At 69.9% G+C, this 56,598-nt stretch carries 49 protein-coding genes and 8 pseudogenes (2 of these 57 only partly in view); 25 read left to right on the forward strand and 32 right to left on the reverse strand.

The features are described 5' to 3' along the window. Both ACIQAC_RS04905 and ACIQAC_RS04910 read left to right on the forward strand, forming a co-directional pair. A protein-coding gene (locus tag ACIQAC_RS04905) for a response regulator transcription factor (RefSeq protein WP_402187040.1) crosses the window boundary here: on the forward strand, positions 1–274 show its end. It extends 476 nt beyond the left edge of the window; the window shows 274 of its 750 coding nt (coding positions 477–750); the start codon falls outside the window, past its left edge; its stop codon occupies positions 272–274. Beyond that, complete coding sequence (locus ACIQAC_RS04910) at positions 267–2,195, forward strand: sensor histidine kinase (protein ID WP_402187041.1); 1,929 nt, start codon at positions 267–269, stop codon at positions 2,193–2,195. The genes ACIQAC_RS04905 and ACIQAC_RS04910 overlap by 8 nt, the downstream gene beginning before the upstream one ends. A 228-nt stretch (positions 2,196–2,423) precedes the next feature. Here the strand turns inward: ACIQAC_RS04910 and ACIQAC_RS04915 are convergent, their stop codons facing one another. Next, positions 2,424–2,783: a DUF952 domain-containing protein gene (locus ACIQAC_RS04915; protein ID WP_402187043.1), complete on the reverse strand. Its 360-nt coding sequence runs from the start codon at positions 2,781–2,783 to the stop codon at positions 2,424–2,426. 35 nt (positions 2,784–2,818) lie between these two features. Here ACIQAC_RS04915 and ACIQAC_RS04920 point away from each other — a divergent pair. Continuing rightward, positions 2,819–2,935 (forward strand): annotated as a pseudogene (locus tag ACIQAC_RS04920) (DNA polymerase III); the annotation flags it as partial. An 81-nt stretch (positions 2,936–3,016) separates the two neighbouring features. Next, the gene (locus ACIQAC_RS04925) at positions 3,017–3,592 is read left to right on the forward strand and encodes a HutD family protein (RefSeq protein ID WP_402188182.1); all 576 of its coding nucleotides are present in this window, start codon (positions 3,017–3,019) and stop codon (positions 3,590–3,592) included. A 49-nt stretch (positions 3,593–3,641) separates the two neighbouring features. Here the strand turns inward: ACIQAC_RS04925 and ACIQAC_RS04930 are convergent, their stop codons facing one another. The 7 genes and pseudogenes from ACIQAC_RS04930 to ACIQAC_RS04960 form a co-directional block, all read right to left on the reverse strand. Next, positions 3,642–3,974, reverse strand: a complete 333-nt coding sequence (locus ACIQAC_RS04930; protein WP_402188229.1) for a hypothetical protein — start codon at positions 3,972–3,974, stop codon at positions 3,642–3,644. Positions 3,975–4,053: 79 nt separating this feature from the next. Further along, positions 4,054–4,209: pseudogene (locus ACIQAC_RS04935) on the reverse strand (SDR family NAD(P)-dependent oxidoreductase); the annotation flags it as partial. Positions 4,210–4,219: 10 nt separating this feature from the next. Next, positions 4,220–5,221: a threo-3-hydroxy-L-aspartate ammonia-lyase gene (locus ACIQAC_RS04940; protein WP_402187045.1), complete on the reverse strand. Its 1,002-nt coding sequence runs from the start codon at positions 5,219–5,221 to the stop codon at positions 4,220–4,222. Then, positions 5,218–5,898 carry a transcriptional regulator gene (locus tag ACIQAC_RS04945; RefSeq protein ID WP_402187046.1) on the reverse strand — a complete coding sequence of 227 codons (681 nt, stop codon included), beginning with the start codon at positions 5,896–5,898 and terminating at the stop codon, positions 5,218–5,220. Before ACIQAC_RS04945 ends, ACIQAC_RS04940 begins: the two co-directional genes overlap by 4 nt. Before the next feature lie 63 nt (positions 5,899–5,961). Next, positions 5,962–7,311, reverse strand: a complete 1,350-nt coding sequence (locus tag ACIQAC_RS04950) for an MFS transporter (protein ID WP_402187047.1) — start codon at positions 7,309–7,311, stop codon at positions 5,962–5,964. Between the two features lie 188 nt (positions 7,312–7,499). Next, positions 7,500–8,978: an NAD-dependent succinate-semialdehyde dehydrogenase gene (locus tag ACIQAC_RS04955; protein WP_402187049.1), complete on the reverse strand. Its 1,479-nt coding sequence runs from the start codon at positions 8,976–8,978 to the stop codon at positions 7,500–7,502. A 403-nt stretch (positions 8,979–9,381) separates the two neighbouring features. Further along, positions 9,382–10,179: an IclR family transcriptional regulator gene (locus ACIQAC_RS04960; protein ID WP_402187050.1), complete on the reverse strand. Its 798-nt coding sequence runs from the start codon at positions 10,177–10,179 to the stop codon at positions 9,382–9,384. 215 nt (positions 10,180–10,394) lie between these two features. On the opposite strand from ACIQAC_RS04960, the gene fae reads away from it, so the two are divergent. The 7 genes from fae (at position 10,395) to ACIQAC_RS04995 (ending at position 17,410) form a co-directional block, all read left to right on the forward strand. Next, positions 10,395–10,946: a formaldehyde-activating enzyme gene (fae, locus tag ACIQAC_RS04965; RefSeq protein WP_402187051.1), complete on the forward strand. Its 552-nt coding sequence runs from the start codon at positions 10,395–10,397 to the stop codon at positions 10,944–10,946. Further along, entirely contained in the window at positions 10,943–12,055 is a 1,113-nt protein-coding gene (locus ACIQAC_RS04970; protein WP_402187052.1) for a mandelate racemase/muconate lactonizing enzyme family protein, read from the forward strand. The genes fae and ACIQAC_RS04970 overlap by 4 nt, the downstream gene beginning before the upstream one ends. Beyond that, a complete protein-coding gene (locus ACIQAC_RS04975) occupies positions 12,052–13,572 on the forward strand; it encodes an aldehyde dehydrogenase (protein ID WP_402187053.1) in 1,521 nt (506 codons plus the stop codon). Before ACIQAC_RS04970 ends, ACIQAC_RS04975 begins: the two co-directional genes overlap by 4 nt. A 141-nt stretch (positions 13,573–13,713) precedes the next feature. Next, positions 13,714–14,646 (forward strand): NAD(P)-dependent oxidoreductase, encoded by a 933-nt coding sequence (locus ACIQAC_RS04980; RefSeq protein WP_402187055.1) that lies wholly within the window; start codon positions 13,714–13,716, stop codon positions 14,644–14,646. Between the two features lie 96 nt (positions 14,647–14,742). Next, positions 14,743–15,927, forward strand: a complete 1,185-nt coding sequence (locus ACIQAC_RS04985) for an iron-containing alcohol dehydrogenase family protein (protein WP_402187057.1) — start codon at positions 14,743–14,745, stop codon at positions 15,925–15,927. A 139-nt stretch (positions 15,928–16,066) separates the two neighbouring features. Beyond that, complete coding sequence (locus ACIQAC_RS04990; protein WP_402187059.1) at positions 16,067–16,600, forward strand: DUF6153 family protein; 534 nt, start codon at positions 16,067–16,069, stop codon at positions 16,598–16,600. A gap of 129 nt (positions 16,601–16,729) precedes the next feature. Then, positions 16,730–17,410, forward strand: a complete 681-nt coding sequence (locus tag ACIQAC_RS04995) for a DUF305 domain-containing protein (RefSeq protein ID WP_402187061.1) — start codon at positions 16,730–16,732, stop codon at positions 17,408–17,410. 72 nt (positions 17,411–17,482) lie between these two features. Here ACIQAC_RS04995 and ACIQAC_RS05000 read toward each other — a convergent pair whose 3' ends face one another. Continuing rightward, positions 17,483–18,133, reverse strand: a complete 651-nt coding sequence (locus tag ACIQAC_RS05000) for an FMN-dependent NADH-azoreductase (protein WP_402187063.1) — start codon at positions 18,131–18,133, stop codon at positions 17,483–17,485. 123 nt (positions 18,134–18,256) lie between these two features. On the opposite strand from ACIQAC_RS05000, the gene ACIQAC_RS05005 reads away from it, so the two are divergent. Then, positions 18,257–18,631, forward strand: coding sequence for a winged helix-turn-helix transcriptional regulator (locus ACIQAC_RS05005; protein ID WP_402187065.1), 375 nt, complete (start codon positions 18,257–18,259; stop codon positions 18,629–18,631). 144 nt (positions 18,632–18,775) lie between these two features. Here ACIQAC_RS05005 and ACIQAC_RS05010 read toward each other — a convergent pair whose 3' ends face one another. After that, positions 18,776–19,369 (reverse strand): short chain dehydrogenase, encoded by a 594-nt coding sequence (locus ACIQAC_RS05010; RefSeq protein ID WP_402187067.1) that lies wholly within the window; start codon positions 19,367–19,369, stop codon positions 18,776–18,778. A gap of 259 nt (positions 19,370–19,628) precedes the next feature. Continuing rightward, a complete protein-coding gene (locus tag ACIQAC_RS05015; RefSeq protein ID WP_402187069.1) occupies positions 19,629–20,747 on the reverse strand; it encodes an amidohydrolase family protein in 1,119 nt (372 codons plus the stop codon). Positions 20,748–20,955: 208 nt separating this feature from the next. Here ACIQAC_RS05015 and ACIQAC_RS05020 point away from each other — a divergent pair, with 208 nt between their 5' ends. Together ACIQAC_RS05020 and ACIQAC_RS05025 are read left to right on the forward strand one after the other, a co-directional pair. Continuing rightward, entirely contained in the window at positions 20,956–21,957 is a 1,002-nt protein-coding gene (locus ACIQAC_RS05020) for a sigma-70 family RNA polymerase sigma factor (RefSeq protein ID WP_402187071.1), read from the forward strand. 630 nt (positions 21,958–22,587) lie between these two features. Then, entirely contained in the window at positions 22,588–23,076 is a 489-nt protein-coding gene (locus ACIQAC_RS05025; RefSeq protein ID WP_402187073.1) for a peptidoglycan-binding protein, read from the forward strand. A 111-nt stretch (positions 23,077–23,187) separates the two neighbouring features. Here the strand turns inward: ACIQAC_RS05025 and ACIQAC_RS05030 are convergent, their stop codons facing one another. Then, a complete protein-coding gene (locus ACIQAC_RS05030; RefSeq protein ID WP_402187075.1) occupies positions 23,188–23,613 on the reverse strand; it encodes a hypothetical protein in 426 nt (141 codons plus the stop codon). A 113-nt stretch (positions 23,614–23,726) separates the two neighbouring features. Between ACIQAC_RS05030 and ACIQAC_RS05035 the strand changes: the two genes are divergently transcribed. Genes ACIQAC_RS05035 through ACIQAC_RS05050 form a run of 4 tightly spaced genes read left to right on the forward strand, consistent with a single transcriptional unit; the run spans position 23,727 to position 29,256 of the window. Continuing rightward, on the forward strand, positions 23,727–25,106 hold the full coding sequence (locus tag ACIQAC_RS05035; protein WP_402187077.1) for a hypothetical protein: 1,380 nt from the start codon (positions 23,727–23,729) through the stop codon (positions 25,104–25,106). Next, on the forward strand, positions 25,106–26,329 hold the full coding sequence (locus ACIQAC_RS05040) for a hypothetical protein (RefSeq protein WP_402187079.1): 1,224 nt from the start codon (positions 25,106–25,108) through the stop codon (positions 26,327–26,329). The genes ACIQAC_RS05035 and ACIQAC_RS05040 overlap by 1 nt, the downstream gene beginning before the upstream one ends. A 3-nt stretch (positions 26,330–26,332) precedes the next feature. Further along, a complete protein-coding gene (locus ACIQAC_RS05045) occupies positions 26,333–27,982 on the forward strand; it encodes a hypothetical protein (RefSeq protein WP_402187081.1) in 1,650 nt (549 codons plus the stop codon). 17 nt (positions 27,983–27,999) lie between these two features. Further along, on the forward strand, positions 28,000–29,256 hold the full coding sequence (locus ACIQAC_RS05050) for a CHAT domain-containing protein (RefSeq protein ID WP_402187083.1): 1,257 nt from the start codon (positions 28,000–28,002) through the stop codon (positions 29,254–29,256). On the opposite strand, the gene ACIQAC_RS05055 is transcribed toward ACIQAC_RS05050, so the two are convergent. The 3 genes and pseudogenes from ACIQAC_RS05055 to ACIQAC_RS05065 all read right to left on the reverse strand — a co-directional run. Beyond that, on the reverse strand, positions 29,249–30,124 hold the full coding sequence (locus ACIQAC_RS05055; RefSeq protein ID WP_402187085.1) for a DUF3592 domain-containing protein: 876 nt from the start codon (positions 30,122–30,124) through the stop codon (positions 29,249–29,251). The genes ACIQAC_RS05050 and ACIQAC_RS05055 overlap by 8 nt on opposite strands. Positions 30,125–30,498: 374 nt before the next feature. Then, positions 30,499–31,104 carry a dihydrofolate reductase family protein gene (locus tag ACIQAC_RS05060; protein ID WP_402187087.1) on the reverse strand — a complete coding sequence of 202 codons (606 nt, stop codon included), beginning with the start codon at positions 31,102–31,104 and terminating at the stop codon, positions 30,499–30,501. A 53-nt stretch (positions 31,105–31,157) separates the two neighbouring features. Then, positions 31,158–31,338: pseudogene (locus tag ACIQAC_RS05065) on the reverse strand (diadenosine tetraphosphate hydrolase); the annotation flags it as partial. 226 nt (positions 31,339–31,564) lie between these two features. Between ACIQAC_RS05065 and ACIQAC_RS05070 the strand changes: the two are divergent. Together ACIQAC_RS05070 and ACIQAC_RS05075 are read left to right on the forward strand one after the other, a co-directional pair. Beyond that, positions 31,565–31,708 (forward strand): annotated as a pseudogene (locus ACIQAC_RS05070) (TetR/AcrR family transcriptional regulator C-terminal domain-containing protein); the annotation flags it as partial. 312 nt (positions 31,709–32,020) lie between these two features. Beyond that, complete coding sequence (locus ACIQAC_RS05075; RefSeq protein ID WP_402187089.1) at positions 32,021–32,809, forward strand: class I SAM-dependent methyltransferase; 789 nt, start codon at positions 32,021–32,023, stop codon at positions 32,807–32,809. 759 nt (positions 32,810–33,568) lie between these two features. On the opposite strand, the gene ACIQAC_RS05080 is transcribed toward ACIQAC_RS05075, so the two are convergent. Continuing rightward, entirely contained in the window at positions 33,569–34,411 is an 843-nt protein-coding gene (locus tag ACIQAC_RS05080) for a DUF899 family protein (RefSeq protein WP_402187091.1), read from the reverse strand. A 183-nt stretch (positions 34,412–34,594) separates the two neighbouring features. Here ACIQAC_RS05080 and ACIQAC_RS05085 point away from each other — a divergent pair, with 183 nt between their 5' ends. Next, positions 34,595–34,732, forward strand: a complete 138-nt coding sequence (locus ACIQAC_RS05085; RefSeq protein ID WP_402187093.1) for a hypothetical protein — start codon at positions 34,595–34,597, stop codon at positions 34,730–34,732. Between the two features lie 265 nt (positions 34,733–34,997). Here the strand turns inward: ACIQAC_RS05085 and ACIQAC_RS05090 are convergent. Next, a pseudogene (locus tag ACIQAC_RS05090) lies at positions 34,998–35,332 on the reverse strand (DUF317 domain-containing protein); the annotation flags it as partial. 214 nt (positions 35,333–35,546) lie between these two features. Here ACIQAC_RS05090 and ACIQAC_RS05095 point away from each other — a divergent pair. Beyond that, positions 35,547–35,969, forward strand: a complete 423-nt coding sequence (locus ACIQAC_RS05095; RefSeq protein WP_402187095.1) for an SgcJ/EcaC family oxidoreductase — start codon at positions 35,547–35,549, stop codon at positions 35,967–35,969. Between the two features lie 316 nt (positions 35,970–36,285). On the opposite strand, the gene ACIQAC_RS05100 is transcribed toward ACIQAC_RS05095, so the two are convergent. Beyond that, positions 36,286–37,086, reverse strand: coding sequence for an alpha/beta fold hydrolase (locus tag ACIQAC_RS05100; protein ID WP_402187097.1), 801 nt, complete (start codon positions 37,084–37,086; stop codon positions 36,286–36,288). 146 nt (positions 37,087–37,232) lie between these two features. Between ACIQAC_RS05100 and ACIQAC_RS05105 the strand changes: the two genes are divergently transcribed. Next, positions 37,233–37,604, forward strand: coding sequence for a DUF6896 domain-containing protein (locus ACIQAC_RS05105; RefSeq protein ID WP_402187099.1), 372 nt, complete (start codon positions 37,233–37,235; stop codon positions 37,602–37,604). A 193-nt stretch (positions 37,605–37,797) separates the two neighbouring features. On the opposite strand, the gene ACIQAC_RS05110 is transcribed toward ACIQAC_RS05105, so the two are convergent. The 4 genes and pseudogenes from ACIQAC_RS05110 to ACIQAC_RS05125 form a co-directional block, all read right to left on the reverse strand. After that, positions 37,798–39,765 carry a pentapeptide repeat-containing protein gene (locus ACIQAC_RS05110; protein WP_402187101.1) on the reverse strand — a complete coding sequence of 656 codons (1,968 nt, stop codon included), beginning with the start codon at positions 39,763–39,765 and terminating at the stop codon, positions 37,798–37,800. Positions 39,766–40,445: 680 nt separating this feature from the next. Further along, positions 40,446–40,625 (reverse strand): hypothetical protein, encoded by a 180-nt coding sequence (locus tag ACIQAC_RS05115; protein ID WP_402187103.1) that lies wholly within the window; start codon positions 40,623–40,625, stop codon positions 40,446–40,448. Between the two features lie 198 nt (positions 40,626–40,823). Next, on the reverse strand, positions 40,824–42,314 hold the full coding sequence (locus tag ACIQAC_RS05120) for a helix-turn-helix domain-containing protein (RefSeq protein WP_402188184.1): 1,491 nt from the start codon (positions 42,312–42,314) through the stop codon (positions 40,824–40,826). Positions 42,315–43,166: 852 nt separating this feature from the next. Further along, positions 43,167–43,334 (reverse strand): annotated as a pseudogene (locus ACIQAC_RS05125) (pirin family protein); the annotation flags it as partial. 569 nt (positions 43,335–43,903) lie between these two features. Between ACIQAC_RS05125 and ACIQAC_RS05130 the strand changes: the two are divergent. After that, a complete protein-coding gene (locus ACIQAC_RS05130; protein ID WP_402187105.1) occupies positions 43,904–45,325 on the forward strand; it encodes a glycosyl hydrolase in 1,422 nt (473 codons plus the stop codon). Positions 45,326–45,402: 77 nt separating this feature from the next. On the opposite strand, the gene ACIQAC_RS05135 is transcribed toward ACIQAC_RS05130, so the two are convergent. Next, entirely contained in the window at positions 45,403–46,776 is a 1,374-nt protein-coding gene (locus ACIQAC_RS05135) for a GH1 family beta-glucosidase (protein WP_402187106.1), read from the reverse strand. A gap of 323 nt (positions 46,777–47,099) precedes the next feature. Between ACIQAC_RS05135 and ACIQAC_RS05140 the strand changes: the two genes are divergently transcribed. Beyond that, entirely contained in the window at positions 47,100–48,140 is a 1,041-nt protein-coding gene (locus tag ACIQAC_RS05140) for a LacI family DNA-binding transcriptional regulator (RefSeq protein ID WP_402187108.1), read from the forward strand. A gap of 19 nt (positions 48,141–48,159) precedes the next feature. Here ACIQAC_RS05140 and ACIQAC_RS05145 read toward each other — a convergent pair whose 3' ends face one another. The 9 genes and pseudogenes from ACIQAC_RS05145 to ACIQAC_RS05185 all read right to left on the reverse strand — a co-directional run. Next, positions 48,160–48,585: an enoyl-CoA hydratase-related protein gene (locus ACIQAC_RS05145; protein WP_402188186.1), complete on the reverse strand. Its 426-nt coding sequence runs from the start codon at positions 48,583–48,585 to the stop codon at positions 48,160–48,162. Between the two features lie 28 nt (positions 48,586–48,613). Then, positions 48,614–48,955 (reverse strand): annotated as a pseudogene (locus tag ACIQAC_RS05150) (enoyl-CoA hydratase/isomerase family protein); the annotation flags it as partial. Beyond that, positions 48,952–49,806, reverse strand: coding sequence for an alpha/beta fold hydrolase (locus ACIQAC_RS05155; protein ID WP_402188188.1), 855 nt, complete (start codon positions 49,804–49,806; stop codon positions 48,952–48,954). The gene ACIQAC_RS05155 and the pseudogene ACIQAC_RS05150, both read right to left, overlap by 4 nt. A 316-nt stretch (positions 49,807–50,122) precedes the next feature. Next, entirely contained in the window at positions 50,123–50,827 is a 705-nt protein-coding gene (locus tag ACIQAC_RS05160) for a ThuA domain-containing protein (protein WP_402187110.1), read from the reverse strand. Continuing rightward, positions 50,824–51,816, reverse strand: coding sequence for an aldo/keto reductase (locus tag ACIQAC_RS05165; protein WP_402187111.1), 993 nt, complete (start codon positions 51,814–51,816; stop codon positions 50,824–50,826). Before ACIQAC_RS05165 ends, ACIQAC_RS05160 begins: the two co-directional genes overlap by 4 nt. Continuing rightward, positions 51,813–52,663, reverse strand: a pseudogene (locus tag ACIQAC_RS05170) (carbohydrate ABC transporter permease). The gene ACIQAC_RS05165 and the pseudogene ACIQAC_RS05170 overlap by 4 nt, the downstream one beginning before the upstream one ends. A 1-nt stretch (position 52,664) precedes the next feature. After that, entirely contained in the window at positions 52,665–53,201 is a 537-nt protein-coding gene (locus ACIQAC_RS05175) for a carbohydrate ABC transporter permease (RefSeq protein WP_402187113.1), read from the reverse strand. Between the two features lie 642 nt (positions 53,202–53,843). Further along, complete coding sequence (locus ACIQAC_RS05180) at positions 53,844–56,207, reverse strand: glycosyl hydrolase 2 galactose-binding domain-containing protein (protein WP_402187115.1); 2,364 nt, start codon at positions 56,205–56,207, stop codon at positions 53,844–53,846. Between the two features lie 66 nt (positions 56,208–56,273). Continuing rightward, positions 56,274–56,598, reverse strand: the end of a protein-coding gene (locus tag ACIQAC_RS05185) for a carbohydrate ABC transporter permease (RefSeq protein WP_402187116.1). 545 nt of this gene lie beyond the right edge of the window; 325 of the gene's 870 nt are visible here — the last part of the coding sequence; the start codon falls outside the window, past its right edge; its stop codon occupies positions 56,274–56,276.

Below are 56,598 nucleotides of genomic sequence, written 5' to 3' on the forward strand. Positions count from 1 at the left end.
GCAGCTGATCGACTGCACCCCGGGCGAGTTCAAGGTCATCGAGATGCTGTCCGAGTATCCCGGCCACGTGCTGACGCGCAGCCAGCTCCTCGAACGACTGCACGGCTACGAGCCCTTCATCACGCCCAGAACGGTCGACGTCCATGTGATGAACCTCCGCCGCAAGATCAAACGGGCCGCAGGCGACGGCGCGCAGCCGATGCCCCTGGCGACGGTCTACGGCTTGGGTTACAAACTGCTGGACACGCAGGGGCAAGAAGCGTCCCGTGACTAGCGTCACCCCGCCCTCGACGGCCGGTACGGGCAACAGGCGGCCACCGTTGCGTCGGTCCCGTTTCGCGGCCGCCCTGCCGCGGAGAAGCCTGCTCATCCGTCTGCTCGCGGTGTCAGCGCTCGTGTCCGTCTGCTCGATCACGGCCACTGCCTGGGTGGTGCTGAACACCACCGCCGTTGTGCTGAGTGAGGAGCGCGGCCAGGCTCTCGCCGACGAGGCACGGATCTACGACACCCTCATGGGCTGGGCCGCGACGCACCCCGACTGGACCGGGGTCGGGCCCGTCGTTGCACAGCTCAGTCGGCAGGCAGGGCACCGGGTCGTCCTGACGACCGCCGACGGCAAGAAGATCGCGGACTCCGACAGTGGCGCCGCGCGGGTCTTTCAACCTCCCCGGGACGCCACCGCGACAGTGAACCCGCTGGTCACCAACACGGAGTTGCGCAAGGCCACGACCGCCGACGTCCCCACCACGACCATCGACCCAAGAGCGGTCGGCCCGTTCCGCCTCTCCGGGAGGGACGCCCGCGATCTCAGTGGCGTCGCCCAGAGACTCAGCCGGTGCCTTGCGACCGAGGGCATCTCGTCCCGGATCGAGACACTCCCCAGCGGACGCCCGCACCTCGTCCTGGACGACGGGCCGGCACTGCGTCCATCCCCGTGCCCGATGGACGCCCTCGACGCACCGGTGGCATCGGAGAGGGCCGCGCTGTCCGCCCTCAACACACTGGTCGATTCCTGCCTGCGCAGCCGTGGCGCCGGTCCCGTCTCACTGACGATCACCGGCACGTGGTCGTCGCGCGCGCGGACTGCTCCCGCTGCCTCCACCGTCGCCTCGTGCCTCGCCACGAGCCGGGCCCAGCAGCTCGCCCCGTTCGTGGCACCGGCGGCGGTTCTCTACGTCGCCAGCCATGGGCGCACCGCCACGACCTTCTTCGATCTCTCTCCCTCGAACCGGCTTCGCATCGCCGGATGGGCGGCGATGGTCCTGGTGGTCACGGTGACCGTCACCAGCCTGGCGGGAATTCGCCTGGTGAAGCCGCTACGTGCGCTCACCGATGCCGCGATTCGTATGGAGGACGGTGAGCTGTCCACCCGGGTTCCGGTCCAGGGGCAGAACGAGATCGCCCGGCTCTCGGCCGCGTTCAATGCCATGTCACAGCGTCGCGAAGAGCTGGAGACGCTGCGCCGTGCCATGACCAATGACATCGCGCACGAGCTGCGCACCCCGGTCAGCAACCTGAGGGGCTGGCTGGAAGCCGTGGAGGACGGCATCGCGCAGCCCGACGCCGTCCTGGTGGCCTCGCTGCTGGGACAGGCTCTTCAATTGCAGCACATCATCGACGACCTGCGAGATCTGGCGGCTGCCGAAGCCGGAGAACTGCGGCTGTCTCCGGTACGAGTGAAAGTCGCCGATCTGCTGGCCACCACCGTACGGTCGGCGAAGGCGACGGCGGACACACAGGGGGTGGCACTGCACACGGCGGCGGACTCGTCCCTCACCATGGACGCCGATCCCGTCAGGATCCGGCAGATGATGGACAACCTGGTGTCGAACGCCGTACGGCACACCCCGGCCGGCGGGTCGGTCACCCTGAGCGCGATCCTCGAAGCGCCCGCGGGATCCGCGGCAGGAGAGCATGCCGCGGTCAATGTCCGGCAAGACTCTCGGGGGTTCGTCCGTTTCACGGTGTCGGACACGGGGTGCGGAATTCCCGGTGAGGAGCTTCCCTACATCTTCGACCGGTTCTGGCGTTCCGAAAAATCCCGTAACCGTCAGAACGGTGGCAGCGGTCTCGGGCTGGCCATCGTCCGGCGCCTGGCCGAGGCCCATGGAGGCACGGCCACGGCCACCAGCACGGTGGGCTCGGGGACGACCGTGACACTTCGTCTGCCCCGGAAGGCCGAACAGGTCGGTTGAACCGGCGCCAACCGGCATCGCGACACCGCCGCCACGCGCGCCTTACGGCCGCCGGCACCGCGTACGCGGCACACGTGAAGTCGACATGAGGCAGCCTCGCCCAGCAGACACTGGCCCTCTCGGGCCCATGCTCCGGGTACGGGCGGCGAAGGCCGGGCCCGCGAACACGTGTGCCTTGAGCCTTACCGATCGGACATCGTCCTCACGACCGCACCGATCCGGTGTCGGTCACTCCGATGCCGTCAGCTCGACAGCCCGCCCCATGCCGTCCCGCTCGATCTGCATAACCCCCACGACCGCGTCGCGATTGACGGGTCCGAAGATGTGCGGATACAAGGTGCGCGGAGCCGTACCCGCAGAGTCCGGCCTCGCCTGTTCCCATCTCACCTGGGCGTCGAGTTTCTGCTCATCAATGAGTAGTGCGACCAGCGGACCAGGCGCGTCGGAGTAGTGGTCGGTCGCGACTGCGAGGGCGGTCTCCTCGTCGGGAGAACAGTGGACAAAGCCCTCTTTGGAAAGGGAGGAAGGGGCGTAATGGCCATCAGGAACTGCCTGCCAGTCAGCGAGCGCGACCACATGGAAGATCATGACTCCGTTATATCGCTCCCCGGATCCGGTCTGTGCTCGCGGCGCTGCGGCTAGAGGGACGTCACCGCCGCGGTACGGATGACGCCTGGAACATGGCGGCGCTTGTGCTGCGTCTCCGTGTCAGAGGGGCTTGGTCGGCCACCGCCGATCATCCCGCCCGGACGTCGGCCGCAAAGACGGTGTCGGTAGGGTCCGGTAGGCCGGGACTTTCCGACAAGGGCGAGGACATCGACGTGTCTGTCGTACTGCTGCACTGGGCCGACTACCACCGGGTTCTCTGGAAGAACGGCTTCGGCAGTACAAGAGAAGTGGCGTCCGCACTCGTCGGCCGGGGTCAGGAATTCGACTGGCGGGTGAGTGTCGCGGACCTCGGCGACCAGGGACCGTTCTCCGTCTTTCCCGGTGTGGACCGGGTGATCACAGTGATCGACGGCCCCGGCGTTTCGCTCATCGACGCCGAAAAGGAGCACCGGCTCTCCCCGTTGGCCCCGTTCGCGTTCTCCGGTGACCGTGCGGTGTCATGCCGCCTGCCAGGCGGCCCCGCCCGGGCTGTCAACGTCATGACCCGGCGGGGTCGCGCGACGGCGAGCGCGAAGGTCGTCGACGTGCAGGGCCGTCACGACGCATCCGTCGACCCCGAGGAGACTCTTCTGATGCTCCCACTCTCCGGTCAACTGACCCTCGAGCACGGGGAGTCGGGAGTGGTGCCACTGGCACGACTGGACGCCGTGCGCCTGGGCGGACCGGGTGACATCCGGATCACTGGACAAGGCACAGGCATGGAGATCCGGATCACGACCTCCCACTGACGGAGGGACGTGACGTCACGGACGCACCGCTGCCGCGATTGAGTGCTGTTCAGTCGGCGAGAGCAAGATACGCCTCGGAGGCTTCGTTCACCTTGCTGCCGTCGAGGTCGGCGGCGAGCTTCGGGGCAACGAAGTCAACGGCCCGCGGGGCGCTTTGGCGCCGCAGCGGTGGATTGTCGGCGGCGAGCAGATCCAGGAAGATCGGGCCGAGTTCCTCCACCGGCTGCACTCCCCCTGTGTTCGCGATGATCCGCGAGAGCAGGTCCCAGGGGTCTGGGTAGGGGCTGTGCGGGATCTCCTCGTAGGGCAGCAGGTTCGCCAGGCGGCGCGGGGCCATGACATCGGTGGCGACGGGCCCGGGTTCGACGATGGTGGTCTTCACTCCGAAGCGCGCGACCACCGAAGCGCGCGACCACCGGGGCCAGCGACTCCACCGCGCCCTCCAGGGCGAACTTCGAGGCGGCATAGGCCTCGTTGCAGGGCGCCCCCATCACGCCGTTCGCGCTCGTGACGACGATCAGTCGCCCCCTGGCCGCACGCAGGTGGGGCAGGGTGGCCCTGATGACGGCGAGGTTGCCGAAGAAGTTGGTCTCCATCACGAAGTGGTAACCGTCCATCGTGATCTGCTCAGCCGTGCCCAGAGCGAAGATTGCGCCGGCGTTCGCCGCAGAGCAGTGCGAAGCGTTCCGCGTCGACGTTGCCGCCGGAGACGATGACCCCGATCCGCCCGGCGACCGGGGCCGTGCGTCCGGAGAGCAGGGCGGCCAGCGGGGTCGCGCCGCTGGGTTCGACGACGATCTTCAGCCGCTCGAAGGCGAACCGCATGGCGTCCCGGATCTCGTCGTCGCTCACCGGCGCGATCTCGTCGACGAGCCGCAGGTTCACCGGGAAGGTCAGCTCACCGGGGATGTGCAGGGCCTGTCCGTCGGCGATGGTGTGCGGGACCGGGATCTCGACGCGCCGCCCGGCCGCCAGGGACCGCCGAGTGTCGTCACCGGCCTCCGGCTCGACACCGATCACCCGGATCCCGGGGTGCAGCGCCTTGGCCGCCGTGGCGCTCCCCGCGATCAGCCCACCACCCCCGACGGGCACCACCAGGGCGTCCAACTCCCCCACTTCCTCCAGGAGTTCGAGCGCCGCCGTGCCCTGCCCCGCCATGACATGGGGGTGGTCGTACGGCGGGATCAGCGCGAGGCCCCGTTCGGCGGCCAGTGCCGCGCCGATGGCGATCCGGTCCTCGGTGTAGCGGTCGTACGTGACGATCTCGGCGCCGTACCCCTCGGTGGCGGCGCGCTTGGAGCGCGGGGCGTCCTCGGGCATCACGATGACGGCGGTGGTGCCGAGCTCACGGGCGGCGAGCGCGACGGCCTGGGCGTGGTTGCCCGACGAGTACGCGGCGACACCCCGCGCCAGCTGCTCCGGCGTGAGCCGGGAGACCGCGTTGTAGGCGCCGCGGAACTTGAAGGCCCCGACGCGCTGGAAGTTCTCGCATTTCAGCAGGACTTCGGCGCCGACCAGGGCGTCCAGGGTCCGGGAGCGCAGTACGGGCGTGCGGTGGGCGACGCCCTCGAGCCGGGTGGCGGCGTCACGGACGTCGTCGAAGGTGATGGGCGGGGTGCTGGTCGTCATGAGTGGTCTCCCTCGGGCGCCTGGTCGGTGGTGGCCCGGGCCTGGGAGAGGTAGCTGTACGCCGAGGCGCGCGAGATGCCGAGGCGGGTGGCCACCAGCTCGACGGCACGGCGTACGGCGAAGACGCCGTGCTCGTCCAGGCTGCGGAACAGGGCGAGGCGGCCGGCCCGGTCGAGCGCCGCCCAGGTGGTGTGCCGGTGGGTGTCGACGAGGGCGTCCACCACGGCGTCGATGTCGTTGCCGAAGGTGGTGACCGGGGCCGGCGGGTCGGGGTCGGCGGGCGTGCCGGCCAGGGCGCCCAGCAGCAGCTGGGCCTGCTGGGCGGCGCCCGCGTCGACGTTGACGCACAGGGCGCCGAAGACCACCCCCGTGGAGTCCCGCAGCACCATCGTGGACGACTTGACGAGCTGTCCTGTGCCGGTGCGGGTGAGGTAGTTCAGCTCGTCGGCGGCCTCGTCACCGCGGGCGAGCACCCGCATGCCGATCTCGCTCATCGCCCCGCCGACCGTCCGCCCGGTCACCGAGCCCGCCACCGCGACGACCGACTGCTCCGGCCGCCGGTAGTCGTGCAGCACGACCTCGCACACCGGTCCGAAGGTCGCCGCGATGCCGTGGACGACCGGGGTGAGCGCGGCGACGATCGCGTCGCGCTCGGCCTCCGGGTGCTGCGCGGCCACGCCCCGCCTCCTTGGACTGAGATTCCAATGTCTGGACTCACAGTCTAACCCACGGGGCGGGATCTACACCTCGCGCGCCTTGCGAGCCGCCCGTGCCAGGTCCAGGTCCGTGGTCTCCGGCGCCAGGAACTGCGACACAAGACCACCGACGGCCAGCACCCCCGCCCCGACGAGCAGCACGAACTCCACCCCGAAGCGGTCCAGGCCCATCGGCAGCAGGAAGGTGCCGATGGCCGCGCCGACCCGGCTCATCGCGGTCGCGAAACCCACACCCGTCGTGCGCAGCGAGGTCGGGAAGACCTCCAGCGGATAGACCGCGGTGAGCGCGCTGGACGCGGCGTTCAGGAAGATGAAGAACAGGAAGCCGCCGACGATCACGGGCGTCGACGTGGGCCACACCGCGACCAGCGCGAGACAGCCCGCGGTGATCCAGAACGGCGGGATCAGCAGCCTGCGCCGGCCGATCCGGTCGACGACGAGACAGCCCGCCGTCACACCGGCGACGGCCGTGAACGAGTACACGAGCAGCGCGGCCGTCGCGTTGTCGCCCATGTTCAGGGCCTCGAAGACCTGAGTCCAGAAGGTGCCGATCGCGAAGTACGGCAGTACCAGCGCCGCCCAGAACACACTCGCGAAGACCGTGCTGCGCAGATGCCGGCGGCTGAACAGGGCGCGGAAGCCCTCGCGGTCGGCCTGCGTGCGCTCGTCCAGTTCGGCCTCGACGTCGACCTCGATGCCGTACTTGTGGATCAGCGCCTCGGCCTCGTCCCGGCGCCCCTTGCTGAGCAGCCAGCGGGCCGACTCGGGTATCCCGCCGCGCAGCGCCACGCAGACCAGGGCGATGACCGCGCTGCTCGCCAGGGACCAGCGCCAGCCGCCGTCGACCTCCGCGAACAGGGCGCCCACCACGGTGGCGAGGGCGTAGCCGAGGTACCAGCTGATCTCCAGGCTGGCCAGCAGCCTGCCGCGGCCCTGGCGGGGCGCGTACTCGGAGAGCAACGGGGCGCCGATCGCGTACTCGCCGCCGATCGCGACGCCCATCAGGAGCCGGATGAGGAAGAGCTGGAGTCCGTCCGTGACGAAGAACTGGAGGACCGAGCCGACCAGGAAGACCAGCATGTCGACGAGGAAGACCGGGCGCCGCCCGAACCGGTCGGCGAGCCGTCCGAAGAGGGGGCCGCCGACGAAGATGCCGATCAGCGGGGAGGCGCCCACCAGGCCCTCCATCAGTGTGGACAGATGGAGGTCGGTGGTGAGCGCGGCCATCGCCATGCCGATGCCGCCGATGATGTAGCCGTCGATCCCCTGCCCGATCTGGGTCGCGAGCTTCAGCTTGGTGTGCAGCCGGCGGCGTTCACGGGTGAGTGCGGGCGAGATCGGGGGCTCTTGAGCGGTCGCGGGCGTCGTTGCCATGTGCGGTCCTTGTCGTTCGGTGCCCAAGCGGGAGGTGGGGACGGGGCCGGGCGGGGAGGGTGGGTGCCGGGGGGCAAGGGGTGCGGGGGTCAGGGGGTGCGGGGGGTGCGGGGGGCGAGGGGCGCGCGAGGCACGGGGGCAGAGGGGCGCAGGGGGCGCGGGGAGGGCGCGGGATCAGAGGCGGGGCGTCAGGCCGTCGGCCAGTCGAGGGCGATGTACTGGGTCTCCAGGAACGCCTCGATGCCCTCGCGGCCGCCCTCCCGGCCGAGGCCGGACTGCTTGACGCCGCCGAACGGGGCGGCCGGGTCGGAGAGCAGGCCGCGGTTGACGCCGACCATGCCCGCCTCCAGGCGTTCGGCGATCCGCAGGGCGCGGCCGACGTCGCGCGAGTAGACGTACGAGGCGAGGCCGTGCACGGTGGCGTTGGCGCGGGCGAGCATCTCGTCCTCGTCGGTGAAGACACAGACCGGCGCGACCGGTCCGAAGACCTCCTCGTGCAGGATGCGGGCGTCGTCGGGCACGTCGGTGAGGACGGTCGCCGGGTGGTAGTGGCCGGGGCCGTGTGGCACGGTGCCCCGCGCGGCGATGTGCGCGCCGCGTGACACCGCGTCGTCGACCAGCGAGCGGAGCCTGTCGACCGACGCGGCGTTGATCATCGGGCCGAGGGTGACACCGTCCTCCAGACCGGGACCGACGCGGACGGCGGCCATGGCGGCGCCGAACCGCTCGGTGAACTCGGCGGCGACGTCGGTGTGCACGTAGAACCGGTTGGCGGCGATGCAGACCTCGCCGCCGCCGCGCATCTTGGCGTCCATCGCACCCCGCACGGCGGCGTCGACGTCGGCGTCCGCGCAGACCACGAAGGGCGCGTTGCCGCCCAGCTCCATGGTCACGTTGACGACGTTCGCGGCGGCCTGTCCGAGCAGGACGCGGCCGGTGGCGGTGGAGCCGGTGAAGGAGAACTTGCGGACCCGTTCGTCGCCGAGCCAGGTGGCGACGGTCTCCTGGGCGCGGTCGGTGGGCAGGACGTTGAGGAGTCCGTCGGGCAGGCCCGCCTCGGTGAGCAGCGCGGCCACCGCGAGGGCGGTGAGCGGGGTCTCCGGGGCGGGCTTGAGCAGCACCGGGCAGCCGGCGGCGAGCGCGGGCGCGATCTTGCGGGTGGCCATGGCGGCGGGGAAGTTCCAGGGCGTCACGAACGCGGTGACGCCGACCGGGTGCTTGCGTACGACGTGCCGGAAGCCGCCGGCGGGCGCGTCGCCGAAGGACGAGCCGATCCGTACGGCCTCCTCGGCGAACCAGCGGAAGAACTCGGCCGCGTAGCCGACCTCGGCCGCCGCGTCCCGGTAAACCTTGCCGTTCTCCAGCACGATCAGCCGGGCCAGCGTGTCCGTGTGCTCCCGCATCAGCCGGAACGTCTCGTGCAGGATCTCCGAGCGGCGCCGGGGTGGTGTGGCGCGCCAGCCTGCCGCGGCGGACTCGGCTGCGTCGACCGACGCGCGGGCGTCCGCCGGTCCCGCGGCCGACACCTCGCGAACCGGGTCGCCGGTCGCCGGGTCGTACACGGCGTAGCTCCGCCCGTCGGACGCCGCCCGCCATCGGCCGCCGATGAGCACGTCACCGTCGGCGAACGGGGCCTTGGCGAGGGTGTCGATACCGGCGAGGTTCATGAGCTGCTCTTTTCTCCGTCCCGGACGGCGATCCGTCCGATGCGCGGTGAATTTACGAGCGCGTCATGGGCCCGACAAGGCCGCTCCGCCGGATCGCAACGGGGGTTGCTGTCAGGGCAACTCACGGATCATGGGCGGGAGTAGGGGCCCGGCCCACGCCAACCGGCGCCGGGTCACGTCAGGCGGGCGCCGGGTCAGACGGGGCGCCGGGTCAGGCCGGCCGGGCGCCGGGTCAGGCCGGTGCCGGGTCAGGCGGGCGGGGCTCTCCGGGGCAAGTCAGGCGGGCGCCGGATCAGGCGGAGCGCCGGGTCAGGCCATTGCCGGGTCAAGCCGGGCGGGCGCCGGGTCAGGCCGGTGCCGGGTCAGGCGGGCGGGCGCCGGGTCAAGTCAGGCGGGTGCCGGGTCAGGTCAGGCGGGCCCTGGGGGCCGTCATCGGGCGTGGCTCCCAGCCCAGCAGGGCCGACACCCGGCCGGCCGTTCGCGCCGTGACGCGGCCGGCCTCGGTCAGCCGGTCGCCGAGGCGGCCCTTGGGCGCGGAGATGTTGATCGCGGCGACCACCCGGCCGCGGAAGTCCCGTACCGGTGCGGAGACGCCGACGAGACCGGCCTCGAACTCCTCGTCGACCCGGGCGTATCCCAGCCGTACGCCCTCCTGGATCAGCGCCCACAGGGCGGGGACCGGCACCTCGCTCGTCGTGCCGAAGCGGACGTACAGCTCGTCGGGGGTGGCGTCGGCAAGCAGCACCCGGCCCGCCGAGGTCTGCCAGGCGGGCACCCCGCGGCCCTCCCAGCCGTGCACCCGGAAGTCGTGCCCGGAGACCGAGAGCAGCGTGAGCACCTCGCGGTCGCTGAGCACGCACAGGTGGCTGGTCTCCTCCAGCTCCGCCGACAGCGCGTGCATGGCGGGCTCGGCCACCCGTACCAGCCGGTTCTGCGCGGTCCTGGCCACCAGGGAGAACAGCCGCCAGCCGAGGCGGTACTCCAGTGTGTCCGGGTCGCGCTCGACGATGCCCTCACCGGCGAGGGCCTTCAGCGCCCGCGAGACCTGGGTCTTCTCCCGGCCCACGAGCTGGGCGAGGCGAACCACACCGAGTCCGCCGGCGCGCTGCGCCTCCTCGGAGGCGAGCGCCTCCAGGAGGTCGATGTCCCGGCGCAGCCCGTGGCCGCGCGAGGCCGAGGGGGTTTCCGTCACGGGCGTCATCCTAGGCCGCCGGGGTACGCGGCGAACCGCCAGGTCAGGGCGGAAGTTGTCAGGAGAGCAACCGGCGTTTCGATTCCGGTGACCGCCTTGCGACGGCTCGCGGCCGGACCTAGATTCGCCGCATCGGGCCGGATGAACTGCACCGAATGCGAGGTTCGTCCCCCTGTGCTCGGTCCACTCGGTGAATCCCCGCTTCCCCAGTTCCAGGAGTTCCGATGTCCACCCACCCCGCCGCGGGCTTCGCCGCGACCGCGCTGATCGGCGAGTGCTTCGTCGACGACGGCGGCAACGCAGCGCACACGAACGTCGTGATCGGCCGCAAGGGCGGCCCGGTCGAGACGGCCTGGGCGACCGCGCTGGCCACGCCCAGCGCGGGCCATGTGCCGTTCATGACGGTCGTCCGCCCGTCGGTGCCGGTGAAGCCGCTGACGCTGTTCGTGAACAAGGCCGCCGCCGCGGGTGAACTGCACGAGCGGGCCACCTGGGGCGCCGCGCAGGCGGGCCTGGCGCAGGGGGTCCTGGACGCCGTCACCGAGGGCCTGATCCCGGCGGAGGACATCGACGACCTGCTGATCGTCGCGGCCGTGTGGGTCAACCCGGCCGTCGACGACCTGGACGTCTCCTTCCGCAACCAGCGGGCCGGCGCGTACGGCGCGGTCCGCGCAGCCGTGACCGGCACGCCGACCCTCGCCGACATCGAGGCCGCCGCCAAGGAGGGGCCCGCCAACCCCTTCTACGCCCCCTCCCCGGAGGTACTCGCCATATGAAGATCACCGACATCACGCTCGACCGGCTCCGGCTGGAGCTGGACCCGCCGTTCCGGGCCGCCTGGGACCCCGAGCCGCGCCGCCACTTCGACGCCACGATCGTCCGCGTCCACACCGACGAGGGCATCACCGGCATCGGCTCCGGCGACCTGATGGACGGCTTCGGCACCTACAAGCACCTGTTCGTCGGCGAGGACCCGCTCGACATCACCCGGCACGTCAGGGCGATCGAGACCGCCAACTTCCACGGCGCCCGCTACTGGCCGCTGGAGGCCGCGCTGTGGGACGTCATCGGCAAGGTGCACGGCCGTCCCGTCGCCGAACTCTTCGGCAACGCGGCCAAGCGGCTGCCCGCGTACGCCTCCTCCGGCGAGCTCAAGTCGCCCGCGGAGCGCGTCGAGACGGCACTGAAGGTGCGCGAGGCGGGCTTTCGCGCGATGAAAATCCGGATCGACCGCGACCGCGTCGACGAGGGCGTCGCCGCCGTGCGGGCGGTCCGCGAGGAGCTGGGCGACGACTTCGAGATCATGGTCGATCTCAACCAGTCCTGGCGGATGGCCGGCGACACCGCGCACGCCTCCGACCTCGCCAAGACCCGGAAGATCATCGCGCGCCTCGCCGAGCTGGACGTCTTCTGGGTCGAGGAGCCGCTGCCGTACGCCGACCTCGACGGCTTCAGGCGGCTGCGGGCCGAGAACCCCGGAGTGCGGATCGCGGCCGGCGAGATGCACCCCTCCCCCACCGAGCTGCTGCGCTACCTGGAGGCGGACGCGCTCGACATCTACCAGATGGACGTGGTGCTGGCGATCGGCATGCACCGCGCCCGCACCCTGGCCGAACTGGCCCAGCTCAAACACCGCCAGTTCACCCCGCACAGCTGGACCAACGGCATCGGTGTGCTGGCCAACCTGCACGTGGCGGCCGGTGTCGGCGGCGGACCGTACTTCGAGTTCCCGTACGACCCGCCCGGCTGGACCCCCGAACGCCGTGACTTCATGCTCGCCGAGCCCGTCCGGGTGGCCCCCGACGGCTGCCTGGAGGTGCCGCAGCGCCCCGGCCTCGGTGTGCAGCTGGACGAGGACGCGATCGACCGCTGGAGGGTCAAGTGACGTACCCCATCGAGAAGCTGCTGGCCCGCTCCTACGACGAGTGGCGCGAGGCGGCCGGACAACTCGCCTTCGAGACCCGCCCGTTCATCGACGGCACGTTCACGGAGGCCACGTCGGGCGACTCCTTCCCGAGCGTCTCGCCGCGCGACGGCACCCTCCTGGCCGAGGTGCAGGCCGCCTCCGCCGAGGACGTCGACCGGGCCGTACGGTCCGCGCGGGCCGCCTTCGAGGACGGCCGCTGGCGGGACCTCGCGCCCCGCGAACGCAAGGCGGTCCTGCTGCGCTGGGCCGATCTGATCCGCGCCCACGCGGCCGAACTGGCCCTGCTGGACACTCTGGAGATGGGCAAGCCCATCACCGAGTCGCTCCGCATCGACGTCGACAAGGCGGCGGAGACCATCGCCTGGTACGCGGAGGCCATCGACAAGACGTACGACGAGGTCGCCCCCACCCCCGGTGACGCGCTGGCGTTCATCACCCGTGAGGCGCTCGGTGTGGTCGGTGTGGTCGTGCCTTGGAACTACGCGCTGCTGATCACCAGTTGGAAGCTGGGCCCGGCGCTCGCGACCGGCAACAGCGTGGTGCTGAAGCCGGCCGAGCAGACCTCGCTGGCCGCGCTGCGGCTGGCGGCGCTCGCCACCGAGGCCGGCCTGCCGGACGGTGTGCTCAACGTGGTCCCCGGCCGCGGCGAGGTCGCGGGCCAGGCTCTCGGCCGGCACCCGGAGGTCGACAAGATCGCCTTCACCGGTTCGGCGGAGGTCGCCCGGCTGTTCCAGGTGTACGCGGGCGAGTCCAACGGCAAGCAGGTCGCCGTCGAGGCCGGCGGCAAGTCGCCGCAGCTGATTCTGGCCGACGCCGACATCGAGGCCGCCGCGTCCGCCGTGGCGTGGGGCATCTTCTACAACGCCGGGCAGACCTGCAACGCGGGTTCCCGGGTCGTGGTGCACGCCTCCGTCAAGGACCAACTCCTCGACGCCGTACGCCGGATCACCGCCGAAACCTTCCGCGTCGGCGACCCGCTCGACCCGGCGACGGTGATGGGCCCGATCGTCGACGAGGGACAACTCACCAAGATCCTCGGCCACATCGAGCGGGGCACGCGTGACGGCGCCACCGTCCTGTTCGGCGGCGGCCGCACCCTCACCGAGTCCGGCGGCACGTTCGTCGAGCCGACCGTGCTCGACAACGTCGACAACACCTCTGCCGTCGGACAGGAGGAGATCTTCGGCCCGGTCCTCGCGGTCGTGACCTACGACGGTGACGTCGACGAGGGTGTACGCCTCGCGAACCAGACCGACTTCGGACTCGTCGCCTCCGTGTGGACACGGGACATCACCGTGGCCCACCGCACCGCGAAGCGGCTGCGCGCCGGCACGGTGTGGATCAACACCTTCGACGCCAGTGATGTCATCACCCCGTTCGGCGGCTTCAAGGCCACCGGCGCGGGACGCGACAAGTCGCTGCACGCGCTGGACGCGTACACCGCGCTCAAGACGACGTGGGTCAACCTCGCCTGACACGAGCCCGGTTCACCGGTTCACCCTGACACCGGCCCGGCTCACCGGTTCACCCCGGACCGGCTCGCACACCCCCCACGCATCTCCGCCCCCACACACATCTCTCCGCTCACACCCCTTCACATTCCAGCGAGGACATAGATGAGGATCGGTTTCATCGGCCTGGGCAACATGGGACGCCACATGGCCCGCCACCTGATCCACGCGGGACACCTGGTCACCGTGCACGACACCCGGCCCGAGGCGGCCGCCGAACATCTGGCGCTCGGCGCCCGGTGGGCCGACACACCCGCCGAGTGCGCCCGGGACGCGGAGTTCCTGGTCACGATGTTGCCCAACCCGCGGATCGTCGAGGACGTGCTGCTGCGCGGCGGCGCGGCACAGGCCCTCCCGGAGGGCGCGCTCTGGATCGACATGTCGACCTCCACACCGGCCGCGGCCGAGCGGGTGGCCGCCGAGGTCCTGGACGCGCGCCGGATACGCCGGCTGGACGCACCGGTCAGCGGGATGGCCCACGGCGCCGAGGCCGGCACCCTCCAGATCTTCGTCGGCGGCCTGGACGACGACTTCCGGATCGCGCTGCCCGCCCTGGAGGCCATGGGCGACCCGGACCGCGTCCTGCACGTGGGCCCGCTCGGCGCCGGCTACACCGTGAAGCTGATGATCAACCTGCTCTGGTTCAGCCATCTCGTCGCCTCGTCGGAGGTGCTCGCGATGGGCGTCAAGGCGGGAGTCGACCTGGGTGTGCTGCGCGGCGCGCTGCTGGCGAGCCCGGCGGCCTCCAACTTCCTGGAGCGGGACATCATGAGTGTGCTCGCCGACGGCGACTACGACGACTCCTTCGCCATGGTCCTCGCCTGCAAGGATCTCGGGCTCGCCGTCGACCTGGGCCGCGACCTGGGTGTGGCGACCGAACTGTCGGCGCTGGTCGAGCAGATCTACCGCCGCTCGAAGGCCCAGCACGGCGATCTCGCCGGCGAGATGAGCCCGGTCCGCCTATACGAGGCCCTGGCGGGACAGGAGTTCCGCCTGCCCAACCCGACCGAAGCCCTGGACGGCGTCCTCACGGCCTGAAGCCACGCGCGGACTCCCCGGTCCTGACGGCCCGAAGCCGCGCGGACTCCCCGAGAAGGGCCCGCCCATCAATCCCCTGGAAGGGGGCCGCACCCCATGTCCACCCCTCAGCGCGACAGCCTCGCCCACGCGTCGCTGAGCGTCGAACCCCCGTGCCGCGTCGAGTTCGGCGCCGGCAGTGTGGCCCGGCTGCCCGAACTGATCGCGTCCGTCGGCCGGCAGCGGGCCTTCGTCGTCACCGACCGCGGACTGCGCGCGGCGGGCGTCGTCGAACGTGTCCTGAAGATCCTGGACTCGGCGGGCGTCGAGTACGCGGTCTACGACGAGGTGGCGCCGAACCCGTCCACCGGGAACGTCGACGCGGGCGCCGCGAAGGCGCGGGCGTTCGGCCCGGCGGCGGTCGTCGCGCTCGGCGGCGGCTCGGTCCTGGACGCGGCGAAGGGCATCTCGCTGCTCGTCGGCAACCCGGACGCGGTGGCCGCCGACGCCGACCATCTGTGGGACGCGGCGGACGGACTGCCGCTCGTCGCGATCCCCACCACGTCCGGCACGGGCGCCGAGACCAACGGGTTCGGGGTGATCGAGGACGCCGAGGCACACCGCAAGGTGTACATCGGGCACCCGTCGGTGAAGCCGCGGATCGCCCTGCTGGACCCGGAGCTGACACTCGGCCTGCCCGGTCCGGCGACGGCGGCGACCGGTATCGACGCGCTGGTGCACGGCATCGAGTCGCTCGCCTCGCGCGGCGCGAACCCGTTCTCCGTCGCCTACGCCACCCAGGCCGTGGCCATGGTGAGCCGGGCCCTGCCGCTCGCGTACCGGGACGGTGCCGACCTCGAAGCGCGCGCCGAGCTGATGATGGGCGCGCATCTCGCGGGCCAGGCGCTCACCTTGTCCGGCCTGGGTCTGGTGCACGGCATCGGCCACTCCCTCACGGCCCACACCGGCACCCCGCACGGGGTGGCGCTGGCGGCCGTACTGGAGGAGGTCATGGAGTTCACCGCACCGGCCGCGGCCGACGCGTACGAGCGGGCGGGCCGGGCGATGCGGCTGGCCACGCCGGCCGACGGCGACTGGGCACGCGCCTGTGTGGCGGCGGTACGGGAACTCTCCGGCGCGCTGGACATCAAGCGGCCGCTGGTCGCGCTGGGCGCCGATCGCGCGATGCTCCCGTCGATCGCGGCGGGCGCGGTGGCCGACGCCGTCACGAAGAACGCCCCGCGTCTGCCCGGCGAGGCCGACGTACTGGAGATTCTGGGGCGGACGTACGGGGGAGGATGAAGCGAGGGCGGCAGAGCTGCTGCGGGGCGCGACCTTCGTGACGGACGGTCGCGCCCGTTCCCTTTTCGGCGCCCGCGCGGCTCGGCTCCGAGTGCGCCCACCCGCAGGGCGCGTCACCGGCGCCCCTAGGATGGCGACCGTGACCAGCACCCGGCAGTGGACCGGCCGACGCCCGGCGGGGCGGGCGGCGCTGCTGCTGGTGTTCGCGGTACTGGCCGGGGTGTTCGCGATGCACGGGCTCGCTCCCGGGGGCGCGCCCCCGGGGCCCGCCGGGCACGGCACCGTGGCGATGGGCGCCGGGCACGAGGCGGGTCCGGCCGGTGCCCGGGAAGACGCGGCCGACGCCGACGGGCGTACGACCCCTGCGCCCCCTACGACTCTCACGGCCGACCGGCACGCGCCCCCGGTGTCCGGCAGCCACTCGCCCCGCCTGTCCCCCGACTCGCCCCACACCTGCGTCCATGTCGCCGACGGCGGCACGTCCGGGCACGTGCGGCATGCCGACGGCACCTGTGCGGCGAGCGGGGTCTCATCCTCGTACGCCCCGCCGGTCCTCGCCGTCGTTCCGGCCACGACGGCCGCACCGCCGGTCCCGGCGGGCCGGGCGACCGCCGCCACCGAGATCGGGCGGGCGCCGCCCGATCTCGCGCTTATACAACTCCTGCGGATCTAGAGCCACCCGCACGGCACTCCCCTGCGCCGCCGGCCCCGTCGGCACGTCAGGGAGGTGTGCCGTGCTCCGGCCCATCTCCGCACGGCCTCAGCGCGCAGATCGGCGCGCAGCAAAGGGAGTTGTACCAGCATGACCGCACACCGTTCGTTCCTCCGCCGTGCCGCCTTCGGGGCGGCCGTTGCCGGCACCGCCGTCGTCCTGGCGGCCTGCGCATCCGGATCCGCCGACGGGGGCTCCGCCGGACACGGCGGGCACACCGGATCCACCGCGGCCCCGTCCGCCTCAGGTCAGTCGAATCGGTCGGATGAGTCGAATCAGTCGGATCAGTCGGATCAGTCGGACGAGCACAACGCCGCGGACGTCTCGTTCGCGCAGGGGATGATCCCGCATCACCGGCAGGCGGTGGAGATGGCCGGTCTGGCCGCCACCCGTGCCGGGTCCTCCGAGGTCAAGGAGCTCGCCGAGGAGATCAGGAAGGCGCAGGACCCGGAGATCGAGACGATGACCGGGTGGCTGAGGGCGTGGGGCGAGCAGGTCCCCGCCGACGGCGGTGTCTCGGGGCACGGAGGTCACTCCATGGCCGGGATGATGACCGACCAGGAGATGGACGGCCTGGAGAAGGCGTCCGGCGAGGCCTTCGACAGGGCGTTTCTGACCTTCATGGTCGAGCACCACGAAGGCGCGGTCGAGATGGCCGGGACCGAGCAGCGCGACGGGGCCCACGGCCCCGCCAGGGAGCTGGCAGGCGCCGTCGTCACCGCTCAGACGGCCGAGATCGCCCGGATGAACAAGCTGCTCGGCACGGGCTGACCGGACATACGCACGTGTGCCGTCCGGCGGCCGCGCCCCAGGGCGCCGGACGGCGTACGTGTCGCCTGTCGGTCAGGCGGCGAGGCGTGCGGCGAGCTGCTTCGCCTTTGCCTCGGCCTCCTCGAAGGACCGGTCCCGGGAGGCCTCGAAGAGCGGGACCAGCTCGGCCATCGCCGGGGTGTGCGGGGCCATGGTGAGCTCCGGGACGATGAAGTGCGGCTCCAGACCGAGGGCCTCGCCGAGCACCAGGCCCAGGTAGTTCTGCACGTACTCCGAGTTCTCCCGCGGGGTCCCCGGACCGTAGGCGCCGCCGCGGCTCGCGACGACGGTGACGGGCGTGCCCTTGGCGGACGGGTCCGGACCGGCGGTGCGCCCGAAGAGGATGACGTTGTCCAGCCACGCCTTGAGGGTGGAGGGAATCGAGTAGTTGTACATCGGCGCGCCGATCAGCAGCGCGTCCGCCCGCTCGAACTCCTCGATGAGCCGCAGCCGCTCGGCGAAGGCGTCGGTCTGCTCGGCCGTGCGGGCCTCGGGATCGGAGAAGCCGGCCAGGTGCGCGTCGGCGGTGATGTGCGGGGCCGGGTTCACGGCGAGGTCGCGGTAGACCACGGTGCCGCCGGGGTGCTGCTCCTGCCATGTCTTGCGGAAGGCGGTGGTGACGGCACGCGAGGAGGACGCCTCACCGGCGAAGACGGACGAGTCGATGTGCAGGAGGGTGGCCATGGGTGTCTCCAGGGAAAGAGTGCCCCAAGCAAAGGGAAGGGGCTGCGATCTGGTACTCGACTATTGATAACACAGGGGCTTACTTTTTTTCATCCCCTGACGGCGAGGAGTACTCTTTGCCACATGGCGGACACGGAGATTCACGGCACGGATGCGTGCAAGCAGGTGGACAAGGGCATCAGCCGTGTCTTCCAGCTGCTCGGCAAGCGCTGGACCGGGCCGATCGTGGCCGTCCTGGTGGCGCAGCCCGCCGGATTCTCCGATCTGCGCCGGGCCGTGCCCGGGCTCAGCGAGCGCATGCTGTCCGACCGCCTGAGCGAGCTCGGCGCCGCGGGACTGGTCGTCCGCGAGGTGGACGAGGGCCCGCCCCTACGGGTCTCCTACCGGCTCACGGCGGCGGGGGCGGCCCTGGAACCGGCCCTCCAGGAACTCGGCCGATGGGCCGAGGAGCATCTGCCGGAGGCGGAGAGCGAACCGGGGTGCGTCCCCCGGGACTGACACGACCCGGCCCCGCGCGACGGACGGGGCACGCGGGGCCGGGCAGGACGCACACGGTCGATTGGACGGGCATCCCGGCAATGACTTCACCGGACGGTGAATCTACTCTTTCCGCAGGTCAACACCTGTCGACGCTCCGGGCGGTCAGCGGGGCGAAGGGGTCAGCGTCTGTCCCTGCATCTGTCCTATGACTGCCTCGACATAGGTATGGGCGACGTCGCTCAGCGGTGTGCCTCCCCTGGTGTCCATACCGAGCTTCTCGAGCGTCTCGGTCACCCACCCCGGGCTGACGACGTTCGCTCTCAGCCCGCGGGGCATCTCGATGGCCGCGGCTCGGACGAACGCCTCCAGTCCGGCATTGACAAGAGCGCCGAACGAGCCGCCCGGTGTGGGCTCCCGAAAGGTACCGCTGGTGAGGGTGATGGAACCCCCGTCCCGCACGTGATCCACCGCCCGGCGCAGCAGCGTCACCTGTCCCAGCAGTTTGCCTTTCAGTCCGAGAGTGAACTCGTCGTCCGAAGGGGATGCGAGTGGGGTCAGCGGAGCGTTGGCCGCGCAGCAGATGACCGCGTCCACTGCGCCGACAGTGTCGAAAAGGGCGTCGATGGAGGCGGGTTGTTCCAGGTCGACAGATGTGCTGCCGTTGCGTGAAGCCCGTATCACGCAATGCTCGGTCTCCAACGCGTCTGCGACCGCACCGCCGATGGTGCCGGTCGCCCCGATCACGATGATCTTCATGCTGTTTTCCACTCTCCTCGGGATGCAGCAACGACAGCCCTGCGGACGGCCCGGCCGTGGACAGCTGACCACGACCAGGCTGACATCTCCCGCTCAGATTCAGCAGCGGTAGCCGATCGCCTGGTCCCCCACTGGCTCGGCTGCTCCGCTCCGTCCAGAGGATCAAACGCATCCTTCGGAGAGGCCGGACCGTGGACAACGACCAACAACCCCTGGCCATCACCGTGGACAGGATCCCGCACAGTCGATGAAGAGATGGTCAGCGGGCTTGACGGACCCCGCGCCGCCAGACGGCGGTGCGGGAGGAGAGGGCGGAGATGTCCCGGGTCGGGTCACCTTCGATCAGGAGCAGGTCCGCGCGCATGCCGGGGGCGATACGGCCCCGGTCCGCCAGGTCGAAGTGAAGGGCCGGAACGCTGGTCGCGGAAGCGAGTACCTCCTCGGCGCTGAGGCCGGCCTGGGTGAGCAGCCACAGTTCACGGTGGAGGCCGGCGCCGTGAGCGGGCACGAACGGGGTGGCGTCGCTCCCGGCGAGGAGCGGGACGCCCGCCCGGTGCAGCGCCCGCAGCGCGCCGACTGCGTTGGTGTAGTGGCCGGTGTGTGAGCACCGGGCTGTGCCGGGGCGTTGGGCGGTGATCGCCTCGAAGTACGCGAGTGTCGTGACGACGAAGACACCCTGGGCATGGATCCGTTCGGCCAACCTTCGTGAGGCCGGGGCCTTGGGGGCGAGGTCGGCCCACACGTGGGCGAGGCCGTCCACACCGGCGTCGAGCGCGATGTTCGCCTCGGCGGCGGTGACCGTGTGCGCGATGACCCGCAGGCCGGCGTCGTGTGCCGCCTCGGTGAGCGCGGTCGCGACCGCGGGGGTCATGACCGGGAGGTCGGTGCCGTGCACCGTTCCGTCGTCAATGATGATCTTGAGGTAGTCGGCGCCTTCCTCAAGCCTGGCCCGGACGAAGTGCGGAGCCTGCGCGGGGTCGGTGACGAATTCGATCTCCGTCACGTCGCTCGGGTCGATTACGGTGCCGACCAGGGAGGCCAGCAGTGGGATCGGGTGCCCGCCGGGTGCTGTGGCGACAGTTCCGGCACTGCGCAGGTCGGCCACGTCGTCGCGGTGGTCCGCAAGTTCCCGGTACCGGGCCAGCGGCCGTGGGAGGCAGAACATGTCGAGCTCGGAGGTCACCCCGTAGCGCAGCGCCTCGGCCGAACTCCCGTCGAACGTGTGGGTATGGGCATCGATCAGCCCCGGCATCAGCGTTTCGCCCCGCGCGTCGATCTCGACATCGGCCGCTCCGGCAGCAGCGGCGCCAACCGCGATGATGAGGCCGTCCTCCAGCATCACGTCCGTGGCCGCGATGACGCGTTCGCCATCGAACACGCGAGCACCGTGAATCCGTGTACGCATCGAAGTCCTCCTGTGCTGACGTCCGAGGAGGTCCCTCCTCCCCGGACAGCACCGCAGAGAGAAGACGGGTGCCAACTGTGACATCGGCGGGGGCGACAGTGATGTGGCTCACGATCGGGGCCGTCCACGTCACACTCGCGGCACGACGACGCTCTTCGGTCCTGCACACGAGGAGGCACAGATGACATCCGCCCCATCACCAGACCCGACGGCCGACAGCGTTACCGACCAGTTCCTTGGACATCGCGAGCTGCTGTTCTCGGTGATCTACAACATGCTCGGCAGTGTCTCCGAGACAGAGGACGCGCTCCAGGACGTGTGGCTGGCGTGGTCCGCCCGCCACCGCGAGCCGGACGCCGAGCCCGTCCACAACGCGCGGGCCTATCTTGTACGCATCGCGGCGAATCGTGCCCTCGCCCGGCGCGTGGACATGAGCCGCAGGCGAGAGACCTACATCGGCTCCTGGCTTCCTGAACCCCTGGTGACGGCCGAAAGCGATGTCACGGACGGTGCCGAGCGCGCCGAGGCGCTGTCCATGGCCGTGCTGGTCGTGCTGGAAAACCTGTCGCCGCTGGAACGCGCCGTGTTTGTGCTGCACGAGGTATTCGGGTTCGCCCACCCGGAGATCGCACGCATTCTGGACCGCTCCCCGACGGCGGTGCGCCAGATCGCCACCCGGGCACGCCGCCATGTCCGCGCGAACCGCCCCCGCCACCGACCCGAGCCGGCCCTGCACGCCGAGGTCACCGAGCGATTTGCCGCGGCCGCGCTGGGCGGAGACCTTCGTGCGCTTCTGGAAGTTCTGGCCCCCGATGTGACGCTGTGGACCGACGGAGGCGGCCTCGGCCCCGCGGTCAGCCTGCGTCCCGTCCACGGCCGCGACCAGGTCGCCGCGATATTCATGGCGATCGCCCGTGCGCTGCCCCCGGAGGGGCTGGACGTCCACTATCGGTGGGCGGCCCAAGACCCTTGTGCGCTCATCTTCTCCGGCGACAGTCCGCTCGCCGCCGTGATCGTCGACCTCGCTCCCGGCGCGGACCGGATCGCCGGGATCTTCGCCGTCACCAACCCGAACAAGCTCTCGGGCATCCGATCCGGCCTCGGCGTCCGGGGATCGGGGGTGCCTGCGACCGAGCCGGACCAGGGAGGTCACATCGGCGACATGAAGACGGCAGCCGAATGACGCGTCAGCAGGGTCTGCGCGGAGTCAGCAAGAGTGCTGCCACAGCCACCCACAGACGGACACACCGTGGAGTGAAGCGGCACCTCGCACCGGGTTTACAACGCTCCCCGCCGCCCTCCCGCAGCAGACGGGCACGTGGAGGTGGCTGACGACAGCACGCCGCCCGACCGCCATCGAACAACCAGCCATTCGGCCGGCTCAGCGCACTCTTCCCCGCGGTTTCATGGGTGTCGCCGGCTCGCGCTGCGGGGTACCCACGGGCACCAGCAGGTGGCCGGCGCGGATGTGCGGCGAGGCACCCGCGGAAGTGATCGCAGCCCGCAACAACCGGTCTTCTCCGGGCGCACCGGCGGTGGAGATCGTCCGGCATGACCTATCAGAACCCACCTTTGACCCTCTGCTGATCTCGTCTACAAGCACCTGTGGAGTGCTCGGGGGCGGCTTCTCGTGGTCGCGGCGGTAGCGGCCGTCGAGGTTACCGAAGTCGCGGCTGTAGCACGGCTGACCAAGTTCCCTGCACGGACGGCCAAGTCCGCAGCCCACGGTGACCTTAGGGTGCGAAAGCGGCCTCGGAGACACACAAGTCACCGGTGTGCCGCGGCCTGTCCTCGCAAGGAAGTCGGATCGTTCATGAGAGCCCGCAAGCTCGCGTCAAGCCTTCTTTCCGTGGCCGTGCTGGCGGCCGGCGTGGTGGCCCTGACACCGACGTCGGCAGCCGCCGCGACCCCCAAATGCACCCGCCAGGTCGAGATGAAGCCAAGAGCCGGCTACTCGTATTTCATGCTCATCCCGAAGTCGGCCACCACGGTCAACTGCTACATGAACACTGGAACGCAGAACGCCGGCGTCACCGCACTACAGACGGCGCTCGTGTACTGCTACAACGCCACCAAGGGCCCCGAAGGCGGATACTTCGGCCCCGGCGACATCGACGGCGTCTACGGGAACGACACCAAGCTCGCGCTGGAATCCGTGCAAGTCACGCTCTTCCCACAGGAATTGAGCATGCACGACGGGATCTACGGCTCAAGGACCGCGGCCGTGCTGCAATTCCCCTGGCACAACCCGAGCAACGACCGGATCATGGACACGTGCACGAGGCGGGACGGGACCGGCTGACCCGGAAGAGGCTCAGGCGGTGCGCGGCGCCGAAGCCGGGCGACTCCGGCGCCCGGCTGTCGAAGGTGCGCGGGGTGGTCGCGCTCGCCGGCACCTCGTACGGCCGTGTCGTCACGGTGTCACCCCGTCTCCCGCGTAGAGGTAGCCGCCGGGGTTGGCCGGGTCCGCGATCAGTAGTACCTGGTCACCGGAGCGGGGGATGCGCAGTTTCGACACGATGGTCTGGAGCGTGATCGGGTCGGCGGTGACCCCGGTCAGCTGGAGGACCAGGTCGACGACCGGGTCGTAGTTGACCATCTTGCCGGTGTCGCTGATGGACACGACGACCGCGGGGACCGTCGGCACACCCATGGCGAGCAGCTGCTGCACGGTGGCACCGGACTGGTACGCGCCGAGCGACTGCTGGAGCTTGGCGTAGTCCTCGCCGCCGAGCGTCGCGCGCGTCATCCGGCCGTAGAAACCCTTACCGCCCGCCACCTGCTCCGCGATCTTGGCCGCCTTCTCCTCGCGGCTCTTGCCCTTGCCGAAGATTCCCATGCTGTGCCTGCCCTTCCGGTCCGTTCTGCCTGGTGATGTGGACATTAGGAGGCGGGCAGCGCCTACCGATCCCAGGTTCGACCACCGGTTCCCCCAGGACGTACGCTCGAGCCATGTCGTCCCCGAGCAGGCCGTCGACCGGCGAACGCCGTCCGCGCGCCATGGTCATCGACCGGGCCTGGCGCGGCCTCGGGCCGGGTCCTCAGGCGCTGAGCGGTCCCGGTGGCGCGCCGCTGACCCGGACGGTCAAGCTGATCGTGCTGCCGCTGATCGTCCGGCCCGCGCTGCGTCCGGAACTCGCCGCCGACTTCCTCGACGCGCGGGAGGCAGCGCAACTCGACGCGCTGATACGGGAGTCCGGTGCGGTGCTGGCGGCGACGGCACAGTGGTTCACGCTGCTGAAGAAGACCCGCCGAGCCCTGGGGATCGTGGCGGGCAACCCCCAGGACCTGTATTTCCAGCGGTGCTTCGAGCTGGCGACCGAGCACGGGACGCCGGGGCCCGGCGCGGACGCGGTGGCGAGAGGGGTACTCGAAGACGTCGTGGACGCCTCCGGCGGACGGACCGTCGAGGCGCTGAGGGAACATCTCGCGGACGCCGCCCGGCGCGCCCGGCTCGACGCCGAGCTGGCGGCGGCGTGGGACGGACGCGAAGCGGTATCGGATCCCTTCGATACGGGCCTGGCGGCCGAGGTTCTCGAGAACTGCGGCGCGGCGGGGACGGCGAGAGCTGATTCGTCGGCCTTCGCCGCCATGGTCCGCGCCGGGCACGGCAGCCTGCTGGGGCGAGCCCTGTGGGCGGCTCACCCGACCGACGTCTGGGACCGCTCCGACGTACCCCCGCACCTCGGACTGACCGCGCACCCCGTGCCCCCGCGCCCCGAGGTCGGCCGGAGCGCCTCGACCGCCACCCTCCCCGCGCCGTTCGACCGCACGCTCTTCGAACGGCTCTTCACCGTGCTCCAGGCCTCGGCCCACCGCGAGGAACTGCCGACCGTGCCCGAGCTCGTCCGGCGGGAGGCCGGCCGCAGCTGCGCCCCGCTCGGCCTGCACGACGAGAGCCTGCGCGTCACCGTCGTACTCGGCGGCCGGCTCGCGGTGGGCCTCGATCCGCTGGGCGCCGGGGCCTCGGTGGCGGGGTCGACGGCGGCGCACCGCATCGTCAACAGCCGCTGGCAGCGGGAGGCTTCGGTCCTCCGGGCCCGCAGAATGACCGTCTCCCCCCGCCCCGACCCGGACGGCGGTGTGCTGAACACCCTCGCCCAGGACCTGCGCACCCCGTGGACCGCGTACATGCGGCGCCTCTGGGTACGGCTGCACGGGCGCGACGTCCGTAACGCGGAGCTGCCCGACGCGGCATCGGCCTGGAGCGTGCTCGACGGGGTCGCCCGCTCGGTGATGATGGACCACCGCGCACGGGTCCGTACGGCACTGCGCACCCTGTCGGTGACCGCCGTGCCCGCCGCGACCGCCGCCGAGCCGAGGAGCGCGTGATGCCTGAACGGCGCTGTGCCATCACGTGGGCCGAGGACGGCGTCATACGGATCGACGGCCCGGCTGCCGGGCCCGCCTTCACCCGGGCCGTTCTCGATGTCGCGGGCGCCGTACTGACCTGGCCCGTCCTCGGCCCAACAGGCTGGCCGGCAGCGGAGATCCACGACGTGGGGCAGGCCCAGCAGTGGCTGTGGGCGGTCTACGGCGAGGGTACGGCCGCCGCTGTCGATGCCTTCGCGTCAGGGGCCCCGGCCGCCGCCGAACCGGTGCTGCCCGAGCAGCCGACCGCTCTCGCCGAGGCCGCCGCCCACCTCGCCCTCGGGCACTGGGCGGCCCGCTGGTGGCCGACGTCGCACCTGGACGGGATTCCCGCGCTCGAACCGGACGTACTGGGCCTTGAGTTGGCCGCCCTGACCCACAAATGCCAGCAACTCTTCGATGAATCGAGCGAGTTGGAGGGTACCGAACTGCTGGAGGAGCACCTCGCCGCGCTCGACCCACTGATCCGTTGGCGGCGGTCGGCGGCGCCGCCTCGCCAACTGGACCGTGTTCTGCGGCTGATCGACGACGCGGCCGACAACGCCGGGCTGGACGGAGAGTCGCTACGGCACCTCCGGTCGGCCCTGGAACAGGACCACAGGCCGGCCGCCACAACCGCCACACCGCTCGACCTCGCCGAACTCTTCGTACGTCAGCAGGAGTTCGCCCTCGCGGCAGGCAGTTCCCGCATCACGACTGGCCGCGTGATCGCCCGGGGATCGGGGACCAACGACTGGTGCCGCTATCCGCCCGGCTTCGTCGACGCCGCCGAGAACGCCGTGTCCTGGACCGCGTTCGCGCTCGGCGCCGGGCGGCGGATCGAGGTCGAGGTCGTCGCCGACATCGCGGCCCCCACGGGTGGGGTGCACCTCGCGGCGGAGGTCCACGTGGACGGCGGCCCGCCGAACCGCGTGCTGCTGCCCAGGCAGGAGGACATGTGGGCCGGCCGGGCGGACCTGGACATCCCGGCCTCGACGACACCGGGCATCGAAGTCGGCATCCTGCTGCCGGGGTTCGACCCGGGACCGGGCGCCGACGACCGTGCGGCACGTGAGGCGGTACGAGCCCTGGCCCGGCACCGGCTCGACGTCGCGGCCGCACCGCACGACAACGAGGCCGCGCACCCGGACCACCCCTTCCTCGCCGAGATCGTGGCCGCCAATGCCGTGGAGGAGGACTTCTAGCCCATGCCGGAAGAGCCGGAAGCCCCAGAGGACGCGCAAGACGCGGCGGAACAGGAAGAGCAGGCGGCGGCGCTCAGCTACGGCGAGCCCTTCGACAGCGGCTTCGCGCTCGCCGAACACCATCAACACACCCCGGACATCCCCGCAGCGCTGGCCGTCTACGGCGAACTCCTCGCCGTGGCCGAGTCGTTCGAGGACTCCCCCGACGTACGACTCCTGCGTGGGCACCTGTGGTCCAACATCGGGACGGTTCAGCTCGCGGCCACGGATCTGCCCGGGGCGGGCGTCTCCATCGGGCAGTCCCTCGATCTGGTGCGGGGCATCGCGTCCGAGCCGATGGGACCGAACGGCCGCCAGGTGTGGCTGGAAGTCCTGCTGAAGACACTCATGGCCAGGGTCGAACTGCTGCGCAGGACCGGGCAGTTCGACGAGGCGCAGGAAGCGATGGACGAGGCGACGGGACTGTTGTCGGAGTTCGACGACCCCGAGGGGCTGCGTACCGCCGAGATCGGCCTGAGCCGGGTGCATCTGCTGATGGACCGCGGTGCGTGGGGCGCCGCCGAGGAGCTGGCCTCGGCGCTGCTGGCCGACGCGCCGTCGACCGAGCCGTATCTGCTGGACTGTCTGGGCGTCGTCTGCGCCTCGACCGTGCGGTTCGAGCAGGCGGAGGACTACTTCGCCCGCGCGGAGGAGGCCCATCTGGCGCTGGGCCACCAGGCGGGGCGCCAACAGGTGCTGTCCCACCGGGCGTACGCCGCGCTGCGGGCGGGCGACTTCGACCGCGCGGAGGAGTTGTACACGCAGGCCGCCGAGATCTTCGAACGGCAGGGCCAGGCCGAGGACTTGGCGGTCTGCGAACAGGCCCGTGCCGCCATCGCCGCACACCGTGGGGACGCGGCAGGGGCCGCCGCTCTGACGGCGTCCAGCCTGGCCCGCTTCCAGCAGGTGGGGGCCGCGATCGCCGCCGCCGACACCATGCTGCTGGGCGCCCGGCACGCGTACGAGCGCGGCGACATCGACGAGATGAAGCGGCTGGCCCAGGGAGCGCGGGACGTGTATCAGGAGCGCGGGGTGTACGAGCGGTGCGCCCAGGTGGACCTGATGCTGGCGCGTGCCCTTGAGGACAACCTGAACCGGACCGACCACGGCGTCCACGAACGCACCTCGCTCGCCACCGCGCTCTCCCTGGCCCTGCCCGCCGCCCTGGCCTTGGAGGCGGCCCGCTACGAGTTCGCCACCGCCCACGCCCGCAGCCAGTGGCTTCAACTGGCCGACGAGGCGATGCAGTTGGTCTTCCGCCTGGCCCTCCGCGGCAACGACCAGGGGCTGATCTTCGAGCTGGTGGAACACCGGTGCGCGGGCGCCTCCCTGGCGCTGAGCCGTACGTCCACCACCGGCAAGGCGGCGGCGGTCTTCCCGGACGCCGCCATGAAGACGTACGCCCCCGATGACGGCGCTCCCCTGACGCTGGGCGGCATCGCGGCCGAGGCCGCCGCCTCCGTCGGCCTGCGCGTCGCACCGCCGCCGAGGATCGTGATGTCGGCGGCGGGCGGCCGTACCGCGCTCCAGGAGTACGTCCAGGCAGCCGAGTTCCGCTATCACCGGCGGATCGTGAGCGAGGAAGAGGTGCCGTTCTGTCCGCCGACGATCTGACCGACCCGAACCGTCCGGTGGTCCAGGTCCGCCTCGCCGACGCCGGTGATCTGCACATGACCTGGACCTGGACCCGTGGGGCGCAGGGCTTCGGCACCGGGCACGCCCCGGGGCCGGACGTGGACGAGGCGATCCGCGCGCTGGCCGCCGAACTGCCGGGCGGCGGCACGGAAGGCATGCGGCGCGCGTTCGAGTCCGGGGCGCTGGCCACGTACGAGAAGGAGCACCGCCTCTTCCGCATGCTGGCCGAGGTGCTGTGGCCGCCGGGCCTGACCGACCAGATCCGCCAGGTCTCCGCCCACCTGGGCCGTCCGCTGATGCGGCTCCAGCCGTCGCCGCGGGTCGCCCAGATCCCGTGGGAGCTGCTGGCCGTGGACGGCGACGACAGCGACGTACGGCTGATCGACCTCGTGGACATCGCCACCACGGCACCGGCATCACTACGACGGCCAGGCACCACCCCGAACAACCAGGACCCTGACCCTGACTCTGACTCGGACGCCGTGGTTCTCGTCCTGGACCCCCGTGTCCCCGGCTTCCGCGCCGACTCCCCGCTCGGCTCGGTCCTGGGACAGCCCGGCTCGGACCCGGCGCTGCTGTCCCTCGTGCGGCGAAGGCTCGACGCGGGCACCGTCGTACCGTCCGTCGCCACCCCCGCCGAGGCCTTCCGCCGCACCGACCTCGACCGTGACTGGCTGGGCGAGGCGCTGCGCAAGGGTGCCCGTCGCCTGATGTACGTCGGTCACGTCAGCGGTGCCCCGGTCGAGGGCGGGCAGAGCGAGGACGTCACGCTCCACCTGTGCTGCGGCCCTCGGACGACGGGGATGGCGGAACCGGTGCGCACCCACCGCCCGTTGTCGGCCAAGGACCTTCTCCTCGGCACACTCCCATTGCGCGCGGACGGTGTGCCGGGCGCCCATCTCTGGCCCGCACCACCGCGCGTCGCGCTGATCGCCTGCGAGAGCGGCGGCGATCTGCGCTTCGCGGAGTCCTTCGGCCTGGCGACGGCGATGATCCACAACGGCGCCCATCTGGTCACCGCCACTCGCTGGGTGCTCCCCACCAGCTTCGCCTTCCACCGCCTGGCCGGTGTGCCGGAGTCCGTACGGCCGCTCACGGAGGCCGTGGTCGCCGTGGACGCGGCCCACGAGGACCAGGATCCGGTCCGTCATCTCGGCGCCTGGCAGCGCCGGCAGCTCGACCAGTGGCGCGCCGGCGGCCGGATCGAGCACTCGCCCCTCCTGTGGGCGGCGCTGACCTGCATCGTCAGGTGAGGGGCCAGGGGTGGTGGAGGCAGTACGCGCCCATCCCGATCGCGGCGGTCCCGGCGACCAGCAGGGTGGCGATGAACCTGATGTTCCACGTGCGCTCATGGCGTTCGTGGTCGGGGTCGGCGGTGAGGAGGGACGGGTCGGCGGGCGCGTAACGGACGGGGAGGTCACGGCCGAGGGACCGGGCGATGTTCCGGATGCCCTGCGTGCACAGCGCGGTGACCTCGACGCCCTCGTGAGTGGTGAAGGCGACGACGGAGGCGTGGCTGACGCTCTCGCCGCCTTCGCCGTCGGAATGGACGTCCCTGGTGACGGCGACCACGCGGCCCTGCACGGTGACTCCCGCGGCCAGTCGGGCGGCGCGGGCGCGGACGTACTCGCTGTCCCGGCTCAACACGGCGACGAGCAGCAGCAGTCCACCGGCGCAGATCAGCCCCCACTGCCAGCCCCACGTGAAGAACGACTGGACGACCAGCCCCAACACCAGCAGGATCACCATGCAGTTCGGACCGCCGGTCCCGGAGGTCCGCCCCTCGCTGTCCAGCATGAGGTAGAACCGCTCGGGCCGCCGCCGCGGGAAACGGACCAGGAACTCCTGGCCCACCCAGGCCACCAGCACCCGGTCGCCACGCCTGTTCTCGTGCCGGAGCGTGAACTCCCGCCCGGTTCCGGGGTCCTGGTACACGATCGTCACGGGTATCCCGTGGTTCCCCGACTCACCGTGTCCCGGCGGATGCACCTCCACGACCCGAGCCGTCACCCACACCGCCCGCTGCGGCCGGGTCAGCCCGGCCAGCGAACCCGCATAACCCACCAACGCCAGCCCGGCGGGCACCGTCCACCACAGCCCGAGCATCGTCCGCACGTCCATCCGGCGAGGCTCTCGCCGCCGGGACTCCTACCGATCCCAGGTACGAGTCGGATACCGATCCCAGGTACGAGTCGGACCGGCCGTCTCCTCCGATCCGGTCGCCCGACGCGTACCGGGCGATCCGCGGGATCCTGTACGGCAACCGGCGCCTCGACCAGATCGTCCGCAGCGCCGGCGCTCCCGCGACCACCTCGCCGCCGGACTGCGCGCGCTGCCGGCCCGGGGTGACCGGTGGGCCTCGGTGACGGGACGAACAGGAGACGTGCACCAGCACGGAACCGGCAGCGGAAGTGACCGTGCTCGGCTGTCAGGGTGCACTCTCCACGTTCACGCGGGCGCTTCGCCGCACAGTCAGGACGGCGGACACGGCGACGTCATGCGGGGGCGCCGAGCGGCGGGTGCTCAAGTACGCGGGGCTTGTACTCGACCAGCTGAATGCGGCCGTCGAAGGTACGGTGCTCGATCATCTCGAGGGCGACGTCCGGATAGCCGTCGTAGATGCGTTCTGCGCCCGTGGCTCCGGTGATCACCGGGAACATCACGACCCGGAAGCGGTCGACGAGTCCGGCACGCAGCAGGGACCGGGACAGGCTGAGGCTGCCGATCGTGCTGAGGAGCCCCGCGCCACTCGCCTTCATTGCGCGGACCGCCTCGACGGCATCGTCGCGGACGAGGGTGGAGTTGGCCCACGTCAGTGGCTCCTCCAGTGAGGAGGAGAACACCACCTTGGGCGCCTGCGTGAGCTCGTCGACGGACGCTTCTTCTTCGGGCCGGAACTCATCCTGGCCGTGCGGGACCTCGCCTGCGGCGAAGCCCGACATCACGCGGTAGGTGTTCGCTCCCATCAGGTGGGTGACCTCGGGCTGCTCGCCGAGCCACGCGAGGTACTCCGGGCCCTCGAGGCCCCAGAACCCGGGCCATCCCTCTCCCGATGCGTAGCCGTCGAGGGAGGTGATGAAGTCAACGAGAAGCTCCGACATGGCGGTGTCCTTTCGTACGTGTCACTACCTTGGACCGGCCGGGAGCCACAAACTCATCGGCCGCGCTGACGCGACTCGTCCAGGTCACTGCCGATCGCATCCCGCAGCACAGCATGCTGAGGACCGAGCCTGAACCGCTCCTCACTCCACCGCTCACGCGGATACAGCCACACCGGCGTGCAAGAACGGGTCCGTGTTGCCGAGGATCTCCAGGTTGACCCGGCGGAAATCAGGGGCCCCCGGCCGATTTCAATCTCCGTCAACGAGACGGCGCGCGGGCCGGCGTCCGATGAGGCTCTCACTGAGTTCCCACAGGCGTTCCGCGGCGTCCGGGGCGACCGAGAAGAGGATGTTGGCCGTCTTCGACTGGGCACAGCCCATCCACGGGTCGTAGGGGCGGCGCGGCGCGCGTGAATATCGGGTCGTCGAAGTCGACGGCGGCCGGCCGACCCAGTTCCTCGGAATGATCTCCAACTACGTGTTCTGGCCGCGGATGCTGCTCGCGCACTGGGAGCCCGACGACTCCGCCGTCATTAACGCGGTCGACCAAGCGGTACTGACCATGCTCGCCCGATACGGCGCGCCAGGGACCCACGGCACCTGAGACACAAGGTGCCCCCACCGCTGTGCGGCAACCACCCGATACCTCCCGCCCGGGCAAGGCCGACACCCCATCGCGTACGCACTCACCGGTCCCCATCGTGGCCGTTGGGGCGCCGGTGGAGTGGGGACCTGCGTTGGTGCAGCGTGTCGCGGGTTCCCACGAAATCCGGTGGAGTCTCGGCGGCCGTAAGTGGTTGGGTCCTCCTCAATGCTTCGCCGACACGGCCGGCCGGCCCGGCACGGTGCGAGGCGCAACGTCCGAATCGCAGGTGTGGTCCAGCCCGCGTGTCGTCGAGTGATGGAGGTTGTCGCGGTGGCTGGTTATGGGGCGCTTTCCGACGTGTACGAGTGGCTGATCGGGGACGACAAGTTGACCCCCGCCACGGCAGCCGCGGTCTACTACAGCGATGTCGTGGGCTCTCTGCCGCCCAACGCGCGCGTCCTCGACTGCGCGTGTGGGACCGGCCAGCTCGCGGTCGGTCTTGCGAGTCTTGGCCTTGACGTGGTCGCCGCAGACGCCAGCGGTGGGATGGTTCGCCGGACCACGCAGGCCGCCAATGAGCAGGGTGTCTCGCTTCGAACCCTCCGCGCGAGCTGGGACGAGCTGCCCGACCACCTGGAGGACTCCACGTTCGATCTGGTGTACTGCGTCGGCAACTCGCTCGGGCACGCCGAGGGAGCAGCCGGGCGCCTGACCGCACTGGACGCGATGTCGCGGCTGCTGAAGCCGGGCGGACGCCTCGTGCTCACGTCACGCAACTGGGAGCTTGTGCGCTCCGCCGGCTCACGGGTAGACGTCCGCGATCGACTCGTCCGCCGCAACGACCGCGATGCGGTCGTCAGCTACTTCTGGCAGATCGAGCAGGACTGGGAGCAGGAGCACTTCCTCGAGATCGTGATCGCCCAGATCGAGCCGGACGGGGCGGTGCGAGCCTGCTCGGAGCGGTTGTCCATCTGGCCCTACCGGTACGAGGACCTCGTGGCGCAGTTGCGCAGTGTCGGGCTCTCGGTGCAGTCCACCACCTTCGACCCCGAGAGCGACAACTACCTGGTGGTCGCCGGCCGCGACCAGGCGCGAGGCACGTCTGAGCCGGCGCGCTGATCCGCCTTTCGTCCGGCAACGCGTTGCGGCCCGGATGGCGCTCGGGATCTACCACCACATGGCGCGTCCGAGCGAGCGGCAGTTCGACATCCTCGTGCTGCGCGAGGCTGTCGGTTTCAGTACCCGGGATACCGGTCTGATCATGGGCATCAGTGAGGCCACGGTGCGCTCTGTACACCGCACGGCCAACAGGCCGCGCACGACCTGCGTGTGTGTGCCGCGGCACCGTCCACCATCACGGCGCCGCGGCCCGCATCAACACCTTCAACTCCCGCCGCGATCCCGACGGCGCACTCACCTTCGCCAGCCTGCTCTACCTCGCCGACCAAGACGAGGGCGCCCAGTTCTGGTGGCACTACGCGGCCGGTGCCGGCAACGTCACCGCCGCCCTGTGTGTATACCTCCTCCACCTGCGCCACGGAGACATGAACGATGCCACCCACTGGGCCGGCCAGATCAGCCTCCTCAACCTCCTGAGCTGGGACACGTACACGCCCGCGTCGCCCACCACACGGACACCGGCCACGCCGACCTCACCCACGGACCGGCCGTCCGCTACACCCTCCCCTCCCCCGGCCCCACCGTCTCCGAGACCGCGGTCATGCCGTCGACAACCTCCACACCCTGCACAACGGTGACCTCGGCCCCATCCCCCAGCCCGTCGCCGCCCTCGTCGAACACTGGAACGAACTCGTCACCTCATGACCACGTCAGTGGCGCATCCATCGATGCAAGAGTCCTCGATCGCCCCATCCGCCATCAGTGGCAGTGACCGGGCTCGGTGGCCGGGCCGGTGCCGGTGGTGCCCAAGTCGTCAGAGCGGCCTGCGTCGACGCGCGGCCACTGTGCTGTGGGACGTCCAATCGGGCGCTCCTCCGACAGCTGCGGCCAGTCGGGAGCCCCGCCCAGGGTCCGTGTGGCCTGCCCGAGGCGCTGCCAGCCTGCCGGTGAGTCCTCCCAGTCCTCCTGGCGCCCGAACACCGTGAGGTCCATGAGCGCGTAGCTGTAGTCCACCGCCTCGGCCCCGCGACGCTTGGTCCAGTAGGTCTCGAAGACACGGTCGCCGTCGCGCAGGTAGCACACCAGGTGGAACAGGCCGAGCTCCCGGCCGACGAGAAGCGACTCGAGCGAGGGCTGGGCGGAGTACCACGACATCGTCCAGCCCATGAAGGCGCGGTAGCGCAGGCTCTCCTCGTACGACGTCTGCGCGTCGGCGAAGCCGTAGGCGGTGTTCCGTCCCTGGCTGAACACGGCGAAGGTGATGTCACGGGAGTGCAGATAGGCCAGCTCGCCCACGTGGCTCATCACCCAGGTACAGCCTTCGCACTGCTCGGCGGCCGGCCGGCCCGGCCACCACATGAAGTAGTAGGCGATCATCTGGCGTCGCCCCTCGAACGCGTCCAGCAGCGTCACGGGACCGTCCGGCCCCAGCAGCGGGCTGTCCGCGGCCACCTCGACCATCGGGAGCCTGCGGCGCGCGGCGGCGATCGCGTCGCCCTCACGGGTGTGGGCCTTCTCCCTCGCCCGCAGCTCCTCCAGCTGCTCCTCGAAGTCCGCGCGGTCGACGACCAGCGGTTGTGCCTTGCTCGGGTTCTCAGACATCAGCGGCTCCTAGGATCGCTTCGTCGTGACTGCGGGTCGCTCCTCAGCAACGTATACGCAGCGGGGTCGGCCGGGGCACCTGTGGACAGAGGACCGCAGGCACGTACCGGCGGCAGGCAGACGGGTCACCGGAGAGCGGGCAACTGGCGAAGGATGGCGGCAGCGATCACGCAAGGGGGCCGCGTGCGGCTGACGATCAACACCGAGACAGACACCTACGAGCAGGCAGTCGCCGCAGTGCAGGCCGCCTACGGGCTACGCCCCGCCACGCATGTCGACTGGCCGGAGGCTGCGGTCGTGGACCCCCGTCCCGGCCCGTAGGGCATCGGCAGCGACGACCTCGGAGACGGCTGAACGGAACAGTTCCAGATGGTCGCCGCACTGGCGCCCGGAGCCCGAGCGGTCCTGCGCCGGATCACATACCTGGGCGGCACCGCTACCTACGACACAGTGCAGCAGTACTTCACCGACCATCCCACCGTGGTGATGAGAGACAGGGCAACGCGCGTGAGGGATGGAATCCCTGGAGCGCCAGGGACCGAAGAGCGGCCTCTGGCGCGGGAGTTCGGCCCGGGAACACGGGTCGGATGTGCCGAGCAGTTTCCAGGATGCGTTCCACGGCCGCAGCGACGACGGCCGCCGGCGTCTCCGCGCAAAACGAGATGCTGCAACCAGGGACCTTCGCCGTCCCGGTCACGGCGATCTTCCACCCTTCACCGTTGGTACCGGGGCGGCCGAGCGGAACGATCCGAGGTAGAAGCGGCCGTCCGCCGAATTGACGTGGACGTCCGCTCGGTCGTCCACGACCAGGTGGAAGTCCTCGGCGGTGAACAGGTCCATGACGAGGGTGGGTCCTCCAGGGTCGAGCTGCCACTCACGCAATCGCAGGGTCTCGACGGTGGTGGAGAACTCGGGGCTCATATGAGCCAAGATCACAGACAATCACCTTTCTGACCTGGGCTTTTACCAGAAGGTGATCTACGTTGACATGCCGGTGCACACCCTGGCGAGCCCTTCGCGCGCTTTTCCTTAGCGGATTCTCATTGCGGTGCGCTCCGCACGGCGGTCACCTGGCAATTGGCGGGTCAGCGAGAGGAGTTGACCTCAACATAGCTTGAGGTTCTAGGTTTCCCCCATGGACACCACGAACTCCACTCTCCCCACCAACGACGCCGACGAGCAGCGGATCCGCGAGTTGGTCGCGCGGTCCCAGGAGGCTCAGATCGACCCGGACGTGCTGCCTGCGCTGCACGCCGAGAACTTGGTGATCGTCAACTTGGCTGGGCGGCGCCTCTTCGGGCGTGACGCCTTCGCTTCAGCCATGGCCGAGGCGCTCTCTTCCCCGCTCAAGGACATCCGGACCTCACTGGAGGTCGACGACATCCGGTTCACCACCCCCGACGTCGCCATCGTGAGCCTCACCAAGACGGTCCACGACGAACGGTATGCGGCGGCGGGCTCGTCTGAGCTGCCGTCGGTCGGTGTCATGACCTACGTCCTGACCCGCCAGGGCGACGACTGGCTCATCGCCCTGGCCCAGACGACACCGGTCCACTGAATCGGCCAGAGGCCGATTTCCGCGAATGCCGTGTCGTGTGAGAATCCGATCCATCAGCGTTCTCAGACGACACGGCGACTCCTCAGGTCGAAAGCCCATCGACTGACGGATGTGCTGTGGCAGGAAAGCAGTTGGCGGGCCACGCCGCCGCCCTTGGTCTGCAACACGCTCGGTTTCACCGGCGCAGTCTCAGGCCGATGTCATGTGGCAGGTCAGCAGCTCGCGGGGGGCGGTGTCGGAGTAGTCGTCAAGACCTGTGGATCGATGGCTATCTTCAGAGTCTGACCTTCGTGTCGTTGTGACCGCGCTGGGTTTCTCAGGCGAGGCCATCGAGGAAGTCCGAGAGCGCGGTGTACAGGGCTTCAAGCTGTTGCAGGTGCAGATCGTGTCCGGTGCCGGGGATGCTCATGGCCGTGATGGCGGGCCGCCGGCAGAGCACTTCGTTGGCTTCCTGTGCAGGGATGAAGCTGGATTGGGCCAGGACGACCAGCGTGGGGCACGTGACCTGACCCCACTCGTGCCAGAAGGAACGTCGGGCGTTCTCTGCCGGCGAGCGGACCATTACGTCCCGGTCGAAGCGAGGCCACCATCCGCCGTCGTGTTCTTCCAGTCCGGCTGCCCAGCCTGCGCCGACCGGTCCGCCGCCGAGGAACGCGGCCGCCGCTTCGCGTGAGGGGAACGGTGTCGGCCACGAATCGAGCCATGCGCCGATGTCCGCGGGAACGTTCGGGTTGGGACCGCCTGGGCCGACCTCGACGAGCACGGGCGCGCGGACAAGTCCGGGGTGCGCGGCGGCGGTGAGCATCGCTGTGTGCCCGCCTAGGGACTGGCCGGCCAGGACGGGCCGTTGCAGGGCCAGCTGGTCAACAACGGCGGTGACGTCGGCGACGTAGGCGGCGCGGGAGACGTCCTGCGGGTGGCGCTCGCTGGCGCCGTGCCCGCGCTGGTCGACCGCAACGACCCGATACCTGGAGCTCAAGTTCCGTGCCAGCACGTCCCATTCACCCGCGTGACCGGCCAGGCCGTGCAGCAACACGATCGGCTGTCCCGACCCACCCCAATCCCGGCAGGCAAGCGGGACCCCGTCTCGCACCAGCACGTGTTCAGACCATGCCACGCCGGCCCCCAGGGAATCGGCTGGCCCAACTGATCGTTTCAGAACGCCGTCCTGCGGAGACGCTGGCGGCCCATGGAACAATCCCTTCAGCCACGGGCTCAGGGGGATGGCGCCATATGGAACGGGTTGGGGATGCACGGGAGCTCGTGCTCGGTTACGTCGACGCTCTGAACACGGTGGACGAGGCCATGAGGGCGGCGATCCCCTCGCTTGTGCGACTCGCGGATGTTCTCAGCCTGGTCCGTTCGCGCCGGATCAGCCGGAGTGGGCAGATCGACACCTACTCCTACACGGTTCATGGGGCAGGGTGCCGTTTCGTATGCGACAACGGCGCTGAGGTTGATGTGGACTTCGCAGCCGACGGGAGCGAAATCTTCGACCTCTGGCGGCTGCGCTGGTACGGGCTGAGCCTGCCGGAGCCTCTTGACGTCACGGATGAGGACCTTCGGACCGCGCTGCGGTCCCTGCGGCCGCTTCTCGCCGAGGTGCGGCCGGGGTGGTTCAGCGTCGCCAGCTGATCGCGTGCCCGGGGTCCACCAAGAGTGACGACGGCTTCCGCCGTATTCACCGCCGTCCGAGACAACAGTACGTCCGGGACTCGAAATGAACTCCTGCTCCTGGCAACAGCGTTGGTGCAATAGCGACGGATTCACCCCAACGTGTGCTCACCATCGCGCCGGTGCGTCGGCCCGGTGCTGTCGGCATGTTCGGTCACCGCTTGATGCGGCCTCGGATGGCGAGCAGCCCGAGTCCGAGCAGTACTGGTTCCGCAAGGCGAGAGGCCATCTCGGTGTAGGTGCCGGTGGTGGTCAGGTCCTGACCGGAGGATCGGAAGATCACCGAGTTGACGACCACCCGCAGGGACTTGTCGAACCTCTCGCCCGACAGCCGCTCTCCATACGGTCCGTCGGGGTTGGCGAGGTCGGGTGATTCGGTGGTCATCCTGATCGTGCGGCCGACGAGGCTGCCGGTGCTCTGGGTCGTCGGGTCCTGCCGGGGCAACCCCCACAGCATCATGACGAGCACGGTCGCGGTCATGGCCACGAGCAGCCAGCCGAAGGCTCGGGAAGCGCGCATGCCGTAGCCAGACAGCGCCCAGTAGGCAGTCAACAGGCTCCGCTCGCCACGGGGGATGTCGTCGGCATGGCGCCGCATCTCCATCTCGCCGTAGTAGAAGTCGGCAGCACCGGGCTCGTGTTTGCCGTCTTCGAGCGACTTGCGCAGCGCACGGTACACCGGTGCCAGCGCGGCCGGCTCCAACACATCCACCTGCGGAGGGGCGGGCGTCCACCCGTCGGCGTCCGCGGTGCGGCTGGCTCGCCAGTGGTGCTCTTCGGCGACAACTCGGCGGGGCGTCCACCGCACCGGCCTCGCGTCCCGCCACCGCAGTCCCGGCGGGACGGTTTCCAGGCGATATCGCCCCTCCAGACGCAACTGGTCCAGATGGACGGCTCCGGCGAACAGGCAGGCTGAAAGGTCCACGCCGTTCAGTACGAGGTACGCCGCGTCCACTCCCCGTAGCGAAACCACCTGCACGCGGGAGTCAGCCAGACCGGGTTCGGCCATGTCCCTGCGTCCCAGGGCAAAGGGCCGGGGCAGGGCGGCGACGGTCAACGGGTACTCCACCACCGCGTCGCTCAGATCCACCGACGCGTACCTCAGCCGCAGCGTCGCCGACGACATCCACCGTGTCCGCCGGCAGCACACCGCACTGGCCGACGCCTCTATGATCACGGCGCTGTTGAACACCGCCTCTGAGAGATCCAGTGTCCCCGTACAGGCCAGCGGTCCCACGCCCGTGGCTCGTTCGAACACGGTCTTGCGGAAAGTGAGGTCGGTGCCGAACTGAGCCCCGCGGAACCATACGTCACCACCAATCTCAGCATCGTCGAAGAAGGCACCCTCACCCACGCCGGCCCCCTCGAAGCGAACCTGACCGCGGATCCTGGCCCCATCGAAGACGGCTCCCTCGTCGATCGTTACATCGTCAAACAGGACGTTTCCGCCGATCCATGCATCGCGGAATGCGGCGCCGGCGCTATGTACGGTCGCTCCGGCGAAGTTGACGTCGCCCTTCTCAATCTGCGCCTGATCGAAGTGCACGTCACCGTAAATCTGGGCCGTACCGAAATAGGCGCCGTCCCGGATGCTCACAAGATCGAACTGGCAGTCACCGCGGATCTCCGCCCCGGCGAACCAGGCTTCGCCCGCGATCACCGCATGGCCGAAGTACGCGGCACCGCAGAGCTCAGCATTCATGAACATCAGGTCGCCGTCGACCGTCGCTTCTTGGAACGAGGTGTGGCCTTTGATTTTCGCCTTCTGGAACAGAGCCTTGCCCTCGATCGTCGTTCGGCCGAATTCGGCAGCACCTTCGATCTCGGCCCCGGCGAACAGCGCGGCGCCGCCGAACGCCGCCTCGGTGAACACCGCATCACCGCTGATCTTCAACCGGCTGAACTCGGCGTCCCCGTCGAACCGGGCCTCGCTGAACTGCGCCTGTCCCATGACCGGTCGCCTCATGGACGGTGCGGTGACAGCGGCGAGGAGCGAACTCAGTAGCTCCGCCGTGAAGGAGGTGCCGCGGTGGTCGAGATCCGCGCCGGGCCGGAGGGCGGTCAAGTAGACCGAGCGGTCGGCATGGGCAAGGTGCGCAAAGCAAGCGGCATACGGCTCCACTTGCCGACCAGCGCAGCCAGCGCCTTGTGAACCAGAATCGTGGGTGCACCGGGGCCAGGAGGATGCCTCATTGAGCATTTGGGAAGCCGTCACCTTGTCCAGGACGAGCAGCTGCGGCAGGCGGTTGCGACCTACGGGGTCCGCAGCCTGACAGGCCACCTTGCATGAAGATCGGGCGGCCCGGGAGTTGGCTTTATCGAGCAGTAGCGCGACATGGCTCCGTCGTAGAGGGTGATCAGCGCGCGGGTGAGGAAGTCTGCGTCGGTCGCGATGCCGCTTTCTGCCTCGGCATGGAAGACACCCTCCAGATTCCCGCTTGAGACGGGCCGCCGCGATGCGGGCTGGTGCTGAAGACCGGTGGCGGAAGCAAGAAGGCCGAGTCGTCGACGATGCTGCGCTCCAGTGCGGCAAAGAACAGAGCGTCCTTGCTGTCGTAGAGCTGGTACAACGGCTTCTTGGATATCCCGGCGTTCTCGCAGAGCGCCTCAGGTGGAGCGGCCCCGGGCCATGCCAGGTCCGCCGCCCGGCACCCCTCAGATGCCCAACCCATGACTCGGGACGTCGCGCCGAGCACCCGAGGGCGACGGCTCGGGACGCCGCCTTCGGCAATCCGTGGCAGACGGCATGTCTGCCCGAATGACCTCTGACAGCGCCGTGCACTGCCGCTCGACGAGTGCTTGTCAGAGTTGGTGCTGGAGCCACCAGAAGCCGAATCCGACGATGCCTCCGCCAGCGGCGTAGGAAGCGCCGCGCAGAGCACTGGAGAGGACAGCGTTGCGGCGTCGGTGGATCCATGCCGTGGCCCTGGTGAGCCGGCTGGAGTCTTGCCGGACGGGGGTGGGAAGGTCGGGCTCGCTCATAGTGAGGCTCTTTCGTGTGACGAGGATCAGTGGTGGTCTGGTCGGCGGTGTCGCTGGCGGCCACGGTTTCTGGTGCCCGTTCGGGCCGATCGATCGGCGGTGGGGTCGGTCCGTGAATTGCTGACCGTGCGTTGAAGACGCTGAGGCGAGAGCCTGCGTGTCGCCGCGACATGCACCGGAGGCCGCAGCCGGTGGGGCTCAGACTCCGCTGTTGGTTGGCGAGGGCGGCGGGGACTCGTTGTCCCAGGCCGCTGCAATGTCGTCGTGAACCGCCGAAAGTGCTCGGACGGGAACCTCGGGCCGGCGGTGGCGTGGTTCGGCAGGCAACTCAGGCTCGTCCCGGTGTTTTCCCTGGATGCCGTCCACGAGGCCCGCGTCCATAGCAAGTCGGGGCTGGCCAGGGCCAACTCCGCGCGCGCCCCGCGTGTCGTAGTCAGCAACCAGAAATACTTCGAGGTTGAACTCCCGACGAAGGCGGCGCCGCAATACGGCGTCCAGGGCTCGATGCCACGTGGCGGAACGCAGCACGGTGGCGGCCGTCCTGTCGGCCACGAGCACGGGTACGTCCAGCTGACGACGCCGCAGGCGTGCATCCAAAAGTGTGGCAGCGCGTAGAACAAGCATCTCTCGACGGCTGAGCACGCCTGAGCGGTTCTGTAGAAGTTCACCCCAGGCCTCGCGGACACGTTCATTCAACTCGGGACAGTCCGCGCACGTGGCCCTGCCCATCACGGCGTCGGAGAGCCTGACACGCAAGGTGGCGCCGCAGCGCAGGCATTCCACTGTCCAGGGCTCCTCGAAGCCGCGATAGCGCTCCAGGGAGTCGAATTCCGCCTTGCGGAGCAGACGCCGTGCCCTCTCCTGCGAGACCTCGCCCTTGGAGTTCCCCGCAATCTCGACCTGAAGCTCCTCCACATCGCGCCTGATCGTCTGATGGACGGAGTCGGTGTGCTGCTGCGCCCGTTGCCAGGCGTCGAGCCATACGGTGTGACGGCGATCAGGCAGTCCGCACCCGATGAGGAATGCCCGCATGGACGTCACCGACGCTGGGGTCTGACGTCGCTCGGAAATCCTGCATGCGGTACTGCGCGACAACCCGAGGCCGGCGGAACGTGCCCTTTGCTCCATGAGTCGGTAGGGAGGCGCTCCGTGGGACAGACGCAACTCTGCGAGGGCAGCGGAGAGGTCCGGGAAATCTCTGATGAGGTGAGGTCGTGGTGCCTCGCCCGTGGTGGTTCGACCACCCTTCCGCGCACGGTAGGCATCGAGCCACAGACGATCTATCTCGTCAACGTCCAGCTTGCACGCGTGCGCGAAAGCGCGAGCCGCCTCCAGCTTGGGGACCACGGCGCCGGACGCCGCTCGCTGCAGAGTCGTAGCGCTATAGTCTCGCGTCTGTTCCGAGAGTTCAGCAAAGGAAAGACCGCGTTGCTTCCGTCCTTCGCGTAACGCGATAGCGAGCTTGCCCAGGGGGCTCAAGTGGTCCGGGACCTGTTTTTGGGGGCGTGTCACCGCTTCACACCCCGCTTCCCACGACAGGATGAAGATTTTCCACCGATGGCGCTCCAATGTCTCCATGTTCCCCTGCGTGAGGGGAATTTTGCGGCTCCAACCAACAGACGCCCAGCGGTAGTTGGCGCTACCGGAAAGGCGCACAGCATCCTGCCACTTCGACGCCTGCCACAGCATGCAGTTCACGGATGATGCGTTTCAGTCCCGCATCAACAAGCACACCGCATACGGCATGAGACGAATTAAATTAACCCCTGACCAGCAGCTCTGTGTACGGGTAGGCGATGCCCCTGCGCTCGGGAGATCATTTAGGGGAAGGTCGGATTCATTCCGTCTCGAAGAAGCTTGCGGGAATGCCGGTGTACCTGACAGCATCCAGCGGGCCGCCGCTCATCGCGACGGCACCCTGTCTCTATGGCTCCAACCACAGCTGAACAGGGATTTCGAGTCGGAAGCGTTGGCGCGCTACACGACTCGCGAAGAGTCGACCACCACCAAGGGGTCGACTCTTTCGCATGTGCAGCACGATCCGATGAGATTTGCGATCATGTTGACACTAACCCCTGTGTAAATGTGCACGTTATCGATTGATCACGCTCGAGCGAGATAGAGGGGGCGGTCTAGGTGCGCAACGCGCCCCATCGTGCTCAGCCGGCGGAGACAGCACTCGGGAGCTCAGGGGCCTCGAGATTGAGGTGCGCCTCGGCGGACTCAGGGCCGCACTCAGCCTTCCAGGAGAGGGGTTGTCGCCTGTCTACAACCCTGGGCGCCGAGAGCTTGGTGGGGTCCAGGCCAGGCGCCGTGGACCCCACCAAAGCGGTGTCTGCTCGACTGCGGCTCCGACCTTGAGGCCGCTGCACTCGCTGAAGCGACGCAGGCGCAGATCGGATCGAAACTGACGGACCGTCAGTAGGGTCAGCACCGGGTCAGGGGGCCCAACGAGCACTCGATCGCTGGAGGTTGTCATGGTGAGTAGCCGGCTCTCGGCACCCCGCACACGAGCCGCCAGCTCTCCGTCATACCCCCAGGTCAACGTGCCCTTCCCCGAGGCTTCAGCGGCACCGCCGGCAGCTCGGGCGCGGGCAGCGGGGCGCCGTCATACCCCTTGACCTCTCCGAAGCGGGTGCCGGTCATCCAGTCGGTGCGGGCCTGCTCGATCTCGGCCTGAGTGCGCCCGATCCAGTTCCAAGGGAGTTCGTCCCGCGTCGGCTTGCGAAGTGTAGCCCGCGCCGCCTGCTGGTAGTGGTAGGCGATCACGCGGGCCGTCGCCCCTGTCCAGTCCGTCCCACCTCCTTGGCGGCGAAGAACACCTGCCGCACACCTCGACGTTCTGCCCGGTACGGGCAAGATGTCGGAACAGTTTTACCGGGTCCTGCCAGGCGGCCCGCCGTGCCGGGTCCCCCGCCTTGCGGCTGGCCGGACCCGCTCGACCCCGGCGGCCATGTCCTGCACGGCCGGGGCGAGCCGCGACGCATGACCGCTGGGCATCCCGGTGGCACGCGTACGCCCGGTACCGGCAATCGCCGGTACCGAGCATAGCTGTACGAACCGGATGACTTACTTGTTCGTTTTAGTGACGGGGCGTCCAATCCGTTGACACAGCCTGGACGGGGCTCTAACTTCCAATTCGCTCCCCGGGGAGCAGCGTGTGACATCGATGTCAGATCGGCACATCCACCAGCGGCCCGCCGGTCGTGGTGAGTTGACTCCATGGCACTCAAGAGAGGTCTCTCCCCTTGAGATCAAAGATCCGCTCGCACAAACGCATGGCTGTTCTCCTGGCCTTCGCGACATTCGCCGCCGGCTGGCTGGTCTCGTCGCCGTCCCAGGCGGCTCCCGCACCCGCTCCGGCGGCAGCCCAGTTCGACCGGTCCACACCGGACGACGTGATCAACTATCTGAACCAGATCAGCGGCAGTCGCGTGATCAGCGGCGTCCACAACAAGGAGCCGCTGAGCAACCCGTCCCACTACACCGCGCAAGCTCACTCCATCACCGGGAAGTGGCCGGGCCTGTGGGGCGGGGAACTGGGTTTCCGGGCATCCGACATCGGCAACCGCCAGACCCTGATCAACCAGGCGAAGACTGAGTGGGCCAACGGCTCACTGGTGAGCCTTACCTGGCACATGTGCCGCCCGGACGTGGCGAGCTGCGAGTTCAACGGAGGCATCAACGGCTCCCGGCTCTCGGACAACGAGTGGCGGCAGCTGATCACCAACGGCACCTCCATGAACAACGCCTACAAGTCCAGGCTCGACGCCGTGGTGCCCTACCTCCAACAACTGGAGGACGCTGGGATCCCGGTGCTGTTCCGGCCGCTGCACGAGATGAACGAGGGCTGGGCCTGGTGGGGCGGACGCCCCGGCACCAACGGCAGCGCCCGGCTGTTCCAGATCACCCGCGACTACCTGGACGCCAAGGGCCTGGACAACATCGTCTGGGTGTGGAACGTCAAGGACACCAACGCCAACGGCGGTTCGGGCGGGGTTCCCGGCTTCTACCCCGGCGACAACTACGTGGATGTCGCGAGCCTCGACCCCTGGTTGCAGACCTGGCCGGGCAACAACTGGTACCAGGCCCTGCTCAACGTCGCTCACGGCAAGCCCATCTCGCTGGCCGAGGTCGGCGCCGTGCCCACCCCCTCTCAGCTCGCGTCCCAGCCGCGGTGGTCCTGGTTCATGATCTGGTCGGAGTTCCTCACCTCGGCCAACTCCCCCTCCCGGCTGCAAACCACGTTCAACAACTCACGGGTGTTGAACCAGGGGCAGTTCACGGTCCCGGGTAGCGGCGGACCAGGCACACCCGCCACCGGAGCCATCACCGGCGTCGGCGGCAAGTGCATCGACGTCGCCGGCGGCAACACCACCAACGGCACCCCCGTACAACTCAACGACTGCAACGGCTCCACCGCCCAGACCTGGACCGTCGCCACCGACAACACCCTGCGCGCCCTCGGCAAATGCCTCGACGTCACCGGACAGGGCACCACCAACGGCACACCACTCCAACTCTGGGACTGCAACGGCTCCGGAGCCCAGAGATGGACCACCGAAACCGACGGCCACCTCAGAAACCCCCAGTCCGGCCGCTACCTCGACGCCCCCGGCGGCAACACCGCCAACGGCACCCGCCTCCAGATCTGGGACCGCAACACCAACCCCTGGCAGACCTGGCACCTACCCACCTAGCCAGGGGTACGCCCCCGAGGGCCGTCCGAGCATGTAGGACGGCCCTCACCGCGTTGTCGCGGGCGCGGGGGCGGCGCTCAGGTCGCCCGGGTGCGCCGCCGGAGGAACTCCCGCAGCCACAGGGCGCTTTGCTTCGGTGTCCGTTCCATGGTGTCCCGGTCCACCGAGACGAGTCCGAAGGTGGGGCCGTAGCCGTGGGCCCACTCGAAGTTGTCCAGCAGGGTCCACACGAAGTACCCGCGCACGTCGACGCCCCGGGCACGGGCGTCGGCAACCGCGTTGATGTGCGCCGACAGGAACGCGATGCGGTCCTCGTCGCGCACCGGCCCCGCCTCCGGCGCCCGGTCAGGGAAGCCGCCCCCGTTCTCGGTGATCACCAACGGCACGGCCGGATACTCGCGGTGGACGCGAACGAGTAGGTCGGTCAGCCCGCCCGGGGTGATCGGCCAGCCCAGGGCCGTCCTGTTCCCTGCACGGACCGCGGCCCCGTCGGCACGGATCCGTTCGCTGTAGTAGTAGTTGATCCCGAGCATGTCCAGCGGCGTGGCGATGACCTCCGCGTCACCCTCGCGTCTCGGCAGCACCACGCCTTCGCGCGCGAGCCCCTCGATCACGTCCGCCGGATACCGGCCCGTCAGCAGTGGGTCGAGGTACATACGGATCCCGAGGCCGTCCGCCCAGTGGGCTGCCGCGGCGTCCTGTGGGCTGTCGGTGGCAGGCAGGCTCGGCGTGAGGTTGAGCGTCACTCCGAACCGGTGCGCCGCTCCGGAGCGCTCCCGCATCCGGCGTACGGCCTCGCCGTGGCCCAGCAGAAGGTGGTGGACGGCGTGCATGGCCGCGCCGCGGTCGCGGCGCCCCGGCGCGTGCATCCCGTCCGCGTACCCGTACATCGCCACGCACCAGGGCTCGTTCAGCGTCGTCCACGACGTGACACGGTCACCGAGCCGGTCGAGGACGAGCAGGGCGTAGTCGGCGAACCGGTGGGCGGTGTCCCGGTTCGGCCAGCCTCCGGCATCCTCCAGCTCCTGTGGCAGATCCCAGTGGTAGAGCGTCACCCAGGGGTCGATCCCCTTCTCCAGCAGTCGGTCCACGAGCCGCTCGTAGAAGTCCAGGCCCGCCGGGTTCGCCGCGCCCGTGCCACCGGGCTGGACCCGCGGCCACGACACCGAAAAGCGGTAGGTGTCCACTCCCAGGCCCGCCATCAGGTCGACGTCCTGTGGCATCAGCCGGTAGTGGTCGCAGGCCGTCTCGCCGGTCTCGGCGCCGGCCACCGCTCCGGGGACGCGGCAGAAGGTGTCCCAGATCGAGTCTGTGCGGCCGTCGGCAGCGGTGGCACCCTCGATCTGGTAGGCGGAGGTGGCCACTCCGAAGCTGAAGTCCTCCGGGAGCTGTCCGGCACGGCTGGGCGGCGGGGGGATGTCAGACACGGGGCGCTCTCCTCGGCTCTGCATCGGGCGCCGGCGTCCACAACGGTCGCGGCGGCGGGTCCGTGCCAGGTTAGGAGCTGGGTTTGAGCTCTGTCCATAAAACGTTTGAGTTGATCGGGAAAACCGGCCGCTCCCGGGGTTCCGAACGTCGAGTCGGCGGTGAACTCGCGACGGACACCGCACTTAGCAAGCACCGTGCAATCGCTTACAATGAGGCGGTTCCGCGTCCACCGGTCGCATCGGACGAGATCGGCCGCCCAGATGCTGGCACGCTCTACCACTGCTGATCCTCAGGACCTCGAGTCCTGGCGGGCCGGCACACGACGACACGAAGGTGGACAAAGTCTGTGAGTCGGTCGGCAGCCTCCTCGGAGAGCGGACGCAGAACCACCATCAGGGATGTCGCCCGGGAGGCCGGGGTATCACCGGCCGCGGTGACACTCGCGGTGCACGACAAACCGGGGGTGTCCGCCAAGACCAGGGAACGCATCCTGAGAACCGTACGGGAGCTGGGGTGGAGCCCGAACCAGGCCGCGCAGTCGCTGTCGGGCCGGGCCCCGCACACGGTGGGTCTGGCCATTGCCCGGCCGGCCCGCATGCTCGGTCTCGAACCGTTCTACATGGAGTTCGTCTCCGGCATCGAGAGCGTCCTCGCGCGACGCTCCTGCTCGCTCCTGCTACGGCTGGTGGAACCGGACGAGGAGACCCAGGTCCACCGGGAGTGGTGGCAGGGCAACCGGGTCAGCGGCTCCATCCTGGTCGACCTGCGGGTGAACGACCCGCGGATCGCCGCGCTGTCCGAACTCGGCCTGCCTGCCGTGGTGGTCGGACACCCCTCGCTCGCGGGCCCGTTCACGTCGGTGTGGACGGACGACGCGGCCGCGATCGGTGAGGCCGTGCGCTACCTCGCCGCGCTCGGCCACCGCCGTATCGCCCGGGTGGGCGGCCCCGCCGAGCTGGGGCACAGCGCCATCCGCACCCAGGCGTTCACGGAGACGGCCCGGGAGCTCGGCGTTCAGGGGCGCACCGTGGTCGCCGACTTCTCCGCGGACCAGGGCAGCAGGGCGTGCCGCACCTTGCTGGTGTCGGCCGAGCGCCCGACCGCCATCGTGTTCGACAACGACCTCATGGCTGTCGCGGGACTGGGTGTCGCGTCCGAGCTCGGCATGTCGGTTCCGCGGGACGTGTCCCTGCTGGCCTGGGACGACTCGCAGCTGTGTCAGCTCACCCGGCCGTCCCTGTCCGCGATGCAGCACGACGTCTTCTCGTTCGGGGCGGATGTGGCGGAGACGCTCTTCGAGGTGATGGCATCGCGGGAGGTCGAGTCGCACGCGGCCCAGGCGCCGCGTCTGGTGCCTCGCGGTTCCACCGCTCCGCCGATCGTCTAGACCACGTGCCGGTCGGCGGTCACACGCCCCGGAACTCCGGAGCCCTGCGCTCGCGGAAGGCCGCCTGTCCCTCCCGGAAGTCCTGACTGGCCCAGCAGGCGTCCTCCAGCTCCGCCAGTTCCGTACCGCCGTCGTGGGTGACGTCGGCGGGGGCGGCGGCCCGCTCGATCGCGAGCTTGGCGGCCCGCACGGACAGCGGCGCGTTGGCCGCGATCGCGGCAGCGCTCTCCCTCAGGGCCGGTTCTCCTCCGGTACTGGTGACCAGGCCCGCCCGCAGCGCTTCGTCGGCGGTGTAGCGGCGTGCCGTGTACAGCATCTCCCGGGCGACGGCGGGGCCTGTCGCCTCGACGAGGCGCCGCACCGCGTAGGAGGGGTACGACAGGCCCAGCCGGGCGGCGGGCAGCGCGAAGCAGGCGGTCTCGTCGGCGATGCGCAGGTCGCACAGGGTGGCCGGGTGACGCCGCGCCGAAGCAGTAGCCGCGGACGAACGCGATGGTCGGCTTCGGCAGTTGGTGCAGGGTGCGGAAGACGGTGTCCTGGGCGCCCTGGTAGTGGCGGTGTTGCGTGGCGCTGGCCACCGGGTCCTGGAACGTGGTGATGTCGGCTCCGGCGCAGAACGCCGTGGGGCCGTCGCCGGTGATGACGACGACGCGCACGGCCTCCTCGGCGGCGAGCCCGGCGAGGACGCCGCCGAGGTCGTCGATCATGGGCAGGGACAGGGCGTTGTGCTTGGCCCGGTGGGACAGGGTCACCCGTCCGACCGGGCCGTCGACGTCGGCCAGGACGCGTCCGGTCGCACGGTCCCGCCCGTTCACGGACGGACCTTGTGGGCGGCGAGGAAGTCTAGGACGAGCCGGTTGAAGACGTCAGGTTTCTCGAAGTAGACGGTGTGTGCGGCGTCTTCCACCATGGCGAGTTCGGCCTCCTGGAGGAGTTGTTGTACGGCCCGCCCGACCGCCGGCGGCACGGTGCGGTCCTGTGTGCCCCAGACCAGGAGGACGGGCAGCCGGGCGGCCAGCTCCCGCAGTTCGTCGCCCATCACGTCGGCGTCGAGGCGCTCGCGGATGTAGGCGGCCAGCGTGGCGAAGGACTGGGCCGCCCCGGGTGAGTTGTTGACCAGGAACTCCTCTTCCTCCATGGCGCCGGTCACGAGGGCCGGGTCGTGGATGATGCGGCGGAGCTTGGCCGCCACACCCTGCCGGCTCTGGTTCGTCGCGCCGGCGGGGATACGGCCGCCGCCTTCGGCGCCGACCGGTACCAGGCCCATGCTGCCGATCAGGACGAGGGCGGAGATCCGCTCGGGGTGGTCGGCGGCGTAGCGGCCTGCGACGGCCCCGCCGAGCGAGCTGCCGGCCACCGTGACCCGGGGGGGCGTCGAGGCTGTCGACGAAACCGGCCAGGAACCGGGCGTACCCGGCGAGGGTGCAGTCGATGCCGGGGCCCTTGGCGGCGAATCCGTGTCCGGGCAGGTCGACGGCGTAAGCGCGATATCCGGCGGTGGCGAAGGCGGGGAGCTGGTGGACGAAGCGCCCCGGTCACGGTGATCTCCGGGCTGCAGGCGAGGTAGCGGGGGCCGGGTGTCCGTCCGGCGTCGATCTCCTTCTTGAGTACGACGTCGACCCGGGGGTGCAGGGCGGCGGCGGAGAAGACGCTGGTGTAGCCGCAGTCCAGGACGGTCCTGGCGTTGTGGACGGCGGTCATCATGGCTTCTTCGGGCGGCACCGTGGTGAACTCCACCGCCCGTCCGTCGGGGAAGCTCAGATGCCCGTGCGGCTCGGTCAGGCCGGGCATCAGGGTCGCTCCGCGGCCGTCCACGACGTGGGTGTCGTCCGGCCGTTCGAGGGTGACGCCGGGCTCGCCCACTGCGGTGATGCGGTTGGCGGTGACACGGACCGAGCCCGGTCTGCGGTGTTCGCCGATGCCGTCGAAGATGTGGACGTTCTCGACGATGTACGAGGTCATGGAAGTACTTCCCCGGGTGGTCACAGCTCCCGTACCGCCTCGTCGTCGTGTCCGAGGGCCCAGGCGGCCTCCCGGAGCAGCAGCCGGCACCGCTCGGGCGATCGGTAGGAGCGGGTGTCGTGGCCCAGGGCGTCGTAGACGGTGCGCCGACCGTGGTGTTCGGTGAGGACGACGAGCGGATGGCGGCGGTCCTGGTGGAGGTGGTGGACGGGCCGTACGGCGGTCTCGTCGACCTTGAGACGGGTGTAGCGCTCGTCGGTGACGTCGAAGGAGGCCAAGCCTTGGGTCACGGGGTGCCGCCCGGCCGGGTCCACCTCCACGTGTGCGGTGTCCAGCGGGGGATGCATGGAGTGGCCGGTGATCCATCGGGTACCGATCCGCTCTCCCCACTCGGGCACGTCACGGAAGCTGAGGGCGGCGCTGTGGACGCCGATGACCGGGCGGGCGGACCGCAGATAGCGGATCAGCGCCGCGTGTGCCTGCTTCCACTCGGCCTCCGGTTCCGTGGTGGTGCCGGCGTCGGCCGGGTCCGGGCCCCTTCCGGTGTTGACGACGAGCAGGTCGGTGGTCTCCAGTCGCTCGAACGCGGCGGGCACGGTGCCCAGCACGGTCCAGGCGACGCCGAGCGGTTCAAGGACGCGGGCGATCTCCCGGGAGGTCGCGGCGTGGTCGTGCCACTGGTCGCCGTAGCGGCCGGTGCCGGCGAGGATCAGCACGTGGGTCATCGAGGGTGGTCCTCCTGGGGTGCGGGAAGGGTGCCGCTGGTCGCGGGAATCGGGGCGTCCTCGCGGAGCAGTCCGGCGGTGGTCAGGTCGTGCCAGAGTTCCGGGGGCAGCGGCCGCCGCATCAAGGCGGCGTTCTGCCGCGTCTGTCCGGGGGTCCGCGGGCCGGTGAGGACGGTGGTCACGGCCGGGTGGCCCAGCGGGAACTGGATCGCCGCGGCGGCCGTCGGCACCCCGTGGCCGTGGCAGACCTCCGCGATGCGGCGGGCGGTGTCGCGGGTGGCGGAGTCGACCGGGCGGTAGTGGAAGGAGGCGTCCGGGACGCCGTCGATCAGGCCGCCGTGCAGGGCTTGGGCGACGACGACACGGACACCGCGGCGCAGGCAGGCCGGCAGCAGTTCGTCAAGGGCGGTGGTGTCGAGCAGGCTGTACTGACCGGCCATCAGCACCACGTCGGGTGTGGCGTGCTGGACGAATTCGGTGAGCATCGCCGCCTGGTTCATGCCGACGCCGACGGCCCGGACCAGGCCCTGGTCGCGCAGTTCGGCCAGGGCGGGCCAGGCTGCCGTGACGGCCTCGTGCCAGTGGTCGTCGGGGTCGTGGAGGTAGAGCAGGTCGATGTGGCGGGTGCCCAGCCGGTGCAGGCTCTCCCGGACCGAGGTCCGCACGGCGTCCGCACCGAAGTCGAACACCCAGTCGCGGCCGGTGCCCCGACTGTCCGGGTGGCCGGGCCTGACCAGCCGTCCGACCTTGGTGGACAGCACGTACTGCGAGCGCGGGTGGTGCGCGAGGGCTTCACCGAGTCTGCGTTCGGAGACTCCGGAGCCGTACATGGGGGCGGTGTCGAAGTAGCGGATGCCGAGGTCCCAGGCCCGTCCGACACAGTCGTGCGCGGTGCGGGCGCCGATCTCCCGCCGGGCGATGGCGGCGGCGCCGAAGCCGAGTTCGGGCAGGTGCAGGGGGTCCTTGGTGGGCGGAGGCGGCCGTGTCATCCCTTGAGACCTCCGCTGAGCAGGTCGAGCCGCCAGAAGCGCTGCACGAACAGGATCATGGCGACCAGTGGGATAACGGACAGGGCAGCGCCGACGAGCAGCGCGGAGTACAGAGTCGGTTCGCCCGCCCCCTGGCTGATCATGGTGTAGAGGCCGAGGGTGAGCGGGAACTCGTCCGAGTCGGAGAGCATCAGATAGGGCAGCAGGAAGTTGTTCCAGATGCCGATGAACTGGAGCAGGAACACCGTGACAAGTCCCGGCAGCGTCAGCGGTACGACCACCGTGCGGAAGATCCGGGTCTCCCCGGCGCCGTCGACGCGGGCAGCTTCCAGCAGTTCGGTGGAGACGGCGGCACCGGCGTAGACCCGGCAGAGGAAGATCCCGAACGGGCTGATGGCGCTGGGCAGCAGCACCGACCAGTAGGTGTTGGCCATGTCGAGCTCCGCCATCACGAAGTACTGCGGAATGGCGAGGGTGATGCCGGGGACGAGGACGCCGGCGAGCAGGACCCGGAAGGCAGTGTCACGGCCGCGGAAGGCGAACTTGGCCAGGGCGTAGCCTGCCGGGCAGGAGACGGCCGTGGACAGCAGCGCTCCCCCAGCGCGTACAGCAGGGTGTTGCCGACCCAGTCCAGGTAGATGTGGTCCTCGTAGGCAAACAGGTTCCTGAGGTTCTCGGTGAGTCCGGAGCCCGGTGCCAGTGTCGAGGTGCTGAACAGTTCGCCGGTGGACTTGGTGGCGGCGACGATCATCCATCCGACGGGCAGCAGGCAGTAGGCGGCTCCGATCAGGAGCAGCGCCGTCGGTATCGCGGTGCGGGGCAGGCGTGGCGGCTCGGCACTGGCCATGTCAGATGCCTCCGGCGGGTGTTCGGTCGCGCATGATCCGCAGCACCACGACCGAGACGGTCATCGTCGCGGCGGCGAGCAGGAGGGCCATCGCGGCCGCCAGGTTGGGCTGGTTGGTCTCGAAGGCGTCGCGGTGGATGTTCATCAGCGGGAAGTAGGTGGAGGAGATGGAGTTCGTCAGCGGCCTGAGAACGGTGGGTTCGCTGTACGCCTGGAGCGTGCCGATGGCGGAGAACAGGCCGGTCAGGCCCAACGAGGGGGCGAGCAGCGGGATCTTGATCAGCAGGGCCAGGCGGATCTCGCCGCAGCCGTCGACGCGGGCGGAGTCGTCGATCTCCCGGGGGACCGCGCGCAGTCCCGTGTACAGGATGATCATGTTGAAGCCGAGGGCGCCCCAGACGGCGATGTTCGCGAGCGAGGGGTAGATCAGCGCCGGGCTGAGCAGGTCGAGGCCCTCCAGCCCCACGGCGTCGGCCGTCGAAGTGGCGGGGCTGGTCTGCGGAAGGTAGAGGAAGCCCCACATGATTCCGGCGATCACTCCGGGCGGCGTACGGCAGCAGCAGTGCCCGACGCCCGAAGCGGGCGAGCCGGAACCGCCCGGAGTCCAGGATCAGGGCGAACAGCAGCGCCAGGCCCAGCGTGCACGGAATGGTGATGAGGGCGTACACGGCGAGGCGTTCGAAGCTCGTCAGCCAGACGTCGTCCTGCAGTGCCCGGGTGTAGTTGAGGAATCCGACGAACCGGTCCTGGATGGTGCCGAAGCCGTTGGACTGGTGGGTCACCCGGGGCCCGCGCAGGCTGAGGTAGCCGGCGTAGCCCAGCGGGGCGAGCAGGAAGGCGGTGACGAGCACGCCCGCCGGCAACAGCAGGGCGTAGGGTGCCGTCGTCTCCGGCCGTCCAGGTCTGGGCGCTGCCGCCGGTGCAGCCGGCCAGCTGTACGCGGGTGCCGTTGGCGGTGCCGGCCCCGGCCACCTGGGCGCACTTGTTCGCGAGTCCGGTGAGCGCTCCGGTGGCCGGTGCCGCCTGCGCGGGAGACGAGGTGCCGATCAGGGTGAGCAGGCCGAGCAGGGTCGCCGCGGCCGTGGTGCCGGAGAGCGGACGTAGCCATCTCATACGGTCCTCCGGGGGTGGGGGTGTCGTTGAGGATGCGCTGGTAGTGCCTGTTGCCGTCCGGTTGTCTTCAGGGGCGGGTCTCGTTCACGCACCGCAGCACGGGAAACGAGGTGAGGTCGGTGAGGCGCAGCTCGCGTGCGCTGATGACACGGAAGGTGGTGCTCTCGCCGGGAAGCAGCGTGACCAACTGCTGATCGACGGTGGCTTCGGGGTCCAGCCGGTCCGGGAAGAGGGCCAGCTCGCGGAGCAGGGTGCGGGCGGTGACGCGTATGTCGACACCGCTGTCGAAGGGGTGCGCCGTGGCGTCGAACCGTGCGGGTGCGAAGGCGGTCCGTGGGTCCTCGGTGAAGAAGCGCAGGGCACGCTCGGTGTCGAACCGGGCCACCAGCAGCTCGCGTTCGGGCCGGGTCGCGGTCGCGGTCTGCGCGGGCAGGGAGAGCCGGACCACCGACCGCGGGGCGGCGGACACGGAGAACTCGTGCGTGGCCAGGATCAGCCCGTCCACGTCCTGGCGGGTCAGCGTCAGCTCACCGAGCCAGGGTTCGTCGGTGTCGTTGATGACGGCGAGTTCGTCGTCGGTGAAGGCCAGCAGCCGGTCGGCGTAGACCCGGCGCATGGCGTACCACAGCGGCTTGCGCCGGCCGTCGCCGTCGACCGCGGCCCAGGAGCTGACCGGCCAGCAGTCGTTGAGCTGCCAGACGATGGTGCCCATGCAGTACGGCATGAGGGCGCGGAAGCGTTCGACGCCGAAGGTCAGCGCACGGGCCTGGTTGAGCTGGGTGAAGTAGTGCCAGTCGTCGAAGTCACGGGGCTGGGGCAGGTGTGCGCCGAGGCCGGTCAGCAGTTTGTCGTCGCCGTTGACCGCCTTCTGGTGGCCGGAGCCGATGGCCAGGGGCCCGTCGGGGCAGGAGCGGCGCAGAGTGGCGTGCGTGGGTGGCCCCTGGAAGCCGAACTCGGCGACGAAGCGGGGGGTGTAGTCGCTGTAGTGGGTGTAGTCCTGCTCGTTCCACACGGTCCAGATGTGGATGGTGCCGTGCTCCGGGTCGCGGGCGTCGCGTTCGGGGGAACCGGAGTACGGGGTGCCTGGCCAGTAGGGGCGGGTCGGATCCAGTTCGGCGACGATCTTGGGGAGCAGTTCGTAGTAGAACCCGGCGCCCCAGCTGCGCCCGGCGAGCGGCTCGCGCCAGCCCCAGTGCTGCTCGCCCTCAATATTCTCGTTGTTGCCGCACCACAGCACCAGTGACGGATGGGGCGACAGCCTGGCCACTTGGTGGCGCGCCTCGGCCTCCACCTCGCTGCGCAGCGGCTCCTCCTCGGGGTAGGCGGCGCAGGCGAAGAGGAAGTCCTGCCAGACGAGCAGGCCCAGACGATCGGCGAGGCGGTAGAACTCCTCGGACTCGTACCGCCCGCCGCCCCAGACCCGCAGGGTGTTGGCGCCGGTGTCGACGGCCTGGGTGAAGCGTTCGGTCAGCCGGGCTTCGGTGACCCGGTCGGCGAAACAGTCGTCGGGGATCCAGTTGAAGCCCTTGACGAACACCGGTCGGCCGTTGATGACGAACCGGAAGGCCTCGGTGTCCAGCTCGACCGTCCTGAAGCCGATCTCGGCGTGCCGGACGTCCTCGCCCGCCCGCACGGTCAGGTCGTAGAGGGGCTGCTCACCGTATCCCCGCGGCCACCACAGTCGGGGCTCCGGCACCTCGACGCTGACGGTGGTGGAGCTCTGGCCCGCGGGCAGCACGGCGGCGGTGTGCACACCGGCGATCTCCGCTCCGACCGAGACGGCACCGGTGCCGGCCCGTTCCACGGCGAGGTACACGTCCACCCGGCCGACGGTTCCGTCCTCGGACACGCTGACCATGGGGCGGACTTCGCTGAGCCGGGCGCCGGACCAGGTGTGGATGCCGATCGGCTGCCAGATGCCGGCGGTCACCAGCGTCGGACCCCAGTCCCAGCCGAAGTTGGAGGCCGTCTTGCGGATGAAGTTGAAGGGTTCCGCGTACGGGCCGGGCCGCGCGCCCAGAGCGGCGCGCTGCTCCTCCGCGTATTCGTAGGGCGAGTCGAAGCGGATCCGGAGGGTGTTGGGGCCGGGGCGCAGCAGTTCGCGGACGGGCCAGCGGTAGCCGCGATGCATGTTCGCGGTCGTGCCGAGCAGTACGCCGTTGAGTGTCACGGAGGCGACGGTGTCCAGGCCGTCGCAGACGAGGTCGGCCCGCTCGTCGTCGGTGGGTGTCCAGTCGAAGCCGGTCTCGTAGATCCAGGCGGAGCGGCCGATCCAGCCCAGTCGCTGCTCGTTGTCGGCGAGATAAGGGTCGTCGATCAGGCCGGCGCGCAGCAGGTCGGTGTGTACGCAACCGGGCACGCTTGCCGCCACGTCGGCGATCGAGTCGTCAACGGCCCTGAGTGTCCAGCCGTCGTGCAGTGCGCGGTACATCGACTACTCCTTCACGTGGTGGTTCGAAGTTCCGGATCTCTGTTGGGGGGGGAGGGGCTGCCCCGGTCACTTGACCGCGCCCGAGGCGAGCCCGCTGTAGATGAAGCGCTGCAGCAGCAGGAACACGATCAGCGACGGGACGATCACCAGTACGGCCCCGGCGGAGATCACTTCCCACTGGGCGCCGAAGGGCCCTTTGAAGCGGAACAGCGAGGTGGAGATGGTTCCGAGGTCACGGGAGGGCATATAGAGGAACGGGTAGTAGAAGTCGTTGTAGATGAACACGCCCTTGATGATCACGACAGTGGCGATGGCCGGCCGCAGCAGCGGCAGGATGATCCGCCAGTAGATGGTGAAGCTGTTCGCGCCCTCGATCCGGGCCGCCTCGTCC

It is taken from the genome of Streptomyces sp. NPDC088387 (genome assembly GCF_044753385.1).
In the GTDB taxonomy this organism is placed as follows: domain Bacteria; phylum Actinomycetota; class Actinomycetes; order Streptomycetales; family Streptomycetaceae; genus Streptomyces.

Excerpts from the sequence above, each read along its gene's own strand:
- ACIQAC_RS05060 (WP_402187087.1), bottom strand. The coding sequence starts at position 31,104 with ATGTCGGAGCTTCTCGTTGACTTCATCACCTCCCTCGACGGCTACGCA.
- ACIQAC_RS04915 (WP_402187043.1), bottom strand. The coding sequence starts at position 2,783 with ATGATCTTCCATGTGGTCGCGCTCGCTGACTGGCAGGCAGTTCCTGAT.
- ACIQAC_RS05165 (WP_402187111.1), bottom strand. The coding sequence starts at position 51,816 with ATGACACGGCCGCCTCCGCCCACCAAGGACCCCCTGCACCTGCCCGAA.
- ACIQAC_RS04995 (WP_402187061.1), top strand. The coding sequence starts at position 16,730 with ATGACCGCACACCGTTCGTTCCTCCGCCGTGCCGCCTTCGGGGCGGCC.
- ACIQAC_RS05025 (WP_402187073.1), top strand. The coding sequence starts at position 22,588 with ATGAGAGCCCGCAAGCTCGCGTCAAGCCTTCTTTCCGTGGCCGTGCTG.
- ACIQAC_RS04960 (WP_402187050.1), bottom strand. The coding sequence starts at position 10,179 with ATGACGCCCGTGACGGAAACCCCCTCGGCCTCGCGCGGCCACGGGCTG.
- ACIQAC_RS04950 (WP_402187047.1), bottom strand. The coding sequence starts at position 7,311 with ATGGCAACGACGCCCGCGACCGCTCAAGAGCCCCCGATCTCGCCCGCA.
- ACIQAC_RS05095 (WP_402187095.1), top strand. The coding sequence starts at position 35,547 with ATGGACACCACGAACTCCACTCTCCCCACCAACGACGCCGACGAGCAG.
- ACIQAC_RS05120 (WP_402188184.1), bottom strand. The coding sequence starts at position 42,314 with ATGCTGTGGCAGGCGTCGAAGTGGCAGGATGCTGTGCGCCTTTCCGGT.
- ACIQAC_RS05080 (WP_402187091.1), bottom strand. The coding sequence starts at position 34,411 with ATGTCTGAGAACCCGAGCAAGGCACAACCGCTGGTCGTCGACCGCGCG.
- ACIQAC_RS05005 (WP_402187065.1), top strand. The coding sequence starts at position 18,257 with ATGGCGGACACGGAGATTCACGGCACGGATGCGTGCAAGCAGGTGGAC.
- ACIQAC_RS05055 (WP_402187085.1), bottom strand. The coding sequence starts at position 30,124 with ATGGACGTGCGGACGATGCTCGGGCTGTGGTGGACGGTGCCCGCCGGG.
- ACIQAC_RS05030 (WP_402187075.1), bottom strand. The coding sequence starts at position 23,613 with ATGGGAATCTTCGGCAAGGGCAAGAGCCGCGAGGAGAAGGCGGCCAAG.
- ACIQAC_RS05115 (WP_402187103.1), bottom strand. The coding sequence starts at position 40,625 with ATGAGCGAGCCCGACCTTCCCACCCCCGTCCGGCAAGACTCCAGCCGG.
- ACIQAC_RS05160 (WP_402187110.1), bottom strand. The coding sequence starts at position 50,827 with ATGACCCACGTGCTGATCCTCGCCGGCACCGGCCGCTACGGCGACCAG.
- ACIQAC_RS05045 (WP_402187081.1), top strand. The coding sequence starts at position 26,333 with ATGCCGGAAGAGCCGGAAGCCCCAGAGGACGCGCAAGACGCGGCGGAA.
- ACIQAC_RS05010 (WP_402187067.1), bottom strand. The coding sequence starts at position 19,369 with ATGAAGATCATCGTGATCGGGGCGACCGGCACCATCGGCGGTGCGGTC.
- ACIQAC_RS04940 (WP_402187045.1), bottom strand. The coding sequence starts at position 5,221 with ATGACGACCAGCACCCCGCCCATCACCTTCGACGACGTCCGTGACGCC.
- ACIQAC_RS04980 (WP_402187055.1), top strand. The coding sequence starts at position 13,714 with ATGAGGATCGGTTTCATCGGCCTGGGCAACATGGGACGCCACATGGCC.
- ACIQAC_RS04985 (WP_402187057.1), top strand. The coding sequence starts at position 14,743 with ATGTCCACCCCTCAGCGCGACAGCCTCGCCCACGCGTCGCTGAGCGTC.
- ACIQAC_RS05180 (WP_402187115.1), bottom strand. The coding sequence starts at position 56,207 with ATGTACCGCGCACTGCACGACGGCTGGACACTCAGGGCCGTTGACGAC.
- ACIQAC_RS05130 (WP_402187105.1), top strand. The coding sequence starts at position 43,904 with ATGGCTGTTCTCCTGGCCTTCGCGACATTCGCCGCCGGCTGGCTGGTC.
- ACIQAC_RS05000 (WP_402187063.1), bottom strand. The coding sequence starts at position 18,133 with ATGGCCACCCTCCTGCACATCGACTCGTCCGTCTTCGCCGGTGAGGCG.
- ACIQAC_RS05040 (WP_402187079.1), top strand. The coding sequence starts at position 25,106 with ATGCCTGAACGGCGCTGTGCCATCACGTGGGCCGAGGACGGCGTCATA.
- ACIQAC_RS05135 (WP_402187106.1), bottom strand. The coding sequence starts at position 46,776 with ATGCAGAGCCGAGGAGAGCGCCCCGTGTCTGACATCCCCCCGCCGCCC.
- ACIQAC_RS04970 (WP_402187052.1), top strand. The coding sequence starts at position 10,943 with ATGAAGATCACCGACATCACGCTCGACCGGCTCCGGCTGGAGCTGGAC.
- fae (WP_402187051.1), top strand. The coding sequence starts at position 10,395 with ATGTCCACCCACCCCGCCGCGGGCTTCGCCGCGACCGCGCTGATCGGC.
- ACIQAC_RS05035 (WP_402187077.1), top strand. The coding sequence starts at position 23,727 with ATGTCGTCCCCGAGCAGGCCGTCGACCGGCGAACGCCGTCCGCGCGCC.
- ACIQAC_RS05020 (WP_402187071.1), top strand. The coding sequence starts at position 20,956 with ATGACATCCGCCCCATCACCAGACCCGACGGCCGACAGCGTTACCGAC.
- ACIQAC_RS04955 (WP_402187049.1), bottom strand. The coding sequence starts at position 8,978 with ATGAACCTCGCCGGTATCGACACCCTCGCCAAGGCCCCGTTCGCCGAC.